Source organism: Nitrospiraceae bacterium, assembly GCA_020632595.1.
In the GTDB taxonomy this organism is placed as follows: domain Bacteria; phylum Nitrospirota; class Nitrospiria; order Nitrospirales; family UBA8639; genus Nitrospira_E.
The window spans coordinates 1-57,671 of record JACKFF010000008.1 but is presented as its reverse complement, the minus strand read 5'-3'; the positions used below and the strand labels follow the sequence as shown (position 1 = coordinate 57,671).

The 57,671-nt window shown below is 47.9% G+C and carries 42 protein-coding genes and 1 pseudogene (1 of these 43 running past the window's edge); 3 read left to right on the top strand and 40 right to left on the bottom strand.

What is annotated here, in order from left to right; all coding sequences use genetic code 11:
• The 34 genes and pseudogenes from H6750_14455 to H6750_14290 form a co-directional block, all read right to left on the bottom strand.
• Window positions 1-1,180, bottom strand: partial view of a sigma-54-dependent Fis family transcriptional regulator gene (locus H6750_14455; protein MCB9775509.1) — the 5' portion only. It extends 281 nt beyond the left edge of the window; the window shows 1,180 of its 1,461 coding nt (coding positions 1-1,180); the start codon lies at window positions 1,178-1,180; the stop codon falls past the left edge of the window.
• Window positions 1,177-4,311 (bottom strand): PAS domain S-box protein, encoded by a 3,135-nt coding sequence (locus tag H6750_14450; GenBank protein MCB9775508.1) that lies wholly within the window; start codon window positions 4,309-4,311, stop codon window positions 1,177-1,179. Before H6750_14450 ends, H6750_14455 begins: the two co-directional genes overlap by 4 nt.
• Window positions 4,312-4,464: 153 nt before the next feature.
• On the bottom strand, window positions 4,465-5,385 hold the full coding sequence (gene secF, locus H6750_14445; GenBank protein MCB9775507.1) for a protein translocase subunit SecF: 921 nt from the start codon (window positions 5,383-5,385) through the stop codon (window positions 4,465-4,467).
• 149 nt (window positions 5,386-5,534) lie between these two features.
• The gene (secD, locus tag H6750_14440) at window positions 5,535-7,169 is read right to left on the bottom strand and encodes a protein translocase subunit SecD (GenBank protein ID MCB9775506.1); all 1,635 of its coding nucleotides are present in this window, start codon (window positions 7,167-7,169) and stop codon (window positions 5,535-5,537) included.
• A gap of 19 nt (window positions 7,170-7,188) precedes the next feature.
• Window positions 7,189-7,512: a preprotein translocase subunit YajC gene (gene yajC / locus H6750_14435; protein ID MCB9775505.1), complete on the bottom strand. Its 324-nt coding sequence runs from the start codon at window positions 7,510-7,512 to the stop codon at window positions 7,189-7,191.
• A gap of 11 nt (window positions 7,513-7,523) precedes the next feature.
• On the bottom strand, window positions 7,524-8,729 hold the full coding sequence (gene tgt, locus H6750_14430) for a tRNA guanosine(34) transglycosylase Tgt (protein ID MCB9775504.1): 1,206 nt from the start codon (window positions 8,727-8,729) through the stop codon (window positions 7,524-7,526).
• 31 nt (window positions 8,730-8,760) lie between these two features.
• Window positions 8,761-10,608, bottom strand: a complete 1,848-nt coding sequence (locus tag H6750_14425; protein ID MCB9775503.1) for an arginine--tRNA ligase — start codon at window positions 10,606-10,608, stop codon at window positions 8,761-8,763.
• Window positions 10,580-11,686, bottom strand: a complete 1,107-nt coding sequence (locus H6750_14420; GenBank protein MCB9775502.1) for a glycosyltransferase family 9 protein — start codon at window positions 11,684-11,686, stop codon at window positions 10,580-10,582. The genes H6750_14425 and H6750_14420 overlap by 29 nt, the downstream gene beginning before the upstream one ends.
• A gap of 4 nt (window positions 11,687-11,690) precedes the next feature.
• Window positions 11,691-12,245 carry a molybdenum cofactor guanylyltransferase gene (locus tag H6750_14415; protein MCB9775501.1) on the bottom strand — a complete coding sequence of 185 codons (555 nt, stop codon included), beginning with the start codon at window positions 12,243-12,245 and terminating at the stop codon, window positions 11,691-11,693.
• A 130-nt stretch (window positions 12,246-12,375) separates the two neighbouring features.
• Window positions 12,376-14,199 carry a c-type cytochrome gene (locus tag H6750_14410; protein ID MCB9775500.1) on the bottom strand — a complete coding sequence of 608 codons (1,824 nt, stop codon included), beginning with the start codon at window positions 14,197-14,199 and terminating at the stop codon, window positions 12,376-12,378.
• A gap of 61 nt (window positions 14,200-14,260) precedes the next feature.
• Window positions 14,261-15,229: a cytochrome c gene (locus H6750_14405; protein MCB9775499.1), complete on the bottom strand. Its 969-nt coding sequence runs from the start codon at window positions 15,227-15,229 to the stop codon at window positions 14,261-14,263.
• Window positions 15,230-15,274: 45 nt separating this feature from the next.
• On the bottom strand, window positions 15,275-16,588 hold the full coding sequence (locus tag H6750_14400) for a nitric oxide reductase (GenBank protein MCB9775498.1): 1,314 nt from the start codon (window positions 16,586-16,588) through the stop codon (window positions 15,275-15,277).
• 67 nt (window positions 16,589-16,655) lie between these two features.
• Complete coding sequence (locus tag H6750_14395; GenBank protein ID MCB9775497.1) at window positions 16,656-18,605, bottom strand: cytochrome ubiquinol oxidase subunit I; 1,950 nt, start codon at window positions 18,603-18,605, stop codon at window positions 16,656-16,658.
• Window positions 18,606-19,317: 712 nt separating this feature from the next.
• The gene (locus tag H6750_14390; protein MCB9775496.1) at window positions 19,318-20,202 is read right to left on the bottom strand and encodes an SUMF1/EgtB/PvdO family nonheme iron enzyme; all 885 of its coding nucleotides are present in this window, start codon (window positions 20,200-20,202) and stop codon (window positions 19,318-19,320) included.
• Between the two features lie 85 nt (window positions 20,203-20,287).
• Window positions 20,288-21,205, bottom strand: a complete 918-nt coding sequence (locus H6750_14385) for an SUMF1/EgtB/PvdO family nonheme iron enzyme (protein MCB9775495.1) — start codon at window positions 21,203-21,205, stop codon at window positions 20,288-20,290.
• Window positions 21,206-21,255: 50 nt separating this feature from the next.
• Complete coding sequence (locus tag H6750_14380; GenBank protein ID MCB9775494.1) at window positions 21,256-21,633, bottom strand: hypothetical protein; 378 nt, start codon at window positions 21,631-21,633, stop codon at window positions 21,256-21,258.
• Between the two features lie 19 nt (window positions 21,634-21,652).
• On the bottom strand, window positions 21,653-22,360 hold the full coding sequence (locus H6750_14375) for a DUF3047 domain-containing protein (protein ID MCB9775493.1): 708 nt from the start codon (window positions 22,358-22,360) through the stop codon (window positions 21,653-21,655).
• Window positions 22,360-24,159, bottom strand: coding sequence for a cytochrome ubiquinol oxidase subunit I (locus H6750_14370; protein MCB9775492.1), 1,800 nt, complete (start codon window positions 24,157-24,159; stop codon window positions 22,360-22,362). Before H6750_14370 ends, H6750_14375 begins: the two co-directional genes overlap by 1 nt.
• A gap of 73 nt (window positions 24,160-24,232) precedes the next feature.
• On the bottom strand, window positions 24,233-25,306 hold the full coding sequence (locus H6750_14365; GenBank protein ID MCB9775491.1) for a hypothetical protein: 1,074 nt from the start codon (window positions 25,304-25,306) through the stop codon (window positions 24,233-24,235).
• A gap of 65 nt (window positions 25,307-25,371) precedes the next feature.
• Window positions 25,372-25,851 (bottom strand): PCP reductase family protein, encoded by a 480-nt coding sequence (locus H6750_14360; GenBank protein MCB9775490.1) that lies wholly within the window; start codon window positions 25,849-25,851, stop codon window positions 25,372-25,374.
• Between the two features lie 7 nt (window positions 25,852-25,858).
• Entirely contained in the window at window positions 25,859-26,584 is a 726-nt protein-coding gene (locus tag H6750_14355) for a DUF420 domain-containing protein (protein ID MCB9775489.1), read from the bottom strand.
• Between the two features lie 22 nt (window positions 26,585-26,606).
• The gene (locus H6750_14350; protein MCB9775488.1) at window positions 26,607-27,584 is read right to left on the bottom strand and encodes a methyltransferase domain-containing protein; all 978 of its coding nucleotides are present in this window, start codon (window positions 27,582-27,584) and stop codon (window positions 26,607-26,609) included.
• A gap of 185 nt (window positions 27,585-27,769) precedes the next feature.
• A complete protein-coding gene (locus H6750_14345) occupies window positions 27,770-28,564 on the bottom strand; it encodes a carboxypeptidase regulatory-like domain-containing protein (protein ID MCB9775487.1) in 795 nt (264 codons plus the stop codon).
• 292 nt (window positions 28,565-28,856) lie between these two features.
• Window positions 28,857-30,725, bottom strand: coding sequence for a thioredoxin domain-containing protein (locus H6750_14340; GenBank protein ID MCB9775486.1), 1,869 nt, complete (start codon window positions 30,723-30,725; stop codon window positions 28,857-28,859).
• Between the two features lie 214 nt (window positions 30,726-30,939).
• Window positions 30,940-32,283: a HEAT repeat domain-containing protein gene (locus tag H6750_14335; GenBank protein ID MCB9775485.1), complete on the bottom strand. Its 1,344-nt coding sequence runs from the start codon at window positions 32,281-32,283 to the stop codon at window positions 30,940-30,942.
• A gap of 40 nt (window positions 32,284-32,323) precedes the next feature.
• Window positions 32,324-32,911: a hypothetical protein gene (locus H6750_14330; GenBank protein ID MCB9775484.1), complete on the bottom strand. Its 588-nt coding sequence runs from the start codon at window positions 32,909-32,911 to the stop codon at window positions 32,324-32,326.
• An 83-nt stretch (window positions 32,912-32,994) separates the two neighbouring features.
• On the bottom strand, window positions 32,995-33,915 hold the full coding sequence (locus H6750_14325; GenBank protein ID MCB9775483.1) for a carboxypeptidase regulatory-like domain-containing protein: 921 nt from the start codon (window positions 33,913-33,915) through the stop codon (window positions 32,995-32,997).
• A gap of 15 nt (window positions 33,916-33,930) precedes the next feature.
• The gene (locus H6750_14320; GenBank protein ID MCB9775482.1) at window positions 33,931-34,848 is read right to left on the bottom strand and encodes a carboxypeptidase regulatory-like domain-containing protein; all 918 of its coding nucleotides are present in this window, start codon (window positions 34,846-34,848) and stop codon (window positions 33,931-33,933) included.
• Window positions 34,849-35,218: 370 nt separating this feature from the next.
• Complete coding sequence (locus H6750_14315; GenBank protein ID MCB9775481.1) at window positions 35,219-36,160, bottom strand: SUMF1/EgtB/PvdO family nonheme iron enzyme; 942 nt, start codon at window positions 36,158-36,160, stop codon at window positions 35,219-35,221.
• 476 nt (window positions 36,161-36,636) lie between these two features.
• Window positions 36,637-41,388: pseudogene (locus H6750_14310) on the bottom strand (hypothetical protein).
• Window positions 41,389-41,792: 404 nt separating this feature from the next.
• Complete coding sequence (gene dat / locus H6750_14305) at window positions 41,793-42,647, bottom strand: D-amino-acid transaminase (GenBank protein ID MCB9775480.1); 855 nt, start codon at window positions 42,645-42,647, stop codon at window positions 41,793-41,795.
• A 13-nt stretch (window positions 42,648-42,660) separates the two neighbouring features.
• Window positions 42,661-42,975, bottom strand: coding sequence for a protease inhibitor I42 family protein (locus H6750_14300; GenBank protein ID MCB9775479.1), 315 nt, complete (start codon window positions 42,973-42,975; stop codon window positions 42,661-42,663).
• A gap of 48 nt (window positions 42,976-43,023) precedes the next feature.
• Window positions 43,024-43,416: a Rieske 2Fe-2S domain-containing protein gene (locus H6750_14295; protein MCB9775478.1), complete on the bottom strand. Its 393-nt coding sequence runs from the start codon at window positions 43,414-43,416 to the stop codon at window positions 43,024-43,026.
• A 13-nt stretch (window positions 43,417-43,429) separates the two neighbouring features.
• Entirely contained in the window at window positions 43,430-43,927 is a 498-nt protein-coding gene (locus tag H6750_14290; protein MCB9775477.1) for a DUF192 domain-containing protein, read from the bottom strand.
• A gap of 224 nt (window positions 43,928-44,151) precedes the next feature.
• Here H6750_14290 and H6750_14285 point away from each other — a divergent pair, with 224 nt between their 5' ends.
• Window positions 44,152-44,484: a hypothetical protein gene (locus H6750_14285; GenBank protein ID MCB9775476.1), complete on the top strand. Its 333-nt coding sequence runs from the start codon at window positions 44,152-44,154 to the stop codon at window positions 44,482-44,484.
• 75 nt (window positions 44,485-44,559) lie between these two features.
• Here H6750_14285 and H6750_14280 read toward each other — a convergent pair whose 3' ends face one another.
• Together H6750_14280 and H6750_14275 are read right to left on the bottom strand one after the other, a co-directional pair.
• A complete protein-coding gene (locus H6750_14280) occupies window positions 44,560-45,057 on the bottom strand; it encodes a hypothetical protein (GenBank protein MCB9775475.1) in 498 nt (165 codons plus the stop codon).
• 626 nt (window positions 45,058-45,683) lie between these two features.
• Window positions 45,684-46,322 carry an MBL fold metallo-hydrolase gene (locus H6750_14275; GenBank protein ID MCB9775474.1) on the bottom strand — a complete coding sequence of 213 codons (639 nt, stop codon included), beginning with the start codon at window positions 46,320-46,322 and terminating at the stop codon, window positions 45,684-45,686.
• Window positions 46,323-46,678: 356 nt separating this feature from the next.
• Here H6750_14275 and H6750_14270 point away from each other — a divergent pair, with 356 nt between their 5' ends.
• Window positions 46,679-47,437, top strand: a complete 759-nt coding sequence (locus tag H6750_14270) for a hypothetical protein (GenBank protein ID MCB9775473.1) — start codon at window positions 46,679-46,681, stop codon at window positions 47,435-47,437.
• Between the two features lie 111 nt (window positions 47,438-47,548).
• On the opposite strand, the gene H6750_14265 is transcribed toward H6750_14270, so the two are convergent.
• From H6750_14265 to gltB, 3 genes are all read right to left on the bottom strand, one after another.
• The gene (locus H6750_14265; GenBank protein ID MCB9775472.1) at window positions 47,549-49,042 is read right to left on the bottom strand and encodes a DUF692 family protein; all 1,494 of its coding nucleotides are present in this window, start codon (window positions 49,040-49,042) and stop codon (window positions 47,549-47,551) included.
• Between the two features lie 269 nt (window positions 49,043-49,311).
• On the bottom strand, window positions 49,312-50,742 hold the full coding sequence (locus H6750_14260) for a glutamate synthase subunit beta (GenBank protein ID MCB9775471.1): 1,431 nt from the start codon (window positions 50,740-50,742) through the stop codon (window positions 49,312-49,314).
• Entirely contained in the window at window positions 50,735-55,291 is a 4,557-nt protein-coding gene (gene gltB / locus H6750_14255; GenBank protein MCB9775470.1) for a glutamate synthase large subunit, read from the bottom strand. Before gltB ends, H6750_14260 begins: the two co-directional genes overlap by 8 nt.
• 330 nt (window positions 55,292-55,621) lie before the next feature.
• Here gltB and H6750_14250 point away from each other — a divergent pair, with 330 nt between their 5' ends.
• Window positions 55,622-56,626: a polyprenyl synthetase family protein gene (locus tag H6750_14250; GenBank protein ID MCB9775469.1), complete on the top strand. Its 1,005-nt coding sequence runs from the start codon at window positions 55,622-55,624 to the stop codon at window positions 56,624-56,626.
• Between the two features lie 606 nt (window positions 56,627-57,232).
• Here the strand turns inward: H6750_14250 and H6750_14245 are convergent.
• Window positions 57,233-57,556, bottom strand: a complete 324-nt coding sequence (locus tag H6750_14245) for a hypothetical protein (protein ID MCB9775468.1) — start codon at window positions 57,554-57,556, stop codon at window positions 57,233-57,235.
• Window positions 57,557-57,671 lie beyond the last annotated feature (115 nt).

The window sequence follows — 57,671 nt, the reverse complement described above, 5'->3', positions numbered from 1 at the left end:
ATGGACAACGACTCTGTCCACAGAGATCCCAAACCTGGATTTCTTGACTGTGTTGTGCCAAAGCTAAAGCCCGCTCAATAGTATTTTCCAATTCGCGGACATTCCCTGGAAAGGAATACTGCAATAACACCTCGCGAGCTTGCCGTGATAAGGCCTTGGGTTCTTGGTGATTTCGACCTGACATCGTCTCCAAAAAATGCTGGGCGATCATGAAAATATCTTCTCGACGTTCTCGGAGAGGAGGAAGCTGAACCGGCACCACATTCAATCGATAATAGAGATCTTCCCGGAATCGTCCTTGTTCAACTTCTTTCCGCAAATCCTTCTGCGTTGCACACACTAAACGCACATCCACTTCAATCGTATCATTTCCCCCGACGCGTTCAAATTGCCGTTCCTGCAGAACACGGAGCAATTTGATCTGGACCAACGGGGAAATTTCGCCGATCTCATCCAAAAAAAGGGTTCCCTGATGAGCAAGTTCGAATCGACCCTGCCGTTGCCGGAGGGCCCCTGTAAACGCTCCCTTTTCATGCCCGAACAGTTCAGCTTCCAACAGCGTTTCCGGTAGCGCGGCACAGCTCACTTTGACCAAGGCATGATTTCGGCGAGCGCTATTGGTATGGATGGCATTGGCAATCAACTCCTTTCCCGTTCCACTTTCCCCTACCACTAAAACCGTCGCGTCAGTGGCCGAGACTAACTTGACTTTCTCCAGCACTTGTCGCATCCGCTCATTTTTTCCCACAATCCCTTGGAAACTAAATTTCTTTTCCAATGCATCCCGTAACACCCGATTCTCTTCGCGAAGAGCTACCACTGCACAGACCCGCTGCACACTCAACAACAATTCATCCATAGAAAAGGGTTTCGTAATATAGTCGTAGGCACCGCTTTTCATCGCATCGACAGCCGTGTCAACGGAACCATGTGCCGTAATAACTATTACTTCCGTGCCAGGGCACTGCTCCCGGCACTGCTTCACGATATGCAGTCCATCCACACCGGGCAATCGCAAATCAGTAATGACCAAATTAAACCGTGAAGTTCGCAACCGCTCGAGCCCCTCCAACCCGGAACTGGCTTCCTGTACAACATAGCCGATAGCTTTCAGCGCATCGACCATAGAGACTCGCATCAAGGGCTCATCATCAATTATCAAAACGGAACCGTGAGTCATGTGCCTACCCTTACAGGAGTGCCCACACGAGATCGAACCAATGGCAACCGAATGGTGAAACGAGTGCCTTTTCCCTCTTCACTATCAACCAACATTTCACCTGCGTGCCGCTGCACAATTCCCAAACTCACCGACAATCCCAACCCGGTCCCCTCTCCAGTCCCTTTCGTCGTAAAAAAGGGATCAAAAATATGAGGTCGAATCTCTTGAGGTATTCCGCACCCAGTATCCTCCACTTCAATCTCATATCCTTCTTCCTGCTTTCGAGTACGCAATGTTACCTGGCCACCCTCTTTGAGTGCCTGCACCGCATTCAGGACTAAGTTCATAATCACCTGCTCAATCATATGCGCATCGACCATCACCATTGGCAGCGTCTCATCATAGACCTTTTTCAGAGTGGCATGTTTGACCAGAAATACATGCTCGGTCAATACCAGGACTCGGTCTAAAATTTGATGAAGATCCGTCATGGCTAATTCCGGTTCGCGTTGCTGGGAAAAATCCAGGAGCTGCCGAACAATGCGTTGAACGCGTCGCAATCCATCCTCCATAAAATGCAAATACTCCTGAGACCGCTCAGGCGTCAACGTTCCCTTTCGAATATTATATAAACAATTCAAAATTCCACCTAACGGATTATTGATTTCATGTGCAACCCCGGCGGCCAGCTTACCAATGGAGGCTAACCGCTCAGAATTCTGCACCTGGCGTTCCAAATGCTTCCGTTCCGTAATATCCCTGGCAATACCCAATACTCCGGTGTAACCGCCTTCATCATTGAGAAGCGGGGCCACACTCACCAGAACCGACCGCAACTCTCCCTCTCGACTGACCACCTCCACTTCGTAGACTTGCTTTGTCCCAAGATCCAATGTTTCCTTCAAATAACGGCCACGATACCGCTTGGAGAGTAACGAAAGATACGGTTTACCAATCAAGTCTTCCTTTCGATATCCCCATGCATCAACTTTCCCATTGACATAAGTAAACCGTAAATCAACGTCCAATGTATAAATCACGTCATTTGCATTTTCCAGCAAACTTTCAATGTACAGCTTGGCTTGTTCAATTTCACGTGTACGCTCAGAGACTTTCTCTTCCAGGACTTCATTGTATCGTTGCAGTTCAGCTTCAAGCTTTTTATGCTCGGTAATATCTCGCAACTGCACCATGATTGAGGCGCTTCCACCCATATCGATGCGAACCAGGTCCATCTCCATGGACTTCATGATGCCTTGCCGGTCATAGACATCAATCTCTGTCGTGGGCACCTTTGACTCTTCCCCACTGACTCGTTCCAACAAATTCTGACTGATCATCTGGAATGCCGGAGGAACAAGCTTCACAAAGTACGCGCCTTCCAAATCAGAAGGGACATACCCCAGAATTTCCCGTTCACGCGCATTGACATCCAAGATACGGCCTTCCGAATCAACCACAAAGATTGAATCGGCAGCCAAATTAAATAACGCCTTATAGCCAGCCTCTGAGTCAGAAAGTTGTTGGGTTCTTTCGGCCACAAGCCCTTCCAATTGGGTAGTGTATCGCTCAACTTCACGTTCCAGAGCCTTGCGGGCAGTGATATCCCTCACAAATCCTCTCGAATACACCACCAAATGGGTCCCCGGATCCATCAACGTTGTTGAATGAATTTCCACATCCATCACTTCACGTGATTTCGTACGAAAAACAGTTTCTATGGAGCGCGCCCCACCTAAGGCCAGCCCTTGGACATAGGCCCGCACCCCCTCTTGTTGTTCCACCGGGACAATATCCCAGAGCGACATCTCAAGCATGTCGACGAGCGAATATCCCAACTTTTGCAACTCAGTCGTATTCACATGGACGAACCGCCCTGCGGGATCTAATTGATGAATCATTTCTGGAGCATTTTCAATGAGATCACGATATTTCTGCTCCAATCGCCCGATTTCATCCACTTTCTGATTCAACTCAGAGAACGAATGTTGAAGATTGTCCGCCATGGCATTGAATGTATCAGCCAAGCGTTCGATTTCATCACCGGTACGTATCGCAATTTTTTCCGAAAGATTCCCACCCCCAAATTGCTCAACTCCCTGCGATAAGGCTTGAATGGGTTTCACGATCCGGCCAGCAACCACGACTCCCGCCCCCCACAAGATGACAAAAACAGAGATGCCATAGAAGATGACCTTACTTAATAATTGATCCAGTGGAGCATACGTCTCGGCAGAATCTTGGCTGGTCAACATATGCCAGGACTTCCCTCCAAAACTTTCCGGAGCGAGTGGCATTCCCAAGTGAAGAGGAGCATAACCAACAATGGCATTCGGCATACCATGTGAATCCGGATCGGCAACCAACCACCCAACTCCACCTTGTTGAAATGCACTGACCACATTAGGCGGCATCACGTGCTCTTCCAAAGAAAACGCGGGACAAAGAATCGGCATTCCATCGGATGCCGTTAACATGGCATGACCTGTTTTCCCGGCGGCTACTTCAGAAATTGATCGAAATAACGAGTCCCTCCTCAGAAGAATACTGATGGCTCCCACTACGTACTCTCGATGATCATCCCAAATCGGGACACCAACATTCAGGACATGAGTCCCAAACCCTGGATCAAATGACAAATCGCTCACAAACGCCTGGGCATCATGATGTTGAACCACGGCCTCCCACCAGAGACTGTTTCCATGGAAAAAATTGACTTGTGGAAAAGAGCTCAACACCAATGCCCCCTGCGTATCAACTACAACAATCGCGAGGTAATCCGATTTTCGAATCGCGTGCCATTGAATTAGGTAGTCTGTCGCATATTTGTTCAGAAAAACCGGGAACTCATCCTTATTGGATTGGGCCCGCCAACTTTCCTGCCACTGTTGAATTAGGGCTTGAATTTCATCTGGATTTTTATCAGCATAACTCCGGTTGGAATTCATGATGGCACTTCGAATAAAGGGTATCGTGGCCAGCTGTTGCGCTTCGTTAATTCCACGAACAATCTGTGTCTCCACTTTACGGGCCACTTCCACCGCAATCCCCTTCATGGTGATACCAGCGGCTTCCCTTAGAGCACGTTTTTCTTCAAAATATGTGAGGAGGAGGGAAAGAATAAGGGGCAGAAGACCAACCAGCACCATCGCCAGAATCGTCTTGCCCTTTAGTTGGAGGGGAAACCCAAAGCGTTTCACTTTGGTAACATCGCAATGTCCATAAAAAATGTCTAACTCCTATGATTTTCTACATTTTGGTACTCCTTTTTCCTTGATGTCAAGAAATGGTAACAATGAAGACTATTTACCTCGGCTTAATAGTTTTCCCTCGGCACCAGGCCAAAGTAAGAGAAGTGGACTCGCGACAAAAATCGAGGAATAGGTCCCCACCATGACCCCCAACAGTAAGGCCAATGAAAAATCATGTAAGACTTCCCCTCCCCAAATAGTCAGCGGCACCAAGACCAAAACCACAGTCAATGTCGTAATCAATGTTCTGCTCAAGACCTGATTAATTCCGTTATTAATAATCGTCGTCGTCGTTTCCCGTCTCCTTTGACGAAGATTTTCACGAATCCGGTCAAACACAATCACGGTATCGGTCAAAGAATACCCTGCCAGGGTTAATAGCGCCGTCACCACCAGCAGCGTAATTTCTGTATTCAACAGAAAATATATTCCCAACACCGCCAGAACATCATGAAAAGTGGCAATGGCTGCAGCCACGCCAAAACGAAACTCAAAACGAACGGCGACATAGAGGATAATCCCTGCAAGTGAAAGGATAACCGCTATCAAGGCATCTTCTTGCAGTTTCTTTCCAATTGTGGGTCCTATTGAAGTACTGGAATCCACGACAAATCCATGGTCAGGAAATTCAGCTTGAAAAGCCTGAATGATGTTCTCACTGATTCTTTCTTCGATCGTGGTTTCGGTTTTTACACGAATCAAGAGCTTCTGATCCTGAGGAAACTCCTGAAGTTCAGCGGAACCCAATCCATGCGCATCCAAGGCTTTCCTGGCCTCGGCAATCAGAAGTGGTTTATCAAATTTAAGTTGAACTGCCGTTCCCCCGGCAAAATCGATACCCAGATTTGCCCATCCGAACAGAATCCCGATAACGGCCACCAATCCCAGAGAAGCCAGAATGCCCGATACCGTGAAAGCAATGTTCCGCTTTCCCATAAAATCAATATCTGTTTTCCCAAGAATTTCCATCATGACCAAAAATTTCTCCTCCCCAAAGAATATCCCCTGTCTATGAGCTTGTGATAACGCCCTTTAATCTAGCAATCCTTGTTTTTGATACTGCCGCCTGCCTCCCATCCCCAACCAGCAAGGGGCCAACCTGATATCACCAAGGCAACCCCTTAGATACTGAGTGAGTCCAATTTTCGTCGGTTCAGGAAATCAAACACCACCTTCGTCCCCACCAACGCCGTAAACAAGTTAATAGCAATTCCCAAGCACAAGGTTACCGCAAACCCTTTAATAGGTCCGGTTCCGAATAAAAACAGCGCCAACCCCGTGATCAGGGTGGTCACATGGGAATCGACGATTGTCAAAAAGGCTTTATTATAGCCACTATCTACGGCTAAACGTACGGGACGGCCCTGGCGAAGCTCCTCTCTAATTCGCTCAAATATCAACACATTGGAGTCGACCCCCATTCCAATGGTCAAAATAATTCCGGCAATGCCTGGTAACGTTAAGGTGGCATTAAGCCCTGATAACGCTCCAAGCAAACAGATTAAATTGAGAAACACAGCCATATTGGCGATAAGACCGGAGAGCCGGTAATATACAATCATAAAAATGAGGACCAGTGTCCCGGCAATAAGAGTCGTTCGTAACCCCTTCTCAATTGAATCCTGTCCCAGAGAAGGTCCAACGGTTAAATCCTGCAAGGTTTTCAATGGTGCCGGTAACGCACCAGCCCGCAGCACCACAGCCAGATCATTCGCTTCTGCAGTGCTAAAGGTGCCTTCAATAATCGCCCGGCCTCCGCTTATACGATCTCGAATGACGGGTGCCGAATACACCTTCCCATCCAGGACCACCGCCATCCGTTTACCGATATTGGCAGCGGTGAGCTCATCAAATTCTCGAGCCCCTTTGCTGTCAAAGGTAATACTGACAATCGGCTCATTGAAATCCCCAATCGTCACGCGCGCATCCTGTAGCACATCTCCGATGAGAACGGCATCTTTTTTCACCAGATAGGGAATACTATACGCCCGACCATCCGGCTCTGAAATCGCCGTTTCAAAGAGAATTTCTGCCCCATCAGGAAGCTTACCCTCTAGGGACTTCCTCACCGTATCTTCTTGGCCTTTTTCAACTTGAGGCGGCAAATCCAATGCGGCCTTGGACTCCTCCAACAATTTAAATTCTAAGAGAGCCGTTTCTTGGATGAGATCTTTAGCCCGTTGAGGGTCCTTGACGCCAGGCAATTGAATCGCAATTTGGTTGAGCCCCAAGCGTTGGATAAGCGGTTCGGCGACACCAAATTCATCTATCCGGTTTCTGAGGGTTTCAAGTGCCTGGTTGATGGCTGAGGTCTTGATTCGTTCCACCTCGGTAGAGCGGAGTTCGTATACCAAACGCGTTCCTGAAGGATGTTGCGACTCAAAGTTCGGGAAAGCCTCATCGAGTAGCGTTCGGACTTTCTCCCCATCGGCTTCTTGTTGTAGGGTGATGACAATCAGCTTCGACCCCTCACGACGAACCCCCTCTACCATGATCGCCTTATCCTTCAGCAGATCCTCAGCAGCCTTACGAATTCGATCAACGGCAATCTCCACCGCCCGCTCCTCTTCGACTTCCAAGACCAGGTGAATACCTCCCTGAAGATCGAGACCCAAGGAAAGCCCACGATGACTTAATATCCGCTTGACCCCATCAGGCAACGATTGGAACAGGCCTGGGAACGAAGGAAGGGCCAGGATGACGGACACCACCGTGACCACACAAAGGAGGAACAACCTCCCACGAAGCTTTTTCATTTATCTACCCCTTGATCCATCATGATTCATTCGATGTACGGATGCTCGCGATATGATCGCGTTGCAACCGAATTTTCGTATTATCCGCGACTTGCAGGGTAGCCGTTTCCTTATCCAAATTGGTCACGGTTCCCCAAATTCCAGAAGACGTGATGACCTTATCGCCTTTTTTTAGGCTATCCAACAATTCCCGTTGTTTTTTTTGCCGACGTTGCTGCGGCAAAATAAGCAAAAAATAAAACACCACAAAAATCAGAAGAAAAGGAATGAGCGATAATAAGCCGGCGGAGGCATCGGGGCCGGCTCCCCCGGCTTGGGCCCAAGCATAGGAATCTAGGTTCATAAGTACCTCAATTAAAATGTGTCTGTGGCCAACCCATTCGATCCGGTCGATACTTCCTGAATGAGCGTTTCACTTGTGTCACACTCGCGTCGGCGGTAAAAATCTTTCCGGTAGTCGTCAAACTGATTCGCACTGATTGCTTGTCGTAGCCCCTTCATGAGCGAGCCATAATACCAAAGATTATGGATCGTATTCAGACGGACGCCTAACATTTCATGCGATAAAAACAAGTGCCGCAAATAGGCTCTGGAAAACCGTTGGCAGACCGGACACCCACATTGGCTATCAATGGGATTGGGATCACGGGCATAGCGAGCCTGTTTAATCAATACCTTCCCTGTCGAGGTAAACAGCCAACCGGTGCGCCCATGCCTGGTCGGGATCACGCAATCAAATAAATCCAATCCCCGAGCCACCCCTTCCACAATATCTTCAGGAAGCCCAACTCCCATTAAGTAGCGAGGACGACTGAGGGGGAGCTGGGCAATCACTGTCTCGATCATCGCCAACATTTCGGCCTTTTCTTCTCCCAAGGATAATCCACCCAAAGCATAGCCATCCATATTCAAATTGACCAACTCCTGAGTCGATTCTTGCCTTAATTGGACAAAGACTCCTCCCTGAACAATTCCAAACAGCCACTGATGCTCTTTTCTCGGGACCCCAGCACATCGCTGAGCCCACCTGGTCGTTCGCTGTACAGCCTCACGCGCTTGCTCTTCGGTACAAGGAAAAGTCGGACAGTGGTCAAGAACCATCATAATATCGGAGCCAAGTGCAACCTGGATGGCCATGCTTTTTTCTGGTGAGAGTAAATGCCACGCACCGTCGATATGAGAACGAAAGCCGACTCCCTCCTCCGTCACCTCACAAAGATCGGCCAGGCTCACCATCTGGTAGCCACCACTGTCGGTCAAAATCGCTCCGGGCCATTGCATGAAAGCATGAAGCCCACCCAGAGATTCAATGAGTTCATGCCCCGGTCGCAAAAATAGATGATAGGCATTCCCCAGAACCATATGAAACCCGCATTCGCGGACTTCATCCGGGTCCAGTCCTTTGACCGTCCCCTGTGAGCCAACCGGCATAAAGGCAGGAGTGTCGATCTCACCATGGGATGTTAAAATCCGTCCAACCCTCGCAGGACCAGACGGCAACGTATGCTGAATATGAAAACGATTGGAACCTGATTGTATAGTAGATTGATCTTTAGACATTATCTCTGCTTATGCTTGACCTTCATACATGTTACATCCTCTCCGGGGCAGAAATTCCCAGGATTGCCAGCCCATTACCAATGACCGTCTGGACTTGCCGAAGCAGGGCTAAGCGAGCAGCGGTCACGTCCGGCGAAATACGTTCGTAGATGCGCTCATGACTCAACGCTGTAGTATGCTCACTTGTCCCTAACTTAATGTTGTCTCCCGTATCCCCGGTGTTACTCTCAGAATCCAATGAGGGAAGGACCCGATTTCTGTTGTAGTAGGCATGCAATTGGGCCGCAAGCTCTTGGAGATAAAACGTGATCCGATGAGGCTCCAACGCCATCGCACTGTTCTCAACCACAAAAGGATACTGTGCCAACGTTTTAATGAGCCCTAACTCTTCATCCTGAATCAACAAGTCCTGATCGACATCCTGGACAGTCGGAAGGGGTACTTGGCGTTCCTGCGCCACTCGAAAGAGACTGGCCAATCGCGCATGCGCATACTGAACATAATAGACGGGATTGTCGGAAGTCTGTTGTTTGGCCAATTCCAGATCAAAATCCAAATGGGTATCGGCCCTTCTCATCAGGAAAAAGAATTTGGCGGCATCTGGACCAACCTCATCAATTACCTCGCGCAGGGTCACAAATTCACCGGCTCGCTTCGACATCTCAATTTTTTGGCCACCACGTCGCAAGCTCACCATTTGCACCAGGACGATTCGCAAGGCCTCTTTGGCAAAGCCAAAGGCTTGAACCGTCGCTTCCATCCTTGGAATATACCCATGATGGTCCGCACCCCAAATATTGATTAAGGTATCAAAGCCACGTTCTAATTTTTGTCGATGGTAGGCCATATCGGCCGCTAAGTAGGTATAGCTCCCATCCTGTTTTTGAGCCACGCGATCCTTTTCATCCCCAAACTGAGATGAACGAAACCACCAGGCACCATCCTCTTCTATAAGCAGCTTCTTTTCCCGAAGTTCGTCCAATGACTGTTGAATAAGGCCAGCCGTATGCAGGGATGTCTCGCTAAACCAGGAGTCAAATTCAACACCAAATGTAGACAAATCCTCTTTAATTCGATCCAAAAGCATCTGACTGGCCAATTGAGCGCAAAGCGTTTCGGCCTCATCTGAGGAGCCATCCAGTAAGGTTTGCCCATGGGTCTTCGCCACAGACTCAGCTACAATTTTTATATAGTCTCCATGATAGCCATTCTCGGGAAATGAAAACGGTTTTCCCCAATGCTCTCGATAACGGGAATAAACGGACCGGCCCAACAACTGTAATTGACGACCGGCATCGTTAATATAATATTCACGGGTAACCTTAAATCCGACAGATGCCAACAACCTGGCCATGGCCTGTCCCAATGCCGCTCCTCGTCCATGTCCAACATGCAAGGGCCCAGTCGGATTCGCACTCACGAACTCCAGGAGAATACGTTTCCCTTGTCCGATGTTGCTGTTGCCGTATAACGGTCCCTTATCCTGAATCATCCGTAAAACTTGGATCCACCTGAAGGGATGGAGAGTCAAATTCAAAAATCCTGGAGGGGCAACGGTAACGAGGACAAATATCTCTGAAAACTGGGCACGAAGACCTGTCGCCAACAATTCGGCTACTTTCAAAGGCGATTGTCGAACCTGTGAGGCCAATGTCATCGCGACACTAGAAGAAAAATCTCCCCATTCCGGACGCTTAGGAGGTTCCACGGCAATGGTTGGAATCGTGTTCAAACTTATTTCGCCAGATTCCCTGACCTTGTCTAGGATAACCGCGATGGCCTCAATGACTTGGTTTTGGAGAAGTTTCTCCACGATGAAATGTCCTATGTACGCAGAATATATGAGTTTTTTATGACCGCGGCGAATGTAACACAGCATTCTGGCCAAGGCAAGGCACAGTGAACGCTTCATCAACACACTCGAAGCTTGGGCAGGTCACGGACGCCTTCACTCCACTTAACACGTCTTCAACATTTGCGAGGACTTCAGCTTGGGAAAAAGAAAGACACGGCATATCCATACAATGCGCACTGGCGGCTTTTTCTAGGCAATAACAGAATTTTCGTATAACGGCTACATGAGTTCCCCGCGGCGCCCATTTTTCAGGGTCAGTGGGACCAAACAATAACACCGAAGGTACCCCAAAACTTGCGGCTAGATGCGACAAACCGGAATCGTGCCCGATAAACAATTTGGCATGCTGTAAATATTGCCCTATTTGAACCAGATCCATTCCTGTCAGAATGCCATATTCAAAATGAGTCAGGAGGCATTGCACATTTCGAACCGAATCATTATCTGCAGGTCCTTCTATAAGACAAATATTCCATTTCGGTTGGGCCATCCTCAGGCCCTTGACAATGCTCGCCCATAATTCGGGAGAGGCACATTTGTATCGACTGCCACTTCCAACATGGAGAAGAATAAGTGGCTCCTTGATAGGAGAAGGAAGTCTCCCCAAATTTGATGGGAAAACCAGAGGACCCGTAAGATTCCTGTTTATGTCTAAGCCACGCAGAAAATGTTTCGTCTGAACCCACGGTTTGAGTATTTCCACATACCGATCAAGCATATGATGGTTTAGCAATGTTTTGTCATGAGGTGACCGAAAAATACAATCTTGAATTCCCGCCTCCCCCAACCAACTTCGCCAGATTCCATCCTTATCCTCCAACCAACCTATGGCTCTATCGCAACGACGCATAATCGACAAAATTTTTTCCTGTTGAGAATTATTAGTCCCTCGATATGTCAAGACCTCCAGCCTATCAAAAGAGTAAGACTGATGAACTTCATGGGCAGCAACAAGCAAAGCTCCTAATTCCTCGTGTCCAAACCAAATCAAATGGTGCCCGGGAAACGTAGCCTCAAGAACCCGAATAGCGGGCAAGGCCAACAATCCGTCACCGAAGGCTCCAGGATGGATAATCAATAAATTTTTAGGAAGAAGAGGCATACCATTATTGCAGATGAGCGGCAGCTTTCCTGGCAAATTCATAATCGGCGGGTGTATTAATATTCAAAAAGGAGTACCCAAATGGATCAATGTCATCGAAAAAAGTCTCCTCCACAATTTGAATGAAAAGAGATGGTTCCTGAATCAGACTTTGAATCCGAAGATTCCCTTCTTGAATCATCTTCTCCATTATGATGGAGCATCGTTTGGAATATCGTGCGTGAAGAGGCTGATATCCTGTCGAAAGTTTGGGCATTACCACGTCATTTTCAGGCAGAGAACAAAGCCTAGATATAACAGAAGGATTTAAAAAAGGCATATCGCAAGCCACAACAAATACAGAACCATAAGAGGCTTCCTTGATCCCGGTAAAAAGCCCACCCAATGAACCTTGATGAGGTATTGTGTCAGTCACTAAACGGACAGGGAGATGCCCGCAAGGATAATCTTCTATTGCAGTCACCAGTATTATCTCATCAAATAACTCGCTTAGGGTAAAACAAACCTTATCAAGAAACTTGGTTCCTCCCCATTCCAGGGTCCTTTTATCCCTTCCCATCCTCCGGCTTTTCCCGCCTGCTAGGATAACACCCGAAATGTTGGAATTTTTTTTAATATTAGCCATAAAAAAAGGGGGTGGTTACCCACCCCCTTCATTTTTTCGGATAACTCCGAGGTTTACAACTGTGTTAAACTTTACCCTTGCGCCTATTGGCACGCCGAGTCAAAATCCACCCTTCCACAAGAACCAATCCAATGGCGGCCAATGTTGGATATATATATGTTTCCTTTTCAATTGGTGGTTCTAACACCAGATAATAAAAGGCGGAGACTGCCATCTTCCGCCCAACATCCCCATTGTGGCCATCCCACACAAAAAAATTAATAGGGATATATTTTCCCAACTCGATGTAGGCATCTTCTTCGTAGTCACCCTTGAGGGGTCTGGTTATAATAACCGTCCATCGCCCGTTCTTCCATTCGGCTTTGACCACTTTCAGTTGTTCCGTGAAGTCATCACGATCTTCAAAATCCACATCCCAACCGGAACCCTGATAGGCCTTTATTTCTCCATCGGCCGTCCACTTGGCAATGTCAACGGGAAATCCCTCGTCACCCCAGAAATATCTAGGTTTCCGAGGTGCAGGCAATTCCTGCCATTTTATCGGTAATTGGAAGGCAAGCCCATCATTAAACACCTGATAGGAAGTTTGTTTGGCAGCGATGGATTCTGGATGTTCAGGATCATCAGCAAACTTCGATCCTCCAGGAGGCTGCTCCTCAATCCCATAATCCCCAAGATTCACTTCGTAAGGCTCCCAGTCTACACTGTCTTTTTGTACACTCTTTGTTCGGTCATCCCACCTGAACATAAATGAAATATGCGTTTCATTGTAAAGGGATTGAACCCAGACATCATCAATTCTGGTTACGAAGTTTCTGGGTTTGTGAGTAATCTGCCCACCCATTGCCACAATTCTTCGATCAACCAGGTTCCACCGTTCGTCATGCTCATCAGCTGGTAATTCTCCTTCGACGAACTTTGAAGGAACCACGAAATCAACTTTTGGCTTATCCGTTAAAGGATCGATTGCCCTTGGTTTCGCTGCAACTAAAGCAGCTGCGATTTCATCCGTCACATTACCGCCAGCAATGTCCACATCCTTATCTCGTTCGCACAAATGGTTAACATAATTAGCTATGTGCCACCGATCTTCAACAGTAGTATTATCTGCAAACGAGGGCATTGGGGTTCCGCTCACCCCAGTCGAAAATGTTCTGAAAATATTTTTGACGTTATAGGCGTCTTGACGACTACCTCTGAAATTCCAGCATTTATGCCAGTCGGCAGGTTGAATGGAAAAACCCCAGTCATCCTTGAGGTTGAACGCATTTCCATCCCCACGACCCTCCAGCCCATGGCATTCAATACACTTCATTTCTTTCACAAGCTCGGAACCACGCTTCACCGATTCTGCCGTAGGAGGAACTGGTTGGATTGAGTCTAATTGCAACACATGAAATTCTTCAAATTCCTTATCTTGCCAACTTCGATCCTTGACCAATTCAGTGGTTACGAATGCTAAAACATCCCTCCGTTGGTCTTCAGTCAAAATACCTTCCCATGATGGCATTGCGGATCCAGGCAATCCATGGGTTACGGTTTGAAATAGATCTACATCAATGAGGGGCAATTCACCGCTTGCCGTATGACGAATCTTAAAAGTACCTGCGTTAAAATTACGTGGTCTTGGCCAAAGGCGGTCAGCTCCAGGACCGTCTCCGGCTCCGTTAACGCCATGGCACCAAACACACTTTGTAAAATACACGCGTTTTCCTGCTTCAACTTGTTCGGCAGATGGTGGAGCAGGACGACTCCCCTCGGCAAATCCTTCCGCCATTTCTGCCTGGGACGTGGAAGCAAATCCTATTCCGCCAAAAAGGAGACCGCAACTCAGAAGCCAGGCTCCTAGGCCACGCCTACCAATTCCGGCTGTAGTCGTTTCTTTCATGACCATCCTCTTTTCAAAGTGTCCAGTATCGAATTGAATTGCATTCATGTCCGCGTCCTCCTTATTCCCAAGTCCGCGGGTAATACCCGGTGTGCCAGTATTCAAACATGATGACTTTCCAAATTTCATCGACCGTTAAATGCTGTTCCCAGGGTGGCATGACAGAAGCCCATGGAAATCCTTCACCAGGAAGGCCAATTCCGCCTTTAGCCACTCGCCAGAAAACAAATGTTTCTTGAAGCTGGGCAATGGTTCCTGCATCAGTAAAATTGGCAGGAATTGGGTTAAAAGCAAAAGCCCAGAGACCACGACCGTTTAAATTATCACCATGACAGAAATGGCAATTTTGAAAAAAGATCTCTCCGCCTTCCCGAACATGCTTAATATAGCCTTTAGCATTTGGGTCCCATGGATTATCTTCTGGGTTTTTCACATCTTTCATTAAACGCCCCATATCCTGACTTACGATATGAGCGTTGCTATATGCCTGATCGTATTTTCCTTCTGGATTAATACGATAGGGATTCGCGGCAGTTTGCAATACATAGGTTTTACCATGGACTTTAGTCGTAGCCGGTGGGGCAGGATGTACGGTTCTCAATTCAATGGGTTCATCAAAGCTAGGAAGAAAAGAATTGTAGGCAAATCCCCAAAGCCCGATTGGTAATAAAATCAATAAGGCTGTTCGAATGAACTTTGTCATTCCTGTTTTGGCATCCAAAACATTAATTATGGGGCGTTTAAACTCCTCCCACTCCTGCTGTGAGCCAGAGACCCACATAAAAATACCGCAAGCGGAAACCGTCCCATAAATTGCCCGCACGGAAAATGGAATGGGCGGATAGATCCGATATTTGAGATAGAACAAATTCACAAAACACCAGACAAAGATCCCTGCCCAAAATTTTGGCAAACCCATGCCGGCTCTTTTTAGTGAATAGTTAATAATAGAAAACACAAGGATGCAGACCGCCAACTCGGAAATCATCTGCATCGGCATGTAGCCTTCAACTAGTTTTAGCCACGTCATTCTTCCTTACTCCTTATAAAGGGTTGTCCCCTAAATTAATATTTCTTATTCTTTTGGAGGTAAAGGTTGGCCTTCTTTTAACTGCGCCAAGTAATCAACCATTTTACTAAGAGCCCCTCCCGTTAATCTAACACCAAAATCCTTTGGCATTTGATTGTCAGGGAAATCTTTCACGACGTAGGCACTTGGATTCAATATTGACTCCGTAATATATTCCTTTGGCGATTTGGCTTTACCCTGGTAAGCTGGATCTTTAAGACGATTTGGAGCGTTCGAGCCCTCCATTAGGAGAGGACCTACTTTTCCAGTCGCCCCTTCAATTCCTGGAATCGTATGACATGCCGGGCAGCCTGCCTTCATAAAGAGCTTGTCGTATGGTTCGCTACCGTCAGCTAAAAGATTTCCACCACCTCCCCCAGCTTCTTCCTCTCCACCAGCCGATGGGCGATCGGCCTCAGGGATGAATTTTTCATACGAAGCGACGATTTCTTCATAGGGCGGAGGTTCTTTTCCTTCCCGAGTGTATATCCAGGTGTCCACAGCGGCCAATTCACCCAAAGTTAAAGATATCGGTGGTTTGTGAATCTTTGGCATAGGACTTACCGTATCGTTCGACCCCTTCACACCAAAACCAGTAACAACGAAACAGCTTGGACATGCATGAGACTCGGCGATATATTCTTGCGCATTCGTTGCTGTCCCAGACCCTGGAAAAGCTTCCTTTTGTTCAGTGGTGCGCGCCTCTGGATTATTCATGTGATAATTCGGTTCTTTTAATCTCTCAGGAGCCGTATCAGGAATTCCATAGAGATTCGGTGCACGCTCACTCAAAAAACCCTGTTGGAATCCATGGCATAATGGGCATTGACCCTTTCCGATTGCCCCTTGTGTTTTACTTTGGCCAATTCCACCGAAAATGATTTTCTCTCCCTCATCACCCAACTGTTGGGCTGACATGCTTTGGAAGTCCAACTTGACAACAGGAGGAGGAAACCCTCCTTCGACTTGAGGGAGCCAATTTCCGTAGCCTGAGAGGGCGGCAGCTACAAAAAACATAAAGCCTCCAATTTTCATCAATGCACTAATATTGGGAAAATAGAGGCCCATCACAAATGCCATGATTGTGATCATGACCAGAGAAACCGGCAGTAAACGACTTTCTCCTTCAAAGTTATGCGTATAATTGGAAATTGCGATAAAGGCCAAGAATGCGCAGAAAATTCCAACTATTGTTTGGAAGCTCGCTTTTTTCTTTTTTACCGGATCAGAAATTGTTGCCTGAAAATATAGCAACAACCCAACCAGCATCAGCAATACCGGCCAACCCATCCCTATTGCCCGTCCCAATAACTCAACCACAGTGCAATCCTCCAACTTGGGGGCTGCCTAATGCAGCCCCACGATTGTTTGTAATTGTATTTTTCGTTCAATGACCAGTTGCAGACTGAGGAGATGGAACTGGCTGCCCGGCCGGTGAAGGAACCGGAACTTTTTTCGCACCGAGGGTTCCTAACCAAAAGACAAACATAATACTGATCCAGAAAAACAACACGTTAAACGAAATAACGTTGGCTGCAAACCCGATTGTATGGGTATAAGCCCATGGAGAGTTATCCCGCATAACCTCGTTAACGTGCCAGAACAATCTCACTGAAGAACGGATATAGCCCATCAATCCCATCATCCAAGTGAATGCGGTGGCCAACATGATGATGGCATATTGCGACCGTGGTGGAATTTGACCCCATCTAATCGGTCCTAACTGTCTTCCATTTTTTAACATCGCAAGATTCAGCGGCGTCATTAACAGAAGACAAGACAATGTCCCGGCAACCTGAGGCACCGACAAACCAATTCGAACGTTGGCAGGAATGAAATATCCATAGCAAGCCAACCATACATTGTTTAGTTGGGCTATAATGAAGAAACATCCCATAAATATATTGCCAAATTTGGCCCAGCTAACAGTTGGAACCCTGTTCCCTCGCTGATACCAAATAAAGCTTAAAACCGTCGTCATAATAATGGCGTTAATGCCACCATTTTTTGCCGACATGACTCCATAATTTCCAAGAACCGGATGCTGTTGACCACCCATAGCTTTCAATTCAGCCGGTGTCATGACGATGGTATGTGGCGTAATGAACACTAGAAGACCAACAACCAAAATAAACACCAGATACTTAATATATTTTTGGAATCGTTCACCACCCGTCATTCGTCCAAGGGCTTGCCACAAGTAATAATTGGTGGTCAAGAACAGAATTCCGATCATGGTGGCTTGAATAATAAACAACCAGGCCAATAATCCACCCATCAGGGTAATACCCATTTGCTGTCGATAGGCATATACCTCACGCATCAACCAATAGCCTGCAAAGGGCAGTGGGATGAGAAATGCTACACCTAAACTCATTGCGATGTAGCCCATCCAGTCATAATGGGCCCGCTCTTCATCCGTTTTTGAAGAAAGGAAGCGATAGGCTGCATAGGCAGCCACCACACCACCACCAAAAGCCATGTTCCCTAGAATTCGATGTACATTCAAAGGATTCCACAGCGCCGTATGAATTACGTGCCAAATATTTCCAAGATAACGTCCTTGCTCATCTACTCCAGCCGGTGACATCATAAATGCAATCCATGAATTGGCAAGGAACATCAATACCGTTCCGATCACATTCAAGATGACGGACATGCTGAGATGAACCCACTTTAGAACACCTTCCCGCATCTTGTCCCAACCGTAATAATAGATATAGAGGGTTGCACTTTCCGCCACGAAAGTTAAGGCATAGATGTGCATGACCGGCCGGAAAATACTAGACAAATATCCAAAAAAGGCCGGATAGAGCGTGAGGAAGGTAAAGATCAGAATCCCACCAAGGATGGCGGTTAAGGAATATGCCGTCAGGCTGATCTTGATGAAATCATAGGCCAATTGATCATATTTCTTGGCCATGGCTTTATCTTTGCTGACCATTCCGGCAAATTCGATACACATACAAAAGATTGGCACCGCCAACACAAAACTTCCATAATAAAGATGCTGCTGGTTGGCCACCCAAAGAAGCACACGACTCTCAAAGTTATACCGAGGATAAAAAGTTTCATTGTCTTCCGTTACAGGTGCCGGCATTCCAATGGCTGGGCCTTCAGTCTTGTAATAAACGTCCCGGCCCATTTCCACTTTTTCCGGCTCCCCTTCCTCGCCTGCTGCCTTTTGCGCGGCAACGACATCCGCAGGAGGACCCCCTGCTGGCGCCCCTCCCCCTCCTGCCACGGCGGTGACTGACAGGAAAATCGGCAACAACAGCAGACAGGCCATCACCATCAAGGCCGATACGGCGAACAACTTTTTCTTTCCCCGGGTCATTTGATTGAACAGGCGACCCATTGACCTACCTCCTTGTGAAAACGTGTTGAGTTAAACCCATCAAAATTACCGAATAAATCGTCTAAATCTTTATCTCAAATTCCAAACTCATAAATTTTCAACTAACGGAACATGTAGAAATAATCGAGTCCCTGGGCATCCATCAAGACATAATCCAATGCCTGGAAATACACAAAACAGATGACCAATGAAACTATGACATACAGAACTGTCTGCATGCGCTCCTCCTTGGGTCTAAAAGAATTAAATGATTGATTACATATTTGGAAGTCATGGTTTTTAGCAGGGACACTGAATACCGGCAAACCAATAAAAGAACCATAGACTCACTGAGCAGGTCAGATAAAAAATTGCTTTTCCTATTTTAGTCTCTAACTCCGTTGACTCCCTTATGACAGCCGTTGAATCCCCCATCTCAATTCCTCCCTATGCTTAATTCGCGTCCAAAAATTAAACAATTTCACCTAATAAACTTCATTGACACATTATTATTTTTCGTGCTATTCAAACATTTATTGATCACGTAAAAGAGGGATTACTCATGCGTACAAATGCAAAAGTGTTCGACATTATAGTTTTGGCCGGAATGGTTGTCAATATTCTGCTTGCTGTGTTTCTTATCCTCTACTATTTTGATTTTCTTTAATTTTTTCACCTTAGCCCCACACAAAACATTAACGGTTTTTTGGTCCTAATCTGACCGTGCACATCTGAAACCAATCGTCTCGTCTCGGAAATCAGGAACCATAAAACTTCTATTGGTTATTCTGATATCGACTCCCTGGCTCGTATAGCCACTACCTCTCATTGTCTTGTAGGTAGAAGGAGACCCATTACTCGTGGGTGTAGCAGCATTCTCTTGAAGGTAGAGATCCTCCACATACCAATTATCCGTCCATTCCATAACATTTCCTGCGCCGTCATAAACTCCAAAAACACTCTGGTCAAGAGGAAAAGCCCCAACCGGAGCAGACACCACATAACCATCGGCCTCTCCTGCAAAATTGGCAGGATGGCCGCTGAGACCCTCACCCCACGGCCAGGTGCGACCATCTGTCCCTCGCATAGCCTTTTCCCATTCTTGTTCAGTAGGAAGACGCTTGCCTCTCCATTGACAATAGTCATTCGCATCACTCCATGACACATAGGTAATCGGCTGATGAGGGCCTCGCAGCAAACCGAGCTTTTCGGCATAGCGGGAAGGTGGACCAGGCTGACGATGTCCGGTAGCTTCAACAAATTCCATATACCGCTGATAGGTGACCTCGTACCGATCAATCCAATATGCATCGAGATGAGCGACGTGGGCAGGCTTCTCATTGAATCCACCTTGATTACTCCCAAGAATGAATTCCCCGGCAGGAATTTCAACCATCTCATCTTCATTTGCCCGACCAGAAATCGCCTCATCCCTTGATGCCTCAGACGATGCCTCCGATGCTGAAGAAGGCTGAGATGGAAAATCGCGATCCGGGGGAGTTGGAGGAGCATCGGTTCCCCTCAATATTCCCAATACCGGCAACCCGGTCATAAATAACACCGCAATCAGAAAAATAAGTTTGAATCGACCGTCCATGTTCCCCTATTTCCGGTCCGTCAAGATTGCCTATTCCGAGAAACTATGGGCGATTGGTCTCGCCGACGAGGAGTTTGATTATTGCTTATGAGGCTTGAGGAGTCACAGTCGGAGGATCTTTTGCGCACCGAAATCCAACACTGGCATCGTTCCTCCACATTTTCGCTGCAAAACGCTTGGTCACCCTGGCGCCTATACGAGATTCACGCCAAGAACCGCCACGAATGACTTTATTCTCGTCTTCGTCTTTTGGGCCAGGTGGGTCCCGATACGGAGCCTGCTGGTAATAGTCTGCAGCGTAACTATCCATAACCCACTCAGCCACATTGCCGGTGACATCATAGAGTCCAAATGGGCTTCTGCCTACTTCATAAGATCCCACGGGAGCTAAATACTGAAAGCCATCCTCCTCCCCATCCACATTGGCAAACTGATAGTCAAACTTATCACCCCAGGGATAACGGCGTTTTCCTTCTCCCCTTGCCGCTTTTTCCCACTCCGCTTCTGTCGGCAACCGCTTGCCAGCCCAACGACAATACCCAAAGGCATCGTTCCAGGTCACCGCCACCACCGGATAATCGGGCCCGATCAATTTGGAGACATCATCTTCAAAAACGGGAACCTTAGGCTTGTCCCGTTTCGTCATGTTGATATACCGCTCATAATCGGCCTGCGTGACTTCTTTAAGATCGATATAAAACGTTTGGAGGTAAACCGGATGGGGTGGCCCTTCATCGGGGTCTCCATCGCCAATGCCCATGGTAAATGGTCCTTCAGGAATTTCGACCATTTCACGATTATCATCCCCCACGAGCGTTTTATACATAGAAAAGTCTTGTGTGGGCATTGGCTGCAACACACGGACATTGGCCGATTGACCAGCCGACAACTCATTTAAATCTTTTTTCCCTTTATAGGTCATAACAATCAACATCACGATCATCATGATGAAAGAGCCAAACACAAACAAAATGGCCCCCATGAGGACCCGTTGATTTTCCATTACTATTTTTCCTCTCGCTTCGCCATACTCAGCACGATGCTTCAGTTTGATTAGGGTTGAATAGGACCATGATCCTTGACGTTCGACTCAGGAAGGTTCTGATTTCGTTGTTGCCAGGTTTCAATGAGCATCGAAATCCAAGTTCCCAAAAATCCACCCATCGCCGCCCCGGAGGCGGCGCCAACGGTCACAGCCTCAGTCCCACTCAGTCCTAATGCCAACAATCCGCCTAAAATGGTCCCGATAAAAATGCTCAAAAAAAATCCCCGGCCGCCTACTAAGCCTACCCCTGCGCCAAGAAGGGCACCCACTGCTAGCGCGACAGGAAGCCATCCCCCACCCATAAAGACCCCGATCAAGAGGCCCACTGTCCCTAGTCCCAGAATACCCAAAAAGACATCAAATATTTTCGATGGAGTCACTTTCACATTTCATTTCCGCCCAAGATCACCGTTGGATGATTGAGATTGAACCGAAATCCACCTCCACTCCCGGCCCCCCTAACAAGGAAATACCCCAGGCATGTGGAGCCGGTTCATGATCATGAATCTTCAAAAAATCTTCATACACATTAACCCGCTCTTCAACCCATTTCCCAAGGGATTCAGTCCCACTGCGAATAACAATTTCTGTTGAACTAAACATGCCACCCTCCTTGACAGACCCTACCGGAAGGGTGGCACTCCACACGTATTTCGTGTTCACGGGAATAAACATTAAGTCGACATCCAATGACGGGTAGATGGCCGCCAGGAAATCGGCATCATCGGGAACACTCTGTATTCTCCAACGCCAGGTCAGAATAGGGTGTTGTTTCGGATCCCACGTCATATGCTTGGTATACACCCGTTGGTTGGCATTTTTCGCAGAAAGAAAAAAAGTCCCGTCCTCTTCTTGAATCGTATAGGTTTCATGGGCTGTAACCGTACTTCGCTGAGCCTCCCATCCTTGGGGGAAGCCTTTAGCATCAGGATGCTGAAAATCCTCCAACACCATCGAACCACTGGAAGGTCCTGAGCTCGGGGCCTCTTGGGCCCACGCGGCACTACTTCCATTTATCAAAAGACCCACGACCAACCATGTCAAACATGCCGCGCTTACCCGGCTCCGCTTCACATCCTCTAATTTATTGTGTTGCCAAGAACTGATTCTCATTACGCGGATTCCTCTTCTGAAATGACCTGAATCACCGGGGAAGGCCTTGAAAATTCAGCCGTTCTCCGCTCTACCACTCGCTGATCCCATCGGCTAAGCCAAAACACAAAAAAGACCGACGACCAAAAAACAATCATATTGAGGGTGACCATTTTCGCAGCAAATCCCAGGGAAGGCGTAAATGCCCACGAGGATCGATCGGGCATTAATTCAGAAATATGCCATCCCAATCGGCCCACAGACCTGATGTACCCCATCAACCCCATTACCCAGGTAAACGCGGCAGCAACGACAAACAGCGACACAATCCCACGCGGGGTAATACGCCCCCAATGCACAGGCCCATTAATATGGGCGCCCCGCAACAATAATCGATTCAATAATATCCCTCCAACAACCACGGTCGCGGTTGTCATTCCTTGAGGCGCTGAAAGACCCACCCGAACATTTGCCGGAATATAGAACCCGTAAATGGCCAACCACACAATATTGGCAATCCCCATGAGAAATAACACCAATAAGAAAATATTTCCCTTTGATGACCACTTGGCTGTCATCACACGATTGGCTCGCCGATACAAAATGTAACTCAACGCGGTTAAACAGATCATGACATTAACCGCACCATTCTTCGCGGACATCACACCGAATTGACCAATGACCGGGTGCTGTGCCGCGCCCATCGCTTTCATCTCACTGCCACTCATGGCAATGGTATGCGGTGTAAACCACACGAGAAAACACACCATCAGTGCAAAAAGAATCGCCTTAAAATGGGAATGAAAGCGCTCACCACCTTGAAGGCGCGCCAAGGATTGCCAGATGTAATAGTTAATTCCTAAAAACAAGACCCCAACCATAATCGCTTGGAGAACAAACAGCCACGACAACATGCCTCCCATCATCGCCATGCCCATCGTTTGCCTGAATTCAAACACAGCCCTCATCAACCAGTAGCCGGCAAGGGGCATGGGGAGAAGCGCACACACCACCACTACAAGAAAAACATGTCCAACCCAATCATAATACGCGCGGTCCTCCGCGGTTTTTGACATGAAAAACCGGTAGGTCGCATAGGCGACAACCACTGCGCCACCCGACATAATATCCGCCAAAAAACGGTGTGTATTCAATGGATTCCATAATGGAGAGTGCAGGAGATGCCACACATTCCCTAAAAAATGACCTTGGGCATCAACCCCGGCCGGAGCCATCATAAACGAAGCCCATGAATTCGCTAACAACAACAAAATGACTCCGGTTGCATTGGAGAGCACACCAAGAGTCATATGCACCCACTTCAGCGCCGGGGTTTTAAGGAAATCCCAGGTGTAATAATAGAGGGCCAGGAGGAAGGCTTCACTCACAAACACCATCGCATACACGGGCATGACCGGCTTAAATGTCCCCCCCATGTAATTCATAAACCCCGGATAAAGAGTCACAAAGGTTACCAGCATGAAAGAGCCTAACAAGGCCGTAATAGAAAGCGATAACAGTGCTACACGCAAAATATCATGGGCCAATCCATCCAATTTCTGTTGGGATGCCTGTTTTTTTCGCGTGATTCCTAAAAATTCTAATAACAAGCTAAACAAAGGAATAGATAAGACAAAGCCACCGAAATAGGTGTGTTGCTGAGTCACAAACCACACGACTAACCGGTTATCCACCAGAGGGTAAGAGGAATAGCCCTGAGGGCTTTCCGCGACAGACGGACTGGAAATAGACCCCGGAGTTTGGTAGAAAATATCCTGGCCTGCCTGCCCTTCAATCGTGGGCAAGGCCTGGTTACCCATGCCCAATGCCAACCCGGCATGAAGCAGAACGAAAAGCAGCACACTCACCAATGTTTTAAAAATTGTTATCAATTTAATTCACCAGATTGCCATGCCCAATTTTGACATCAGGGATGGAAGTAAGAGTTTCAGAGTTTTTAGAACTTTGGAGCATCCCCATCACAAATGGACACCGTTGTATGGATTCAGGAATGCCCACGAGCTGCTCTTCATAGGATTTTCGCCAGCCCAGATAGAGGGTATACAGCGCCATCAACATGGCAGTACAGGCAGCTATCCCCATAAATCCAACTTGAGAAATCTGCCCTACCCGCATTACAAAGGCAGCCATCCCCATGAGAACCAGAAAATACGTCGCTGAAAAGGTCAGATTTGGCCACATCCAAAACCAAAGAGATGACAGCCAGGTTCGTGGCCTGCCTCCCTGGGTCTTTTGAGCAAATAACGATTCCCCGCTGAAAAACGTCTTCATTCCGATGGAGGCAATCATAACGGGAACAAACAGTGCTTGAAGGATAGGTTGCAGTTCAATCGGCCCCACGGTGAACAGGAGCCATGAACCGGCTACTCCTATCATGGTGGCCAACGCTCCCCATTTCACAATACTTCCTATCTCCTGCGGAATCCATTTTCGTAACGCCTCTCCGTCAGGAAAGGTTGGGACGACAACCCCTTGTTGCCTCATCCGTTGAACATGACCAATTTCAAAGGCATCCCGAGTCACGGACGTACATGAAATGATGGCTGCCATCATGGCCGGACCTTCCGGATGGAGTAAAAAATCATAGGCGACAAACACTTGAAGAATCGCCAAAACCAAGAGGGATAATTGGACTCCATAGACCAGACCAATCCATCCCACCAACCACGCCCACTGCTGAACCCCGTCTGCGCGCCAGGATTCCATAAGCGAGACTCCACGTCCCTGTCGATAGGACCAGGTGGCGGTAAGCATACAAATACACCCGGTGAAGGCCAGAAGCACCAATGGATCGGAAAGCGGCAAGACAGGCTTGAGAAGGTGATAGATCCCAAAAGCCACTAGCCCGGGAGCCAGCATCACCAAACGCTTCCGCTTGCGAACGGGTTGATCCGTCACCAAGGCATTCAATTGCGGAAGGACACGAAGGGAAAGTCGATGCAACATACATTACTCGCTTCGAAGAGATTTCCAGAGATTAATCGTCTGCGCTCATTCACTCACAAGGCGTTTCATGCCCGCCCTGCCGCCATACCAAAATAACGGGCTTTCACCTCTTCCATCAGTGCAACCGTGACCGCAGGCATGCCGCGATCCAAAGCCGTTCGCTCCAACTCAACCTTAGCCATCGCCCGGATTCCTGACGGGACATTCTCGATCCGACGCTCCGCGTCCGGAGTCCACTCCACCATCCCCTTATTGCGGGCCGACCCGACACGCGCAACCGTCACGATCCTTTGTTCACTGCGAGAGACAAACTCCTCCACCTCCCTCCATACGAGAGAACCTAAATAGGGTGGAAGTCGACTCATGTGATACAAGGCCTCGTCCGTCCATACGACGCGGGAAACCAACGGATCCAATTCTTTAGCATTCCCTTCTGCTCCAAGCGAAAATGCGCACTGATCGCAATGAAATTTCGCAAACACAGAATTGGGCGGTAACTCTTCAACCTCCACAAATCGTAAAGCATAGTCACAACCGCATTGCATGAACAGCTTATCCAATTTTACCCGGATAGAGAATATAGAGCATGGTATAGGTAAATGTTCCGGTCACAAACAACACACAATAAATCACCATGGTAAATCGTCCGAGCACTCGATGCCGTCTGGCCCCATTAGGCCAAATCCGCTGAATGGATATTTCAATGCCAAACACCAGCGCGATGAGAAGAATAAGACCAAGGTATACACTGAATTTCCCCATGGAAAATCCAGACGTCATCACCCGTGAGAGAAAAAACAAGAGGACAATCGTGGTCACCCCTCCGAGGATCATCACAATACGTTTCCCGGACGTTTTTAAAATAGCATCCTTCAAGACCCGCTTCCCTTCCACGAAGGTCTGAGACCTGAACCCCAATACCATCATATAAACGGCCATCACGAGGCCGATCACCACCAGGAGAATATGAAGCGTCAAGACAGGCACAAACACCTGGTCGTATAACCATTGAGGTCCGCCAAAGCCTTCCTTGCCCTCAAATGCCAGGACCCCAAGACTACGAAACAGATAATAACTGATAAAGAAGGCAAGCATGGCAACCATCCCGCCGAACATCAGCCAGTGGTGGCGGTCATTTTTATGCTGTCTCGCCTGAATCCATCCGACAATAAACAATGTGGTAAAGAACGTCGCCATGAGTTGACTGATATCCGCTCCGACCGTGGCATGTGTCCCGAAAAATCCTGGTTCTCTCAGCCATGCTGCCATTTCATCCATAATTCCTTGCCATGCCCTTCTGTTATTTCGTGCCTTGAATCATGGCACGCGGTTCTAACTCTTCCACAATTCGAAAGCCGGCTTGCTCCATCCATTGGCGACTGTCTTGAATCGTAAAACATTCGCCACATTCTGTGTTCACTAAAATATGAACAGCAAAGGCGGTCGTCCAAGCAGGGCTCGTTTTAGCAGGATCCAAGAACCGGTCTTTAATGATCAGTCGCCCACCCTCTGTCAAGCAGGCAAATACTTTCTTTACCAGCGCCGCATTCGTACTGCCATCCTGATAATGCAGAATATCCGACATGAGGGCAAGATCATACGACCCCTGAAATGCATCGACATGAAAGTTGCCGGCTTGCAAGTGGATTCGATCCCCTAATCCCGCACGATCGACATGGTCTTTGGTCACCCTCAAAGTTTGCGGGAGATCAAAAACCGTGGCGGACAATCCGGGATGCTCCAGGCAAAAAGCAATGGCATTGGTCCCGGCTCCACCACCAATATCCAGCATCCGTAACGTTCCATGAATGGGGACACTTTTCGCCAAACCCTGCCCACTTCCCTGCCCGATTCGATCCAGGACGGTGAGGACGTGCGCTCCCAGTTCCGGATTCGTTTCAAAGACATGTTGCGTCACAGGTGACCGTCCGGTTTTTACGGTCTGTTCTAACTGTCCCCAATTGCTCCACTCAGCGTCATGCAACAGTAATAAATGACCCACATACTCTGAGCTTGATTGCACCAAATGTCGTTCAGCCACAGAAGTATTGGCATACAGCTTCTCATCCTTCGTTAACACACGCATCGCAACTAGTGCGTTCATGACCAACTCTAAGGCCCGTGGATTGAGCTTCAGGGAACCGGCGACCTCATTGACCGTGAGCGACTGTCCCTTGAGTGCGGAAAAGAGATCAAGCTTAACAGCGGTGAGGAGGATTTTGGTTTCCCAGTAATATCCTATTTGGAAAATATCTGCGAGAGATGATTCACGAATCACATGGGGCCTCAAACTCAACTGACAACATGAAAAATCATTTTCGATGTCGATCTTAACGGGGTCATTTTGCGAGGTCAAATGTTTAACGCTTAAGGATCAATAGCGAAGCGCCCAATAAAAATAAGGGCAACTAGCGATAAGCTAGTTGCCCTTACCTGAGGACTTATTTCCTGAACGAGACGGACTTATTTAATTTCAAAATTGGCTTCGACAGTTCCCCCGTCCTTCACATCCACATCGGCTTCCACTTCCCCCGCAATAGGATGCCAAGCTTTTACTTTGTGCTTACCGGCAGGCACGTCCTTGATTTCAAAGGTTCCGTCGGCACCGGCCACGCTATAATGCGGATTGGTCACGGGCAAATACCAGCCTTGCATAAATTCATGTTGGTCACATTGCAAACGCAATACAGAACCCTTTTTCGCCATCTTTAGCTTGACACTTTTATCCAACGAGTCCCCTTTTTTGGCCAGACCGATATTGAACTCCGTGCTGGACTTGGCACCTAATTGATCGAAACTATGCGGGTTGTGCAACACTCCCTCCGCAGATTTAGGATCGCTGGGATCGGCATCGTTATTGACTACTTTAAATTGTCCCTTACTCACGGCAATTCCGGTATACGGCTTAAACTCGCACAATTCGGCCTCCACCATTTGCGGGGCCTCTTTGCCGGCTTTATCTAAAAAAGCCTTGTCTTCAATATCGGTAACTGCCACCACCGCGTTCTTTAAACCCTTGCTTCCATCCACTTCCACTTCCTTCAGCAACCGGGTATTCCCATCCGCACTCTTACTCTCATTTTTTTTGCAGAAGTCAACATTGGGAAATTTTGAAAATGCGAATTCTTTCGGTGGGGGAACGGCTCCAGTAAACGTGACCTTCCCTTTAATAGTCCCCCCAGCTTGGGCGACTAATGGGGCAGCAATGAGCATGCAGCCCACTAAAAAAGACATAGTCAAAGACTGACGATTCCTCATGATTCTTCCTCCTAGTTAAGAATGAGATTGAGTTGACGTGGGAGAACAACCTAACTTGATAAGATCAACCCCTTTCACCCCGGCCAGGTACAAAAAAGCTGATCTTGAAATGGATCGTTTGACAGCACCCACTTCCGTATATATCAGGAATAAAAAAAACGTGTCAAGAAACCCAATAGGAACTAGGTCCTTTGTGCTAAACCTTAGGCCTTTTAGTTCTCGGAAAGATGAAAAGGTTTAAGTACACGATAATTTCCTAAAAATCGACAGACTGGCAATTAGGAAATATTGCTCATTTTTGCATAGGGTCCCTAAGTACGGCCATCATGTCAACCACGCTCTTTTTCATGTCCTCTTCATGAAAGACCGGAGCCGAACACATCCGGTCAGTACAGACAAACGCCACGGGTCGTTCGTCATAGGGAAAAATAATGTCACCCCATTTCGGCGGTCCCTCTTTGGGATCAAACCTTTTCACAATTTTTCCGGGACAGAACATTCGCTGGCCTTCCACCATTAGGGCTTTGGTCATGGCATCGTCAAAATTTCCCACCACCGCAATATGAATCGGAATTCGAAACCATTGATCGATAGCCAATCCGGACAATGCGAGGGGAAGAGGTTGCCGGGACATGACCATGGCCTGCAATGTGTGCTCAGCAATCGAGCGATATGCCTGCTTCTCCGTCAAATGAAAAAGATCGAGGTACCAGAGGACGGCTTGGAGATTCTCCTTCACCGGTTTGGTTGGGAAGTTCAGAAGACCAAATTTTCCTGGCATCTGTGGATGATCAAAAAATCCCCCATTCGCGGAATCTTGTAATATTCGACGACTCACTTCGGCAAGGGCTTCAGCATTTTCCAAAAATTGAGACCGCCCTGTCACTCTAAAGGCCTCAAGTAACGCTTGGCCAAAGAATATGTGATCCGATAATAAACCGTAAAGGTTGGGGCCGTCTCCAGGCTCTCCATGAGCAAGCCCCTTATTCAAATCAAAACGTTTCTCAAATAACCGGCTCAATATCTGAAGAGCCAAGTCACCTATCTCGACCTGTTCCAACACCACGGAGGCCTGCAAATAGGCCCATGCCATCAAGGCATTACTCCCTGTAAAAACGCGTTGGTCCACATATGGGATACCGATGGCCAATCGTTTACTCTCATTGAGAGAATAGTACTCGGCACCAGACATGGACCCTTTTACTTCATTTCCCCTGACGTCGGCGTCCTGACTTTCGTACAACAACCCTGTTTCCGGATCGGTCAAGAACCGCGTAACATATTCAATAAGCGACAAGGCTATGCGTTTAAACTGAATATCTCCGGTGAGTTGAAAGGCTTCAACATAATTGCGAAGATTCAGAGCCTGAAGCGACAACATCTTTTCAAAATGCGGTTGGCTCCAATCTGCTTGTTCAGCATAACGGTAAAACCCGCCCCAAACGGGATCAAATAAGCCCAATTGTTTTTTTAAGGTATCCAATCCTATTTTGAGTAATTCTGGATCATCCTCAAAGAAGCCATAGGCCAAAACCATCTGAATGGCTTCGGGTTCAAAAAACTTTGGAGCATCCCGAAACCCTCCATTGACCGGGTCAAATTGGGCTCTCATCATCTCCACACTTTGCTTGACCATAGCGGCCTGAAGCACATTTGCTTTGGAGGGACGGGCTTCAACCTGCTCTTGTACCCGCTCCCATAACTGAGAGGCTTCCTCGCGCAACTCAGCCTTGTCGGTGACATAGATAGACTGGACCTCAAGAAGCATGGCTTCCATTTCCTCAGAACCCAAAGCATTCGCCTGAAAAAGAATTTCACCGGTCGGCAAGAGGACATTGGTCGTTGGCCATCCTCCCGCTCGATAACGGGCATCTAAATCGGGACGCTGATCAGTATCGACCCGAACAGGAATAAATTTGGTGTTGAGCAGCTGTACGATACGAGGATTGGCGTAGGTTGTCTGATCCATCACATGGCAAGCATGACACCATACAGCGGTGAGATCCAAAATAAGTAATTTATCTTCGGCCTGCGCTCGTCCGAAGGCTTCCTTTCCCCATTCATGCCATTGAACAACTGGATGGTCGACAGACTTCCCACGAGGTCGTATTTCGGCATGAAGGGGACTGACGAGAAACAATACGCTGAGTCCGGCCGCCATCCACAATCTGCAACTTCCCCGGATTCGGCAGCAGTGATTCATCCCCACAGTCACCGGGATAACAAGCGGGAACTTGATGATCGTTTGCCAAAATTGGTCGGGAGGGGAGCAGCGCCTAAAATACTGCACCATTTGGGGAAACATGTGCACACCCTTTACCCGTCATACCTGTCCATCTTCAGGAAGACCTCTCTTAGGGCCCCAAACACACCGCTTAAAGACCGATCTCCTTATCCAGAATCCTTACAATGGCGGCAGCGGCAGTTACCCGAACCGCTTCATCAGTATCTCGCAGAAGGCGCTTTAAAGTCGGGAGAAGCGTGCGATCGCCAATACGGCCCAATGCGCGGGAGGCCCCAATCCTGGGCCGAGGCAATGGATCATTGAGAGCCAATATAAGAACATTGAGCACGTCAGGACCTTTTCCATTTCCAAGCGCCTTGACCGCACCCGACCGAATGGCCGGATTTTGGTCATTGAGGAGATGCTGAACGGTATCCTTAACCACTGAATAAGGCGCTCCTGACCGTAGCAATGACGCCACGGCTGCCGCTTGCACACCGGAATTCGAATCGGCCAACGCCCTGGTTAACGGAGTTAACACTTGATGTTGTTCGTAATACCCCATGCTAAAAGCCGCCACACTCCGAACCGCAGGAATACGATCAAACAAAACGGCCTTCAGTGTCGGCAAAGATTCAGGAGCTTGCAATTTTCCCAAAGATGCAATGGCCGCGGCACGGATAGAGGGTTGAGAATCGGAAATCGTCTTCTCCAGGATCGGTATCGCACGAGGATCCCCCAATTCTCCAAAAGCACGGATAGCCGCGCCCCGTTCATATCCTTCCTCGCTTGTCGCCCCTTGTTCCAAACGAGCCCAGTATTCCTTGTGGCCCAGCTCATATAATGCTCTTGCTGCCGCAATTTGGACTAAATGCTGCTCATCGTTCAACGACGGTCTAATGAGGGACTCGAGACTCCTGTCGCCGGATTGTCCAAGTCCAATCAAAACGGTTGCCCGCACTAAACCGGCTCCGTCTTTCAATGCCTCACGAAATACCTTGGAACGCTGACCGGCTTTTCTTTGCCCTAAGGCTTCTGCCACCAATGCTCTAATCATGCCGGTTTCATCACTTAAGCCTTTCTCTAAATATTCCACGGCCTGATCAGAGTCGATTTCCTTTAACGCGGTATAGGCGGCGCCTCGCATTTGCTCCCGCATATCGGAACGGACAGGCAATATACTGGCAATGGCAACCTGGCGTAAGAACGGTTTATCTTCCCGCTTTGTCCCGGCAATGGCTTTCTCGTAGGTCTCAATGGCTTCGGGAGTCTTTCCTAAGCGCGCCAATGCAAGGATGTATAGGCGAGAAGCCTGCGAGAGGGGCGCGCTTTCTTTGTGTAAGGGATTAACAAGATCAACGACCTGTTGAAATTGACCCTGGTCGTAGGCTTTTTGCGCCTGAACAAGGGTTGCATCATGTGCATCTTCCGCCAACACCGCCCCTGAGAGAGCCCACAGAACACCGAGAACGAGCACAGCGATAATACGATTCATCCTTTATTGTTTACCCCCATTTCCTAGCCATATCATATTTCTACCCTCTCGGAACCGGGGCTTCCTGAGCCTCAATAATTCGATAGCCCAAAGGCGCGTCAAAGTAATAATCGGGTTGCGAAGAAATTACCACATGATGATATTCCACAAACCAATCACGATCCTGACTTAAGAGTTTCAAGAGAACCCCTCGTTGAGGATCCACCCATTCGAAGTAACGTTCCAGTTGGCCAGACCGAGCTTTGACCTCCACGTCATAGAGCAGGGCTGGTTGATCGCCTACCATGGATTCCCCAATAACCGTTCGACTCGTTTCTCCTTCCAACTTAATGGAAAATGGTAACAAATAATCCAGAGTTAAGGGAACGCTCACAATTATTCGGCGTTGCGAAAACACATACCAGATTTTTTGTTCATCCAATCGAATAATGAGGACACTTGCATAGCCTAACTCTGTTCGTATTCCCCCTGACGGTTCAATTCGATACCGGTCATTTTTTACAAATAACTGGGCATTGGCGGTTCGTCCTCCGGTTTTCCATATCAGTCTCGCCGAAAATTCTGCGGGACCATTGAGGGGAAAATTGGAAGAGCCGGCAAAGCCCCAGGGTAACGGGAACCAAGCCACCGTTCCAAAAATGGCACAAACAACGAGCCCTGCAAACGTTTTATCACAAGTGCGGGAGAGAAGGAGGAAGAAGTCTATCCATTTCATGGCCTTTGGTGTTCAACCAGCGGCTCTATCAAAACAGGATGGCCCAGGGCACCGGCGGTAAATCGAGCCGGGGTCTGAATGGTATGTGGTGTCCAACGACCCACGGGAGACTCCAAGGAAAAATCCCTCCGCACGGTTTGGTTGGGTTCCACCGAAAATTCATAAACCTGCTCATGTTTGACACTTGGATGCCAGGCCCGAATACGATAACTTCCAGGCGGGAGTGATGAAATGACATACTCTCCCTTTTCATTAGTAAAGCTGAAATAGGGATTATCCACCGCAACGGCCCAGCTTTCCATGTAAGCGTGGAACCCGCACTGCATCACAAAAGTTTTTCGTCCCTTGCTCAGTTGAAATTGATGAACCAAAGATTGCCCAGGCAGATGCTCATGCGTCGCATGGATATTCTCTCGTTGATGTCGAGAATTAAAGGGCAGAGGAGAATTAAATAACACCCGTGTCCCTTGGCTCAACGACGTCTCATAGGCCTGAATATCATGCATGACCGGATCCATATTCACCACTTCAATCCCATGCCCGTTACGCACCACCGTCGTAAATGGGAGAAATTGACAGTCCCGGGCTTCCACCTTCGGAATAGAAAGGGAAAAAGGTTTTCCGGCATTCACGCCTTCAACCACCATCACGACGCCTTGAAGTTGGTTGTTATCATTTACCACAAAATCCTTAAGTAGCCGCCAACCCTGACCGTCAGAAATGCGGCCGCAATACTCTGGATCAGGGAACGTCACGAGATTATACGCTTTAGGAGAGGGCGGAATGCCCTTGAGGGTCACCGTACCAACAATAGTGCCCCCTTCCGTAACGTCAATCACTTCATAAGCGAAAGCGGTCGAACTGTTGATCCAGAGCAGACTTATGACCACAATTTTTACTATTCGATTTTTATTCATGATCACCTCATTCCCTCAGGGAACCTGCCGTCGTAACGACGGGATAATCTCAACGCCCTCTCCAAGCATCTCCAGTCCAAAATGCGGATTCTCCTGCATTTCATGCACGCTTCTCCGCCCTTGGGGAGACTCATATTGGAAATCCAATGTCAGCGTTTTTCCCGATTCCACACGAACGGTTTTTTCTAAATAGGACTTCATACCAGGGTGCCAGACAGTCACTTGATATTCTCCTGCCGGAATGTCGCGAATGTCGTAGGCTCCATCCTCTTTGGAAATCGAATAATAGGGATTATCCACCACTAATCCCCATGAAAACATATAGGGATGAAAACCACATTGCATGACAAATACATCCCGTCCTTTTCGCAAATGAATTTTTTCAATCATCGGTTTTCCGGGTAGATGGGTATGGACGTTTTTTCCAAACATACCAACCACATTATGAAAGGGATTCATGGGCAAGGGACGATTAAACAAGACCCTGGCACCTCGTTCTCTGGCCGTTTCATACCCCTGGATATCATGTTCTACCGGATCCATATTGATCACGGTAATTTCATCCTGGTCGCGTAACACATTAACAAAAGGCAAAAAATCACAATCAATGGCTTCAACCTCAACCTTTGGCAAAGAAAACGGTTTGCCTTTCTCTACCCCTTTCACCATCACCACCGCATCCTTTAGCGACCCCTGGGGCCCAATAATAAAATCTTCAACAATGCGCCACCCGGTTCCGGTAGAAATTCTTCCGCAATAGACGGCATCCGGGATCGTAACGAGATTAAACGCCATCGGTCTTGGGCGTTCCCCAAGAATGCGAACATGGCCTTGAATTGCCCCTCCATTGCTGACCGGGCTTTCCTGATAGGCCAACCCCATGGATGACACATTCATCAGGAACATCACGATCACCATGACCCTCATCCTCATTCCAATTCCCTCCTTCCAATCACTGCCCACCATTAAATAGCTATGTGTAATTTCTGTCTGCTTCCCAAAAATTCTATAAGCGGAAAGCACCAAAAATCACATGCTACGACACACACTCAAGCCTTTAAAATTTTTTCCGAACAACTCAAAAGAGTATGGGGGACTTTTTTGTGTGATATCGCTCTTCACTTGTTACCCTAACACATTAGGGTCGTCCGAAATTCAACTCTGAGCGTTTTTGATCACTCAAACCCTCTAAAACTCGTACAGTGCACTCCCTCGAAGAGAAGGAGATTTATAAGAATAAATAATTTTTATAAAAAATGAATGGAACCCAGCTCAGAAACAAGCATACATTCACTATTTACTTTCAAGGAGCTGGGATTGAATGGGTAAGATCTTTTTTCAATCCGGCAGCACACCGAAAGCCAAGCCAGTTGGCTTGTGTCTCGGGAGCTGTTCCATTGCGCTGGGCTGTCCGTACGGTCGGAGTACTGTCCATCCATCCTCCACCACGAAATACCCGGTGTTCACCGGTAGACGGGCCTTGAGGGTTTCGGTCCGGAGCCGTCTGATAGTAGGCCGGATCGTACCAATCGTTCACCCATTCAGCGACATTCCCTGCCATTTGGAAAACATTATAGGGACTTACTCCGATTTCATACTTATCAACAGAAATAATAGGTGGATATAGGAGCAACCGCTCGGGACGATCACGGACCGGACCGGATATACCCGATCTCCCAAAATTGGCACGTGTCAGGCCTGCCGGCGTATTCCCCCACGGATAAATTCGTCCATCCGTTCCCCTGGCCGCTTTTTCCCATTCTGCTTCCGTAGGGAGCCGCTTGCCGGCCCAGCGGCAATAGGCATCTGCTTCATACCAGGTGACATGCATCACGGGATGATGGGCCATACTCTCCTGAAAGTTTCCCCCGTCAAATTTCCAGTCAGGCAATGGCGGACGGCCAGTGTCTACGACAAAACGCAAATACTCCAAAGCGGTAACTTCATAGGCATCAATTTCAAAAGCATCCAGATACACCTGGTGTTGAGGCATTTCAGGCCGGTAGGCCTTCCTGTCTATTTTTTTATTACTTCCCATGGTAAACCATCCGGCTGGAATTACCACTCTCTTTTCTTTGGTAGGCCATTGAATCCGTTGCAAAGCCAACCTCTTGCCCTCTTCCGTCCACTCCGGCCGAATATCAGACACGTCCAGTGCCCATACCTTCATCCCGGACATAAAAATAAAACCGGCCACCATCAGACCCATTACCCCAAGACACTTTCTGCTCTCTCTTTCACACATAAACACCTCCAAATTAATCCGACGACTAAGACGCCACTGATGGAAAAATTGGAGAATTCACCATCCCAACGACAAGCTCTGATCTCTTTGTGTCGTTCGGGAAAGAAGGCATTTGCTGGGAACCCCAAGTTTTGTATTTCAGTATGGTCATTGAATGGACCGAATCGTAACTTCACCCTTTTGTGAGGTCAAGGCGTCTGATGCAACGACCATAATCGGCCTCACTGCATTGCCTTAATCAGTTTAATCCATGGTCAATATAAATTAATTCAAAAAACGATAGGTCAATCGAATATCCCTAACATGAAAAAGGCTTGCAAATTGTCATTATACCAAGTGTTCCAATGACATTTTCAAATCTCATTAAAATAAAAATTTAATTTACCTAGCTTTAAAGACGTTCGTTTTAATTCACCTAAAAAAAATGGGGGATTCTTACGAATCCCCCATTCTGAAAACCTGGATGGTGAAACTAGCTATTTAGCTACCACTGGCAACACCCTGCCAGTCTCCACCCCGTCGATCGAAGCTTGCTTGACATCGCTGGCACCTCTTTCCAGAGGCAGGATCCGTTGGTCATTTTTAGGTAGGACCCTCAAATACCCCCATTGACCCGATTGGGAGTAAGGCAAGCGCTGATTATTCCAGACATAATCTGCGGCAAGCATATCACGCCCTCCAGCGGAAGGAATAAATACATCGATGGTTTCCGATCCGGCGAATTCGACCACACTGATTTGGTCGGCTCCGGGCATGAATGGTTCGATCGGCCATTCATGCTTTTCCACGCTAAACATCCCGTTTTGTTCGCTATTCGCACCAAAAACGTGAATCCTCACAGGATCCCCGGCATGTGCGTGTATAATTGGGGTTACCGGATCTTGTGGATTATCCACCTCACAGGGTTGGAACATGCGCCCAAGCGTACAGCCGGCCTCTTCTCTATGAAGATAGGGTTCAGAGCGATAATTGACCCCGGTCAGCCCGGCCACATTCTGAACATACGGCATAAAGCTGGTACCGATGATGTTGTCTTCATCTTGGAAGAGTAAAGCTACATCACGGTAATTTCGGCGGTGTTCTTGACCAGGAATGGTCCGATCAACAATCACATCCGCTTCCCAGCTATTTTTAAGAGAAATGTCGGCACCTGTCTTTGGATCCCGGTATTGAGACCCTTTCGGTCCGATGATGACTGCCCCGAACAAACCGTTTCGCGGGTTTAACATCACATTTCCCCAATCCCATACCAGAGATGAAATCTCCCCGTTAAAAGGATCAGCATAATAGGTATAGGTCTTTGATTCACCTGGGGCAATCGTTTGATCCCCAGGGTTATTTCCAACGTTGGCCCCCAATGAATCTTTGGGATTAAAGGCCAATGAAATTGCGGAGAACGATGCCCGGCTCTCCTTCATTTTATTTTTGAGATTCACTTTGATGCAATCTCCAACGTTTGCTCGAATGGTCAATGGCATCGGATGGTAATCCCCTGCTACTTTAGTGACCTCATCCTCAAGGACGTAGATTTTGCCCTCAGGATTCCTCAGCTCGATGGTTCTTTCAAAGTCGATCTCAATGGATTCCGGAGAATTAGGATTAAAACTCATCCCCGGAAAGTCCATGGCAACCACATTAAATGATTTCACCGGAGCCTCTTCAGGACAAACAGGAAGGGGCTTGGGAATCTCATTTCGACCTGAATACCCTGACGGAAGCGGTTTCAGATCGGCCGTTTCCTTATCCAAGACTCGAAGGATTCCCCAACCTCCCTCGGAGAATTTGGAAGACCGTCCATTAAAATGAATATAGTCTCCAGGTTGCAGACGTGGACCGCCTGCCTTTGGAACCACTAAATCATATCGCTCGGCAATACCAATATGCATGGAATTTTTTCTATTGGCATCCCCGGCATATCGCTCACTCAAGAACGTGTGCCCTGATAATGTCCAGGTCATCGTTTCATTCATGAGGGTATGCAAAAGACGGAAAACCACGGTATCTCCCAGGTACGCCCTTAATAACGGCGTGTCCGGATCACCATGTTCAGCGCTACTGAATATTTTGGAAGCATCAGGATTCACGGCTAAACGTTGGGCAATGGGTTCTGCCCTGAAATTGAGACCGCTTCCCGTCGTATGCGTCCCTCCGTTGAGGAAGGGCATTGGGGTCATGAGAATTTTTTCCGGCATCATAAATGACACCGTTTTGCCTGCTTCCAGGGCTACTTCGACCGGCTGTCCAGGTGGGTTACCAGCCGTCACAATATTAACCGTATGCGGAACGGTATCATGAACTTGGACCACCATTTCCCGGAAACTATTATCAACACCATACCCGACCGGTTCTACCGTATGGATGTCCGCGATGGGCCCGCTCCTGACAAGCTTTCCAGTCTTAGGATCATGGTAGGTTGATCCAACCGGTTCCACAACTAATGTGCCGAATCCACCATGTGGCCACGTGGTGGCACCGAAGGCATGATCATGCCAAAATACCGTTCCCACGTCAGCATCCGCCCAAAGTCGTGAGCGAACAAATTCCACGGTCACGATATCCCCTGCTGGATGATCATGCTGCAGGGGTCGAACAAAGGAAATGGTGTCCCCTTTGATCGATTTGATGCGTCGAATCTCGTTGCCTTTAACATTATCGGCGCCGACCAGTAATTCCGTATTGACATGGTATTGTGCTGCATTTTTAACCTTAATGCTGGAATCGCCCTTTTTTGCTTTGCCCGTCAAAACGGTATTCATGGGGACGGGCAAGCCTTTTTTGGTCTTTTTCTCCAACATGGTAAATGGACGGACCGACTGCTCGTAGGAAAAACCGGTAATCACTCCATCCGATGCCTGGTTGTCAAATTGAAGGAAATGAGGATGAATGTTAATTTTAGATGATTGAAAATTTGTAAAATCGTCATCCAACCATTCGCTGGTCAGCGTATAGTCCACACAATCATAGACATTGGCACGAAACACCAACGGTAATTTTTTGTCATTATTTTTTCGTACTTCCTCTTCCTCTTCATGGAGGACATAAATCAATCCGTAAGGATCAATGACAGGAGCTTCCTTACCCTGGGCCCCGGCCATTTCAATGGGAGTATTGATGAAATGAATGTTGTAATATTTTCGTCCCGCATTCTCCGGGCATAAACTCCACCGGCCATTTTCTCCTGGTTTGGCAGGCTCAGAGGTTCGTAGACCATTTTCATCTTGATGAATCATTTCCAACCATGGGGCCGGATTATGATTTGGTGGGAACATGACCCGTTTACCGAAATGTGGAGTCAGATGCGGCCAAGATACCTTCCCCGTCCTTGGCTCAAACAGAATTGGGCGCCGTTTTCCCGGGGTTGGCGAATGGTATTTTGGATTCTCGATTGTGCTCTCTTTCTCAGACATGGCCTTATTACCATCCCATGCCCAATCCAGTACCGTCGCATCATAGGAAATAATTTGGCCCTTTTCGTCGTCTTTATGACCAGGTTTCCCTTGGGCCGGCAACTGAATTTCCACCCATTCTTTGATATTGATGACCGCCGGGTTCGATTTCCAATTGCTCTTTCCTTTTTCCACGATGGTAAATGTTTTCCCAAACCAATCGACGGTTTTACCAATCAATTGATCTGAAGTGACACCCACCTGCATCCGTCCTTTTCTATCAGGCAACTCTCTGAGGTTTGGCATGACATCCGTACGGTTGTCGTCTGTTTGCAGAGTATTATAAACCCGCCAATACCCCCACATTCCTGCAACGTAATGATGGGCGACATGGCAGTGGAACAAGAAATCACCCGCCAGTTGTTGGCATAAGCCAGACCCACATTCCGTCTCCAAATCCAACGCTTCTGATGGCCCAATCACCTCGACATCAACCCGGTCAGTTTTTGTCCTGATAACCGGATATTTAACCGGACCATTTTTTGAGGCATGCCACATCGGCATTTGATCAATCGCCCGTGGGCTTCTTGGCCATCTGATCGTTCCCCCATGTGGATGGTGGGAATGGAATACCTCAGACCCTCCGTGAACCAACCTGAACTTGGCCGGATCCCCAAGATAGGATCGAGGGATCGTCGTTGGGGCATCACCAAAGGTGTAGGAACTATATCCCATGGATTCGTCTTCAAACCCGAAATATTCATGCTGCACATGCATGTTGTTGATACCAAATGGCTCACTCCGATAATTCAGAGCCCGCGCTCCTGGCCGATAGGCATCAGTGAGAGGATCCCGTTGGGGTAAGAAATCACCATGCTTGTTTACGGGACGAAACGCTTCGTCACCCACCTCATGATAAATCAGCACGAACTCACGAAAATCAGGTCCCGTCCCATTTTTGATAATGGCTTGCCATCCGCTGGCCATTGGGGTCGGGTCTCCGTTTCCCAATGGGTTCAAATATTCGGAACCATGTGGTTCAACCACAAATGTCCCCATAAGACCCATGACCGTCAATTCTCGATCATTACTAAATGTATGAAATTGTCGACCACCCTCCTGGGTGTCCGGATGGATGTACCATTCCATCTCGACGACCTGACCTTCTTCAGCCACCGTATCACGATTGGTTGTCGTCGCAGGCTGCCCAGTCTTGCTGATAACCATATTCGACCCATGGATGTGAAGACTGGCCTCCTCACCAAACTCAAGTTGGTTTCGGAAGGTGAATTTCACGCAATCCCCTTGATTTCCTCTGATCACCAAAGGTTGGATCCATTGATCCTGAAGACCGTTAGTAACCGCGCCAGGGTCACCATGGCCATCCACCTCTCTCGCTTCAGCATTCTTGGCTTCCTCTTCCCGCACCTTATCGATATTTTCGGTCAGCACATACATATAGCCAGGATAGTAATCAAGCCATTGATTGAGGGTAATCTCGGCATTGATGGCCGAAATATCATAATGCCTGACAGGGGCAGTTGAAGGACAATTTCCACCACTCGCTGCCACAGGCTCCACATTACGATCAGATGCCAAAAGTAAATCCTGGCCTCCGGCCCCATATTGGTGCATATTGGTCATCGTGTTGTAAAAACCGGTAGCCGTATGGTCACCACCATGTTGAGCGCCGGACTCTCTTTCCATTCTTAGCATGACCCGATCATGTTGGCGTTCCACCATGGCCGCTCGATTGGGTCGGCCTTCCTTGGTGTCCTCCATAATGGTCTGGCCTTTCAAACGCTCCGCCCATTCAGGAGACTCTTGATGAACCATTCCCGTGGTATGAATAACTTTGTCCTGATTTTCTTCTGCCAGGAGGGTTCCTCCTGACAAAAAACTGGACCCTCCGACTAACAATCCAATGGAAAGTGTGGTGATCGCTTTCCTTGATTTCATGTGAAACATGGACCGGCCTCCTTAATGTGAAATAAACTGACAAACCAAATACGTATTCTACAAACTCAAACAGTCGATACTATTCCATGAAAATATTGGCAAGCGCAAAAGGTAATCCAATCGATTGAGGCTGTCAAGTCTGAAAGATATGAGTTTGATTTCATTGCATATATCACAACTACTCTAAAAAATGGCATTGCTAAAATGAATGTTGGGAAATAGACAAATTGTCACCGATTAACGGACAATAATTCACCCCAGCCTTTTAAATTTCCGGTTTTACAAAGCTACGACAAGGTGAGCCCTGCAACATACGAGGAAAAATCCTTCTGTAGAGCAGTGGAAATGGGGCCTGGCTTTCCATCCTGTATAAGGTGTCCATTCACCTGAATAACAGGCAAAACCTCAATTGTTGTGCCTACCAGAAAGACTTCGTCAGATTGCAGGACCTCTGAAATATGAATTGGTCGAAATTGGACGTCCAAACCTTTTGCCTGAGCTAAGGTCGCCACCTGTTGCTGTGTCACACCAGCCAGGACTAAATGATTTCTTTCCGGCGTAATAAGTAGGCCATTTTTCACCACAAAAATATTACTCGTAGCCCCCTCAGTCACCTGTCCATCTCTTACAAAAATCCCCTCAAAGGCATCGGCCTCACGGGCCTTTTGCTTGGCCAGGACATTCGGAAGCAAATTAAGGCTTTTAATATCACAGCGATGCCATCGAGTATCAGGAAGGGTAATAACACTTACCCCCTGCTGGAAAACTTCGGTTGGCAATCCAACCATATTCCGAAATGCCAAAAAGATTGTAGGTTCACCGGTAGAAGGGAAAGTATGCTCACGCGGAGCAACACCTCTGGTCACCTGAATATAGATTTTTCCTTCTTGATATCCACTCTGCTGAAGGCCAGAAAGAAGGAGACGAAGAAATTGGGGTGGCTCTAAAGAAAAGTTGATCCGGATTTCTTTAGCACTCCTAACCAGCCTGTTAAAATGCTCACTCCAAAAAGCAGGAACCCCATGGTAGGCACGAATCACTTCATAGATGCCATCCCCAAATAGGAATCCACGATCATCAGGAGAGATCCTAATCTCATCCAATGGAGAGAAGCGCCCATTGAGATACCCGATATCCGACATACCCTAATTTCATTCAGGAAGGCAGAGGGGAGACGATGACCCTAAAAATCCGTCGATCTTCTGCTGTAAACTTCCATGCCATTCTTTTACTAAACTCCAAATAATGTGTTCCAGGTTCCAACGCCCGAAATTCAAATGATCGCTGACCGGAATCTACCGCATTGTTACTGACCGTTCGAAGAAACTCATCTCCCACTAATCCCAGCACTTTGGGGTCATAACTTGGCACCCACTGTTCCCCGCGGGTCCGATCTTCCCATAAATGCACCATAAATGTGTCCGATTGGAAAACCTTAATCGCTTTTGTTTGAACTTGATCTACATTCATGCTCTCACCTTGACAAAAACTACGGTCATACTCCGCCAGATAAAGCCACTATTCTCCTGTCAACCAATCACGTTTTCTTAAACAAACAAACACATTCCCCTTATCAACCACTACGTCATAGTTGACCACACAATAGCCTCCCCCATCTGGACCAAATCCCGAACGAATGTCAAATTGTTGATGATGCCACGGACAAGAAACCAGAAAACCCTTTAATCGGCCCTTCCCCAGAGAGGCCCCCTGGTGCGGACAGATATCATTAATAGCAAAGCAACGATCATCAACGCGAAAAACAGCTACACTTTTCCCGTCGATTTTGAATACGCGCCCCTTTCCTTTGGAGATATCCTCCAGCTTCCCAACATAAACAAATCCCTCTTTAGGACTCAGCGGTTCATCTACCCCGCAGTCCATACTATGCTCAAAATCTGAATCATTCATAGCCGTTTCATCTTTAAGAGACAAGCAATGTAAAGGTGACCTGTGCCCCTACCTGAACTTTGGCCTGATCCACAAACCCAGCATTGGCTTCCACAATATAACGTGCATCTTGAGGCGGGGGCCCATACCAGGGGCACTGCCTTTCATTGCAAGGAAGAGCCCCTTTAACTATATGCACGACAACCTTACTCTCATCAACCCAAATCACATCAACAGGAAATTGAAACTCTTTTGTCCAGACCCGATGGAGACCGGAATTTTCAAAAATATAAATCATTCCCTCGCCAGGAGGGAGAACATTTCTAAATGCCAAGCCGAATAAAAGTTTTTCCGGTGTATCGGCAACCTCCGCTTTCAACACCCCACCGCCGGGGAAATTTACATTGATGACTTGTGTCTGTTCCGGGGCATTAAACAATAGGGCCCCGGAAATCAGAAATAACGCCATTACCAGAAGAAAAACGATTCGCTTTTTACTAGGGACACCTTTACCTTGCAAAAAAGACAACATTATTCTCCATATATCCTTATTTTCCTAAAAACCCTTTTGCCTCAATCCTGCTTTTGCTCCAGGCAAACACATTTGTATTATTTGGCGATTTGCTCAAATAACACACCCACGATAAGATATCATGTAAGCTGATATGATTTCAGCCATAGAAAGGATGGAGAAAAGAACCTTCTAACCACATCCCCCCCCAAGAAAACCTTTACCCCATGCCATGGAGGCCTCGTATGCGCTACCTCCCAAAATTAATTCTCGTGCTTTCTTTAGTTTTATTTTCCTCTACCAGCATTTCCGCTTCCCCATCGATTTCCAGCGCTATCGACCGGTTTGTCTCTAATCTCTACCCCAAAGGTAGCCACTACTTCTGGGTTATTAACAACACATCAAAAGAGTCTGCGGAAGAAATGATCGTCGATCTCAACACCAGTGTCAGGAATTTACCGGAGGATGAACCGACGGAAAGTCGGTTTTTATTGTTGGTGGTAGGAGGAGAACTTCTTGCGGCTCAAAAAATTCCGTTGAATGCTAACGTGGATTGCCAGAATGATGAGGAAGTATAGTAAAAAAAGAGAAATTCAGTCATTAAAAAAGCCCCATCCTGTAATAAGGATGGGGCTTTTTTATATACGCAATGCCTACTTGGTCAGAATCAATAATTGTCCACCCAAATGCGCTGCATGTAATTGACACTTGTAGTTCAATAAATTGTTAGACGTCACGTAAGTGAGATCACTCATGGGAATACCGATATATTTGGTTTCCCCAGGAGCCAAAACAAGCTTAATATGCATCGACGTCGGAGCGGCAAAAGCTGAATCCGCGGAAAGCTCAAAGCCATGCTCCTTATCCATATTGTTGGTTACTTTGAACAAGATGGGTCGTCCAGCTCTTCCACCTGTGGCACTAGAAACAAGACTCAAAATTGAAGTAGGGGGATACCAGACTTTCTTTCCACCAATTTCCATAGCAGTGAACTCAAGATCAACATCCAGCTTTGTAAACGGCTGGCCCACGACAGACCCCGTTTCAAGGTCACCAATTTCCACACCACCTGACTGTAATGCAAATGCGCCTGAACTACTGACCGCAACGAACACTACACTTAAAAGGACGGATAGAAGCACTCTGTGCATCGCCTACCTCCTCATGAGAAGCTGTTGATAATGAAAGTTTTACCTAAGAACGCAAGCCAATTTTCTGAATTATATAGTTTAAGTTTCAACGAGAGGGTTGGTTATAGCACATGGCATTCTACGACGCAAGAAGGTTTTTATCATTGCGATTCTTGACCGATAAAAACAAAGCAGTGCTTTCTTTAAATCCAGAAGAGGGTGAGCGATTACCAGATTATTTTTCAATAATTTCCGTGTGATTACAAGTCCTTTCCTTCATGGTAAATGAGTTTTTGAGACGAGAGATTCATTTTTAAGACCATTTTCTTCTTAATCCCAACTTTTTGTCCTCACCCACAATGACAATCCCATAATTTTGGATACACTTGATTGAGGCGTTGCTCAAACCATGCGAATGCATGGTGATTCCGATCACACAGATGGCGGCAACTTTCAGGCCTACAATACAACAGGGCTCCAGGATGGAAACCATCCTACAATTTTTTCATTTACCATTCCGGCAATAGTCCAAAAGGGTTAATGTCCGCTTCTCCAAGTAAGCCCCGAAAACAACCTCAACAATTTACAGAGATGGATAGCATCTACTCGTCTTTCTCCTGCATCAAAACCCAATAATTCGGCAATAATTATCCATGCACAAACATATTATGTTCCCGCTCCCATCCAATGGACGATTCAGGCCCATGTCCGGGTATGACGGTTGTACTTTCTTTGAGGGTGTACAAGCGTTCGCGAATAGATCGCTCAATTAGCTGACCATCTCCACCCCACAGGTCGGTTCTGCCAATTCCGCCACGGAACAAGGTGTCCCCGGAAAACACCAGATTTTGGCTTTCAAAGAAAAAGCATACCGACCCGGGAGTATGGCCAGGAGTATGGATCACAGTTCCTGAACAGGAACCCACACGCACCTCCGATTCTTCTTTAATCCAACGGTCCGGCGGAGGGGCAGGCACATAAGGAATGCTGAACATTCGGCATTGAATTTCCAGCATGTCCCAAAGATTTTGATCATGGGAATGCAAACACAGAGGTGCCCCCGTCGCTTGCTTAATATGACCGGAGGCTAAGAAATGGTCAAAATGAGCATGCGTATGCAAAATTGACGTGACGGTGAACCCCAGGGCATCAATTTCCCCGAGTATGCGTTCAGGATTTCCTCCTGGGTCCACCACAATGGCCTGCTTAGTTTCCTTGTCACCGATAATCGAACAATTACATGAAAGTGGAGGGACGGGGAAAGTTATTCGAATGAGCTGATTCATCGGGATCTCCTTAAACGACACGGATAAAACAGTGGATTAAACTTAGTGAACACTTACCTCTCTATTACTTCTCTAGTGCAGATTGGCACAATTTCACTTTGGAATTTCAGACAATTCCCCTTCTTTGATACCTGCCTCAATATGGAAGTTTGAAATAAGAACCGTTTAAGCCTAAAATACCTAATAAAAGGTACCCATTTGATCCAACCACAACACAATCTTCCCTACACGGATATGCTGAGCCGGTGAAAACTCAAGCATTCCAGCACTGCCTACCATCCCAGCAGAGGCCAGATATTCTCACTTGCCCAGGCAGCAAAGTCCTATCCATTGGCGCAGGAATGCTCATTCTTCTTATGCTGACTGGTTGTCCCCAAAATAACTCCGGGCTTGAAGAAGAAAACATTCAACTCAAAAAACAGGCGATTAAATTGGAGTCGGTTATTCATTCCCTCCAGGAGGGGAACAAAGTCATGCAGCAACAAATCGACTTATTGAATCAGGAATCTAGAAAAACCGCAGAATCCTATGAATCGCAGCTACGCGATGCAGAATTAACCCACCAGGAACAACTCCGAGACGCACAGGCCAAAATGGCCGAATTGGTGAATAGCCCCAAAAAAGATGGAGCCAGAATTAAAACTTTGGAACAAGAACATCGAAAGTTGGAAGGAGAAAACAAATGGCTCAGGAGCCAACGAGACCAAATGAGAAAGACCTTGACGCTTCATCAAATTGGCGGTCAAAGTCAGGAGTTGCCGTTTCCCTTTTCCTCGGCTTCAGAAATCATAGAAGGCGCACTCACAAAAAATGGCTATTCAATACTGGCCAGCATGCAAACAGATCAAAAGGCCGTCTATATTACTGATCGCAAAACGTCTCTTCCTCCTTCGCTGGAACTATCAGGTTTTCGCAACCAATACCTTCTCTCGATTGAGAAAGGACCTTCCGATCATACCATAATCTGGGTCCGTGCCGAATTTGAAAAGCTTTCCAAAAACGGGCAGATGTTCGCAGCCCAACAATCTGAAATCACCGACATCGAATTACGCCTCATTCAGGAAATTCATCAAGCCCTGTCTACAGGAACGGCCGCCCAGGCCAAGAACTCTTAATTTCCTAACCAGCAGAAGCTCTCAGCCCAACATTCAACCGACCGGTCCAAAACGCCTTTTTTCGATCAGGTCACTGACAGACAGAACCAATTTTGCAGGGCACCGACGTGGTTACGACCATGGCCCCTGAGACGCGAGGCGATAGCCTTGAGCAAGAAACTCGGCTTCCTGTCTGACAAGTGAACTCGCCGCAGGAAACACCTGCTCGATAAATTCCACAAATACCTCAATTTTGAGCAGGAAGAAATCATATTCGGATTCAGAACTTCGAGGATGGGCAAACCAAAATTGCACGAATTGTTTCAAGGAAATCCCATATTGATCCAAAATAGCACACGCATTGGGAAACATTACCCTCACATCTCCACCCCATGAGAGAATTTCATAGGGCAAATACTTATTTGCATATAGATGAAGCCCTTTATTCATTTCAGTATCCCATTGGCTAGGGACATCCAGCCGGCCACTTAGAACTTCATTGACCAATGCCATGTATTCTCTGTATTGGCGGATTAATACATCACGAGTTTCCTGAGGAGGTTCAACGTTTTCCACGCGACAGGATGCTGCACTTTGAAGGTTTGTGTCGGGTGAGGGCACCCGGGCCGGCACAGGCACAAAAGACTCCACGATCTTCAATACCGTTTTCATTTCCCGGCATATGAGCGGTATTTGCTTATTATCGACTTCTAGGGCGATGCCTTTAAGATTGAGTAGCCGAGGCTCCCTTATCACCCAAGCCAAGAGCATTAGTAATTCGTCCGGAATGGAAGCTTCATGGGCGTCAATCCAATCAGGAGGATTTTTATATCGTTCTGATCCCACTTGTGTGAGTATATGCGGATGGCAATCCAGACCTGCAATATGAATTTGAATCACTCTCTCAAGGGGAAATTGCTCAAGAAAATCTTCGAAAAATGCCTCAAGGCTTTGCTTCCGCCAGGCCCCAGAATATCGATAGACCGTCCAAACATGTCCAAGATCTAAGACTAACCCACAGGGCGCTTTGGCGGTAATGTTCGAGAAAAATTCTGCATACGGCATTTCACCCATCAAAAAATAGGTTAATGGTGGACTCTCCAAAAGCAGCAATGGCGAGTGAGCCTGTGGCCCCCAAGCACATTCATCAAGCTGAGACTGAACCTTCCACGCCTGGTAAGCGGTAATGTCGGCAGAAGCTCTCGTAAAGACAGGAGGCAAATAGGTTCCAAATGAATGACCGGCTATTTCTTTGGCCGCACATTCTTGATTGACCCAAAGAGCCCGTAACATTCGAAGATTAGAGGCGATTGCCCGCAATCGCTCTTGAGTATTGTATGCGGTGTCCCAATCGGGTTGCGTGACCCATACCCCCTCGGCATGGTAAGCCAAGGGAATGTCAGGAAGCCGAGTTCGAACCACCTTCAACGCTTCAGAAGCGGCATGGAAAATTTCAAGATAACCCATAGGGATTTGCTCACGTCGAAGCTCCTGATACAAGTCAAAGACATCAGGAGAATACACATCCACCGATAAGCCGAAGCCAAGAAATGGAATCCTGCCTGCGCGGCGAAGAAACTCTTCATGGATAGCCTCTCGACGTGATGGTTCTCTTGAAAAACTCAACGGCTTCCTCATTTCCGAGACCTAAGAAGCTAGGAAGGATTAAATTCCCGGTGTGACATTAAAAAAATGCCCGTCGGGCAAGTTCGAAAATACAAAAACAAGGAGGTATGGGAAGGAGGTGCGATCACAGCCGCGTGGCGAACGCACCGGGGTTGCCATTGTTCACGACTTTTTCTTTATTGTCGGTGTGGGACCACTTACACCCACCACTTACAGTACAAAGAGCCTTCTAAGGGCAGAAGAAGGCGCAAACCAGGAAGGGAATAAAATTAGGACGCTCGGAAGGATTGTCCGGCTTGGAGATACCGGTGAATGCCGGCCGCAGACTTTCTCCCTTCTGCAATTGCCCAGACAATCAGGGACGCACCCCGCTTCGTGTCTCCGGTGGCAAACACCCCATCCACACTTGTCATGAAGTGTTCATCAACGGCGACATTCCCTCGGGGATCATATTGAAGCCCAAAAGAATCCAATAGGCCGTTCTTCACCGGCCCGACAAACCCCATCGCCAACAACACCAGGTCAACATCCATCTTGATCTCGGACCCCGACACAGGAACCACCTTCCCATTCTCAAAATTCACACGGGTCGCATGTAAACCAGTCAGATGTCCGTTTTCCCCTGAAAATTTTGTGGTAGCAATACTCCATTCACGATCACACCCTTCCTCGTGGGCATGAGACGTTCGTAATTGCATCGGCCATAAGGGCCATGGTGTCGACTCAGCCCGAGTCGGTGGCGGTTGGGGCAACAACTCGAATTGATGGGCTTCCAGACACCCTTGACGATGAGCCGTTCCCAGACAATCTGAACCGGTATCACCACCACCAATAATGACCACTCGTTTGCCTTGAGCCGATATGTGCTCTTCAGGAACGGTATCCCCGGCCACTCGCTTATTCTGCTGGGTCAGATAGTCCATAGCAAGATGAACGCCTTTAAGGTCTCTTCCTGGAACGGGCAATTCTCTTGGTTGCTCAGCTCCCATTGCAAGTAGCACTGCATCATAATCATGACGGAGGTCCTGAACGGTGGCGTCCACACCCACACACACGCCAGTCTGAAACGTCACCCCCTCTTTTCGCATTTGCTCTAATCGACGGTCCAAGACCCACTTCTCCATTTTGAAGTCCGGGATACCATAGCGAAGCAAGCCTCCAATCCGATCAGCCTTCTCCAAAACTGTCACTTCATGACCCGCCCTGGCTAATTGTTGTGCCGCCGCCAATCCTGCCGGACCCGACCCGACAATCGCAACGCGCTTCCCGGAAGAGCCCGCCGGAAAGACCGGTTCGACCCAACCTTCCTCGAATCCTTTATCAATAATATTCCATTCAATGACACGAATGGAGACCGGATCACTATTAATGCCTAACACACACGCCGATTCACATGGAGCCGGACATAGGCGACCGGTGAACTCAGGAAAGTTATTGGTCGCATGAAGCGCTTTGAGGGCGTCTTTCCATCGTCCTCGATGCACGAGATCATTCCATTCCGGGATCAAATTCTCAACAGGACAGCCAGCGGGACTTTGGCAAAATGGCACCCCACAGTCCATACAGCGGGCCCCTTGAACTTTTAACTTTTCCTCGGGAAATGGGTCATACAATTCCTTCCAATCGAGAACCCGCTGCGCAACCGGCCGTCGTTGGGGTCCTTCCCGTTTATATTTTAAAAACCCACGAGGATCACCCACGGCTCACCGCCTCACGTTTCCGTTGAGCATGCTCTTTGGCCAAAGCCGTTTTCCGTTCCTGCAGCACTCGTTTGTAATCACTCGGCATGACTTTGACAAATTTCGGCAACATCATATCCCACGATTCCAGAACCCGCCTGGCATTGACACTTTTGGTGTAGCGAAAATGGGCCTCAATCATGGCACGAAGGGTCTGTTGATCTTCTGATGACACGACAGGTTCTAATTCCACCATGCCCATATTGCAACGTGCAGGGAATTGTCCATCCTCATCCAAGACATAAGCGTCCCCTCCGGACATCCCAGCGGCAAAATTTCGTCCTGTCTTCCCCAGAACCACCACCACCCCCCCGGTCATATATTCACACCCATGGTCGCCGGTCCCATCGATGACAGCCCGTGCCCCACTATTCCGAACAGCAAACCGTTCTCCCGCAATGCCATAAAAATACCCTTCACCACCAGTCGCCCCATATAAAGACGTGTTCCCGATCAGAATCGTGTCTTCCGGCAAATACGTCACTCCTTTCGGAGGAACTACAATAATTTTCCCTCCAGAGAGACCCTTTCCCAAATAGTCATTCGATTCACCTTCCAAAGTCAGCGTAATCCCCTTCGACAAAAAAGCTCCAAAGGATTGTCCGGCCGATCCGGTAAATTTAATTCGAATCGTGTCGGGAGGAAGACCTTCCGGCCCGTACCGACGTGCAATGTGGCTTGACAGAACAGTACCGGTGGTCCGGTTCACATTTCGAATAGGCAGATCTAACGAAACAGATTCGCCCCGGTCAATGGCAGATTGACACAATTCCACCAACTGATTATCCAAAATTCCTTTCAGACCGTGATCCTGTGGTTGCACACAGAAGGTGGCCACTTCAGGATCGACATTCGGCTTCACCAATAATGGTGATAAATCCAGCCCTTTGGCTTTCCAATGATCCACAGCTTTTTGCACTTTAAGCTTATCCACCCGTCCGATCATCTCGCGCATAGTCCTGAATCCGAGCTTTGCCATCAGGGAACGGATCTCTTCTGCCACAAACATAAAAAAGTTCACAACATGCTCTGGTTTTCCCGTAAATTGTTTTCGTAACTCTCCATCCTGGGTGGCCACTCCCACCGGACAGGTATTGAGATGACATTTCCTCATCATGATGCATCCCTCAACAATGAGGGGGGCTGTGGAAAAACCAAACTCTTCAGCTCCCAGAAGGGTTGCAATGACCACATCACGGCCAGTTTTTAGTTGGCCGTCGGTTTCCACTCGAATTCGTCCACGCAGGTTATTGAGCACGAGCGTCTGATGGGTTTCCGCCAGGCCTAATTCCCAGGGAACTCCTGCGTACTTAATAGACGATAGCGGAGACGCTCCCGTTCCTCCGGAATCTCCACTTATGAGAACCTTATCGGCATGCGCTTTTGCCACCCCTGCCGCTACCGTTCCAACTCCGACTTCGGCCACGAGTTTCACGGAAATCGCGGCTTCAGGGTTGGAATTTTTGAGGTCGAAAATGAGTTGTTTCAGATCTTCGATAGAATATATGTCATGATGAGGGGGTGGAGAGATCAGTTGCACTCCCGGCGTGGAATAGCGAAGTTTGGCAATAATTTCATCGACTTTATGTCCCGGCAATTGACCGCCTTCGCCTGGCTTGGCACCCTGGGCCATTTTAATTTGCAACTCCTTAGCATTCACCAGGTAATGCGCGGTCACTCCAAAACGACCCGATGCCACTTGCTTAATATAAGAATTTTTGGAATCGCCGTTCGGCAAAGGTGCAAATCGTTCCGGATCCTCACCACCTTCCCCGGTATTGCTTTTAGCGCCTATGCGATTCATGGCAATGGCCAATGTCTCATGCGCTTCTTTACTGATTGCCCCAAACGACATGGCACCGGTGGTAAACCGCTTTACAATTTCGCTGGCGGGCTCCACGTCTTCAAGAGGGACCGGTTCGGCCGACCAGTTAAACTCAAACAGTCCGCGAAGATTCGAGCGCCGTTGATCCTCTTTATTCACCAGGTCTGAAAAATCCGCATAGGCTTTGGCATCATTCGCACGCGAGGCATGCTGAAGTTTGTAAATGGTTTCAGGATTCCAATTATGGTGCTCTCCCTGAATCCGGTAATGAATTTCTCCACCAAAGTCTAGTTGCCGCATGGGGACCGGACGATAAGCCATCGCATGTCGGCGCAAAGTCTCTTCCCCCACCTCACTGAGACCAATTCCTTCGATCCGTGAAGCCGTTCCGGTAAAGAACCGATCAATCAGCTTCCTATTCAGGCCAATGGCCTCAAAAATTTGAGCTCCACAATAGGACTGGACTGTGGAAATCCCCATCTTCGAGAATATCTTGAGCAATCCTTTATTGACAGCCTTAATGAACTTGGATTCGGCCGTGGCCGCATCCACGCTTTCAGGAAAATACCCTTCCCGTTCCATATCCACGAGGGACTCAAATACCAAATAAGGATTGATGGCCCCGGCACCATAACCGATCAGACAGGCGAAATGATGCACATCACGCGGTTCACCTGTTTCCAGAATCAGCCCGACCTCCGTTCGGGTTTCTTCTCGAACCAGATGATGATGCACAGCCGAAACACCTAATAGACTTGGAATGGGTGCCCACTCGGCATTGACACCTCGATCGCTCAAAATGAGAAACTTTTCGCCATCCCTTATGGCTTTTGAGGCTTCCTGGCATAATTGATCAAGAGCGGCCGCCATGCCTTCAGGTCCTTCAGCAACTTTAAAAAGCAATGACAGTGTCTTACTTTTAAAGTGAGGGTCCCCAATCATGCGAATTTTTTGCAGATCGACATTGCTGAGGATCGGTTGCTGCAATTTGATCCTTCGGCATGCCTCTGGAATCTCCGCAATGACATTCGGTTTGGGCCCGATGTTGGTGACAAGAGACATCACCAGATGCTCACGGATCGGGTCGATAGGAGGATTCGTCACTTGCGCAAACAATTGTTTGAAATATTTAAAAAGAAGTTGCGGCCGTTCGGACAACACAGCTAATGGAGTATCCGTTCCCATTGAAGAAATGGGCTCTTCCCCCGTGACGGCCATGGGGATCAACACCATTTTCAACTCTTCCACGGTGAACCCGAAGGCTTGCTGACGTTGGCGCAGCGTCGGGTGATCGGGTTGCGGCACATTGAGTGGCTCAGGCAGTTCATCTAAGGAAACCCGATATTGCGTTAACCATTGTCGATAGGGCTTACGTTTGGTGATATCGGCTTTAATTTCCTCGTCGTCAAGAATACGTCCTTGGACGGTATCCACGACAAACATGCGACCCGGTTGCAGACGTCCCTTCATACGAATGGTCTTAGGATCAGCCGGCAGCACGCCCGCCTCTGAACCCAGCACCACAACATCATCCTTGGTGATTTGATAGCGACAGGGACGCAGACCATTCCGATCCAAGGTGGCACCCACGAGCTTTCCATCGGTAAAGCACACAGCAGCCGGTCCATCCCACGGTTCCATCACCGCCGCGTGATATTCATAAAACCCTCGCCGGTCAAAATCCATTTGCGGATTCCCCACCCATGGTTCAGGAATCAGCATCATCATGGCATGAGGCAAGGACCGGCCGGCCATTACCAAAAATTCTATGGCGTTATCCAAACAGGCCGAATCACTTTGCGCGGAATTATCAATGATGGGAAATAATTTTTTGAGATCATCCCCGAACAGTTCCGAGGCAAGCCTCCCTTGTCGGGCCCGCATCCAATTGACATTCCCCTTCAAAGTATTAATTTCGCCATTATGGACGGAGTAGCGGTAGGGATGAGCCAAGGCCCAGGTCGGAAACGTGTTTGTACTAAAGCGAGAATGTACCAGGGCCAAGGCCGACGTAAATGTGGGATCCGCAAGATCGGGATAAAACAGTGCAACTTGCTCCGGCAACAGCATCCCCTTATAGACAATCGTGTTTCCGGACAAACTGGATATATAGACCCATTCCTTCCCGGGGAGAGCTGATTCGCGGATGGCACGGGTTATTCGTTTACGAATGACATACAGCTTGCGTTCAAACTGCATGGGATTCAGTAATTCACGTGCTATAAAAAACTGTCGAATAGCGGGCATCGTTTTGCGGGCTTGATCCCCGATTTGATCCTCTTTGGCCGGCACATCCCGCCACCCTAAAAAATGTTGCCCCTCTTCACGTACGATCGCTTCAAAGATGGCTTCGCACTGTTGCCTGGTCCTTGCATCCTGCGGCAAAAATACCATACCGACCCCATAGGCCCCGGCTTCGGGAAGATCGACACCGGTTTCTGCGGCAACCCGATGAAAAAACTCGTGGGGTATCTGAGAGAGAATTCCTGCTCCATCACCGGTACATGGGTCACATCCTTGTGCTCCCCGATGCGTGAGATTTTTGTTGACCTCCAGGGCCTTTTCTATAATGTCATGTGATTTTTGCCCCTTTATATGGGCCACAAACCCGATTCCACAGCCATCATGCTCATTTCCTGGATGGTAAAGGCCTTGAACTGAAGGCAATCCCGGGAGATTCCACACTGGTTGATTAATCACCTGTTTCACGTTTCACCTAAAAAAATATTGTTGGCCATCATTAAAAAGGAGATTAAGGCACGCTACCCCTTAATAGAGTCTCTATGGGCCATGGTGTCGTTGTGTGGTCCCGGAGAGCGACGGAAGAAAAGGGAAGTCTAAATCAAAGTTGTAAACGACAAGATTAATGGATGGTCAAAAAATCTGTCAAGACGATCTATTTTCAACAACGCAATATTTCCATAACATATATGAGGGTTTTCAAATAAATGCTGATTGATTTCCAAGCTGTGGTTCAGCTTGACAATCCACAGACGAGCCCCTAGTATCGCCGCCATGCATCAGGAACCAGCCCTTAGAGACCTGGAATCCATGGAGGATGTGTGGGAAGCCTTTCGGCCGGACCTCAATGAGGTTGAAAGCCAGATTACCACACACCTTGAATCGCATGCCCCACTCATCAATACCGTCGCCGGGCACATCTTTGCCAGCGGAGGGAAACGCATTCGCCCCCTGCTCCTGATTCTCTGCGCCCGACTTTGTGGATTTCTTCAAAAAGATTTTTTGTTGCTGGGCAGTCTCGTAGAATTTATCCATACCGCCACATTACTACATGACGATGTGTTAGACGAAGCCGATCTGAGACGTGGACAACCCACTGCGAGAAAAATCTGGGGCAATCAAGCCAGTATTCTAGTAGGGGATTATTTATATTCCCAGGCCATGGCTCTGATTGCCACCTTTCATAACCATAGCATCAACGAAGCCCTGGCAGATGCGTGCCGAAAGATGGCAGAAGGGGAGGTCCTTCAACTCTGCGCCAACAGTCAACCGCACCTGTCTGAGGCCGCCTATCTTAAAATTGTTGAATATAAAACAGCTGCCCTGGTCGCTGCCTCCTGTAAGGTCGGGGCGATCGTAGGAGGTGCCTCGATAGAAGAACAAGCCGCGCTCTATCGGTTTGGCTACCATCTTGGAATGGCATTCCAATTGGCTGACGATCGCTTGGATTATTCCGCAGACCGTGCAAAGCTCGGCAAAGCCCTTGGTCAGGATATTCGCCAGGGCATGATTACCATTCCCCTACTACACCTTCTCCAGACTTGCTCCCCTCAAGACAACCAATGGATCACCGAAAAGATCTTGGCACATGCCATAGAGGATGAGGACGTCACGAAAATCATCCAATTAATGCAGAAACAAGGGTCTCTATCCTATTCCACTGCTCGAGCTCGGGAATACGTAGAAGCCGCGGCCCTTGACCTTGAACCGTTCCCCGCCTGCATGGCCAAACGATCCCTCTCCATCACCGCCTGCTACATGGTCAACCGCGACCAATAGCTTCCCCTTTCAACAATAAATCCTCGGTATTGTAAGGTCACAAAGAATATCCTTCTTCCTGGACATCTCCAAAGCCTGCATGAATTTTTCCCGTCATCCCGAGATTTTTTATCGGGAATCCATCCTGTCCTTAATCCGTATGACCCCTTGAACGGTGGAAGCCCATGCTCTTGTGTCCCCAATTATTATATCCAAGCGCTTTTCAATGTTGCCGGGTCTCGCCCCGGCAGGCGAGGTCCTTTTCTTTCGGGAAAAGGACCCAAAACCATTGACGCCCAGTCCGACCTCATCAGATAGGACGGCCGCGAGATACGGGAGGGCAGTCCAACTCGCTCCGCTCAAACAAGGCCCGTCGGGAAAGAAGAGCGGCCGCCCACCTGGTCGGACAGCAGGCGTCGTAAACAAATGTATACCACACCATGAAAAAAGTGGCTGGCAGGCGCTGAACCAAAGGCACGGAGCAAACGGCGAATTCCATTTTTGCTCAAAAAGTGGACAGGAAGGACCTCAACTACCAATCCATATAACAGAATGGGGTATTCGGTAAGCTTTTTGGCTTGGTGTGTTAGTTCATAGTCATTTGATCTATCACCTAACGGATCGGGCTTACCTAAGTTGTACGACTCCAACGGCCTTATCTATGCCTTCAACTTTCATCTTATAAGACCCACCCTGATTGTGGATTAGGACAGATGGCATGAAGCTATAGTGATAATGATACCAGTATTCCGTCTGCTGCCAGATCTGTCCGTTTATCAGCGTAACGATCGTCTCTCCTTCCCAACTCTCGAAATCTCCATCGATCTGGCTTTCGATTACATTGGGGACTGCTCGGCTTGGCGGCGCTTGCTTGACAGTTTCCTTGGCGCACTCAGCCTTGCCGAAATCGCTGAGAAGTGTAAAGCGATTACAATCGTGCCTGCGAGACATCGTTTCATCATTCCTGTGGGTATTGAGCTTGGGCTACACTGAAACAGTTCTCTAAGGGAAGTGTTACATTTCTGATATTTCTTTTCACCTCAAATATCCATCCGTTTGGCTAACT

What these genes read in the sequence shown, in the direction of transcription:
- H6750_14280 (MCB9775475.1), bottom strand. Translation starts at nt 45,057, where the DNA reads ATGCACAGAGTGCTTCTATCCGTCCTTTTAAGTGTAGTGTTCGTTGCG.
- H6750_14290 (MCB9775477.1), bottom strand. Translation starts at nt 43,927, where the DNA reads ATGTTGTCTTTTTTGCAAGGTAAAGGTGTCCCTAGTAAAAAGCGAATC.
- H6750_14450 (MCB9775508.1), bottom strand. Translation starts at nt 4,311, where the DNA reads ATGGTGCTGGTTGGTCTTCTGCCCCTTATTCTTTCCCTCCTCCTCACA.
- H6750_14410 (MCB9775500.1), bottom strand. Translation starts at nt 14,199, where the DNA reads ATGAAAGAAACGACTACAGCCGGAATTGGTAGGCGTGGCCTAGGAGCC.
- H6750_14335 (MCB9775485.1), bottom strand. Translation starts at nt 32,283, where the DNA reads ATGAATCGTATTATCGCTGTGCTCGTTCTCGGTGTTCTGTGGGCTCTC.
- H6750_14325 (MCB9775483.1), bottom strand. Translation starts at nt 33,915, where the DNA reads ATGAATAAAAATCGAATAGTAAAAATTGTGGTCATAAGTCTGCTCTGG.
- H6750_14345 (MCB9775487.1), bottom strand. Translation starts at nt 28,564, where the DNA reads ATGAGGAATCGTCAGTCTTTGACTATGTCTTTTTTAGTGGGCTGCATG.
- H6750_14405 (MCB9775499.1), bottom strand. Translation starts at nt 15,229, where the DNA reads ATGACGTGGCTAAAACTAGTTGAAGGCTACATGCCGATGCAGATGATT.
- secF (MCB9775507.1), bottom strand. Translation starts at nt 5,385, where the DNA reads ATGATGGAAATTCTTGGGAAAACAGATATTGATTTTATGGGAAAGCGG.
- H6750_14385 (MCB9775495.1), bottom strand. Translation starts at nt 21,205, where the DNA reads ATGGAAAATCAACGGGTCCTCATGGGGGCCATTTTGTTTGTGTTTGGC.
- secD (MCB9775506.1), bottom strand. Translation starts at nt 7,169, where the DNA reads ATGAAAAAGCTTCGTGGGAGGTTGTTCCTCCTTTGTGTGGTCACGGTG.
- H6750_14360 (MCB9775490.1), bottom strand. Translation starts at nt 25,851, where the DNA reads ATGCAATGCGGTTGTGACTATGCTTTACGATTTGTGGAGGTTGAAGAG.
- H6750_14420 (MCB9775502.1), bottom strand. Translation starts at nt 11,686, where the DNA reads ATGCCTCTTCTTCCTAAAAATTTATTGATTATCCATCCTGGAGCCTTC.
- H6750_14375 (MCB9775493.1), bottom strand. Translation starts at nt 22,360, where the DNA reads ATGAGAATCAGTTCTTGGCAACACAATAAATTAGAGGATGTGAAGCGG.
- H6750_14365 (MCB9775491.1), bottom strand. Translation starts at nt 25,306, where the DNA reads ATGTTGCATCGACTTTCCCTTCGTGTCCTTCCGCAATTGAATGCCTTG.
- H6750_14315 (MCB9775481.1), bottom strand. Translation starts at nt 36,160, where the DNA reads ATGTGTGAAAGAGAGAGCAGAAAGTGTCTTGGGGTAATGGGTCTGATG.
- H6750_14270 (MCB9775473.1), top strand. Translation starts at nt 46,679, where the DNA reads ATGCTGACTGGTTGTCCCCAAAATAACTCCGGGCTTGAAGAAGAAAAC.
- H6750_14340 (MCB9775486.1), bottom strand. Translation starts at nt 30,725, where the DNA reads ATGGCGGCCGGACTCAGCGTATTGTTTCTCGTCAGTCCCCTTCATGCC.
- yajC (MCB9775505.1), bottom strand. Translation starts at nt 7,512, where the DNA reads ATGAACCTAGATTCCTATGCTTGGGCCCAAGCCGGGGGAGCCGGCCCC.
- tgt (MCB9775504.1), bottom strand. Translation starts at nt 8,729, where the DNA reads ATGTCTAAAGATCAATCTACTATACAATCAGGTTCCAATCGTTTTCAT.
- H6750_14395 (MCB9775497.1), bottom strand. Translation starts at nt 18,605, where the DNA reads ATGACCCGGGGAAAGAAAAAGTTGTTCGCCGTATCGGCCTTGATGGTG.
- H6750_14295 (MCB9775478.1), bottom strand. Translation starts at nt 43,416, where the DNA reads ATGAATGATTCAGATTTTGAGCATAGTATGGACTGCGGGGTAGATGAA.
- H6750_14275 (MCB9775474.1), bottom strand. Translation starts at nt 46,322, where the DNA reads ATGAATCAGCTCATTCGAATAACTTTCCCCGTCCCTCCACTTTCATGT.
- H6750_14320 (MCB9775482.1), bottom strand. Translation starts at nt 34,848, where the DNA reads ATGAGGATGAGGGTCATGGTGATCGTGATGTTCCTGATGAATGTGTCA.
- dat (MCB9775480.1), bottom strand. Translation starts at nt 42,647, where the DNA reads ATGTCGGATATCGGGTATCTCAATGGGCGCTTCTCTCCATTGGATGAG.
- H6750_14250 (MCB9775469.1), top strand. Translation starts at nt 55,622, where the DNA reads ATGCATCAGGAACCAGCCCTTAGAGACCTGGAATCCATGGAGGATGTG.
- H6750_14245 (MCB9775468.1), bottom strand. Translation starts at nt 57,556, where the DNA reads ATGTCTCGCAGGCACGATTGTAATCGCTTTACACTTCTCAGCGATTTC.
- H6750_14425 (MCB9775503.1), bottom strand. Translation starts at nt 10,608, where the DNA reads ATGCTGTGTTACATTCGCCGCGGTCATAAAAAACTCATATATTCTGCG.
- H6750_14390 (MCB9775496.1), bottom strand. Translation starts at nt 20,202, where the DNA reads ATGGACGGTCGATTCAAACTTATTTTTCTGATTGCGGTGTTATTTATG.
- H6750_14370 (MCB9775492.1), bottom strand. Translation starts at nt 24,159, where the DNA reads ATGGGTAACCAGGCCTTGCCCACGATTGAAGGGCAGGCAGGCCAGGAT.
- H6750_14355 (MCB9775489.1), bottom strand. Translation starts at nt 26,584, where the DNA reads ATGGATGAAATGGCAGCATGGCTGAGAGAACCAGGATTTTTCGGGACA.
- H6750_14300 (MCB9775479.1), bottom strand. Translation starts at nt 42,975, where the DNA reads ATGAATGTAGATCAAGTTCAAACAAAAGCGATTAAGGTTTTCCAATCG.
- H6750_14415 (MCB9775501.1), bottom strand. Translation starts at nt 12,245, where the DNA reads ATGGGAAGGGATAAAAGGACCCTGGAATGGGGAGGAACCAAGTTTCTT.
- H6750_14285 (MCB9775476.1), top strand. Translation starts at nt 44,152, where the DNA reads ATGCGCTACCTCCCAAAATTAATTCTCGTGCTTTCTTTAGTTTTATTT.